Raw genomic sequence first — 55,585 nt, forward strand, 5'->3', positions numbered from 1 at the left:
GCGTCGCGCGATGTACATGGCCTGTTGGGTGGTGATCCGGCGACAGCCTGAGTTCAAGGCTCGGTATCAAGCATTACGCCAGAAAGGTAAATGCGCCAAAGTAGCGCTGATCGCCTGCATGCGAGTGTTGTTGATACGGCTGAATGCCATGATTCGAGAGAAAACTGAGTGGCGAGAACAGGCAGCCTAAACAGGCTGCGTGTTTTGTAAGGAATTTGCATGGCCTGGAGCCGTGGGAGTTCAGCTGTCTTCCGATAAGCCTTAAAAATAAAGTCATCAAGACAGTTGCTCCCACATTCGTTTTGTGGTGTGTTCGAAATTTAGCGGCGGTCGGCGACTACGCCAATCAGCACCAGCACCACCAACAACACCGGCGCCAGGCTGTAGTTGTTGAACTGGCTCAGGCCGCGAACGACCCACGGCGTGGCGTAGATCAGCGCCGCGCCGCTGCCGACCATGCACAACAGGGCCATCAGCGGAACGCGCAGGGCGCCGGCAATGCTGCCCAGACGTTGCTCGACCCAGGTCTTGAAATCCGAACCGAACAGCACCAGCAGACAGCCCACCAAGGCCAGGGCGATTTCCGACAGGTTACTGCGGCTCCATCGGGACACGGTGGCGAGCAGGTCGAGTATCAAATCCATTCGTTTTCCCTTAAGGCTGAAATCAGCTCAGAAATGTCTGCAGCAAGTCATTGAGAAACAGCTGTCCGCGCTCGGTGGCCGCCAGACGTGACGGTTCGACCTGCAACAAGCCACTTTGTTCGGCTTCACGGCGGTGTTCGGCGAGGCTTTCCAGGGTCATCCCGGTGCGCTCCGGGTACAGCCGCGATTCGACGCCCTCGGTCAGGCGCAGCGCGTTCATCAGGAACTCGAACGGCATCTCATCGTTGGTCAGCGCTTTCTCTCCGGCCTTGAAGCTTTTCGCCGGGTTGAGGTAGTCCTTGGGCAAGCGGGTCTTCCAGGTGCGCACGATGCGACCGTCCGGATGGCTGAGCTTGCCGTGGGCGCCAGCGCCGATGCCGATGAAGTCGCCGAAGCTCCAGTAATTGAGGTTATGCCGCGCCGGGCGACCCGGTTGCGCGTAAGCCGAGACTTCGTATTGCGCGTAACCGTGTTCGGCGAGCAGCGCCTGACCCGCTTCCTGAATGTCCCACAACGTGTCGTCTTCCGGCAGCGTCGGCGGCTGGTTCCAGAACACCGTGTTCGGCTCCAGCGTCAGCTGATACCAGGACAGGTGCGTCGGTTTCAGGGCGATGGCTGTACGCAGGTCGTTCAGGGCATCTTCCAGCGATTGATCGGGCAAGCCGTGCATCAAGTCCAGGTTGAAGTTATCGAACCCGGCCTGACGCGCCATGCCGGCGGCACGCACCGCTTCGTCACCGTTGTGAATCCGTCCCAGCGCCTTGAGTTTCTCTTCCTGAAAACTCTGGATGCCAATCGACAGGCGATTGATGCCCAGTTTCCGGTACGCCACGAACTTGTCTTGCTCGAACGTCCCCGGGTTGGCTTCCAGGGTGATTTCGATGTCGCTGGCAAACGGAATCCGTTGTTCGACGCCTTTGAGCAAACGGCCCAAGGCCTCGGCGCTGAACAGGCTAGGCGTGCCGCCGCCAAAGAAGATCGAGCTCAGCTCACGGCCGTACACCGCGTGCAGGTCCTGATCGAGGTCGGCCAGTAAGGCGTCGACATACTCTTCTTCCGGCAGCACCGGGCTGGCGGTGTGGGAGTTGAAGTCGCAATAAGGGCATTTGCGCACACACCACGGAATGTGGACGTACAGCGCCAAGGGCGGCAGCACTGGCAGTGCCGCCCGTGGCGATTGGGCGTCGCCGCCGTAGATCAGCGGTGACGCGGATGAGTCGTGGGTCATTTCAGTCCCAGACGCTGGCGCAGCAGATCCATTGCACGGGCGCGGTGGCTGATCTGGTTCTTGTCGCTCGGGCTCAGCTCGGCGCTGGAGCATTCGCGCTCCGGGACCCAGAACAGCGGGTCATAACCGAAACCATGCTCGCCACTGGCGGCCGGCAGGATACGCCCGTGCCACAGGCCTTCGCAGAGGATCGGCAACGGATCATCGGCGTGGCGAACCAGCGCGAGGACACACACGAACTGCGCGCCGCGCTCGGCTTGCGGCACGTCTTTCAAGACGTCGAGCAATTTGGCGTTGTTCGCCGCATCGCCCTTGCCGTCCGCATAACGAGCCGAATAGATACCTGGCGCACCGCCGAGGAAATCCACCGCCAGCCCTGAATCGTCGGCCAGTGCCGGCAAACCGGAAATGCGTGCGGCGTTGCGGGCCTTGAGGATGGCGTTTTCGACGAACGACAGGCCGGTTTCTTCCGGCTCGACGCTGCTGAACTCGCCGATCGAGCGCAGTTGCACCGAGTCGCCGAGCATGGCCTGGAGTTCCTTGAGTTTGCCGGCGTTATGGCTGGCCAGTACGAGTTGCGTGAAGTTGATCATTCGCCGGGGAAAAGCTCTTGGTTGAAATTGATGGTGTTGATTTTGTCACCGTTCTGCACCTTGATTTCGAAGGTGCGGATTTCCTGCTGGTCCACCGGGTATTGGGCGATGTAGTAAATCGCGCCCTGTTCGGTGATTTGTTTGAAGTTCAACGGCACGGTCTGGCTGGTCAGGTCCTTGACCGAGCCGGACACTGAAGCCACTAACGGCTTGCCGTCCTTGATCACGGACACATTAATCACGCCCTGATTCTTGCTGCGGATCAGCTCTGCCGCTTTGGCGATGTCCGGGGTCAGGTACGTGGAGTTGAAGGTGTTGTAGTGCACCGTCGTGTCGCCAAAGGTTTCCTGGCGTTCGCCCTTGATGGCATCAGCGGCCATGGCGGTGACGCTCAGGCAGGCAGTAAGTACAAACAGCGCTAGACGACCCATGTTCGTTCTCCTTGGAATGTCGTGGCTCAGACCGCGACCTTGTGATCCTGCAGCCCGGGGCTGCTGACGCGGTAAATACCGATCTCACCTAACAGATTAGGCCATAGCTTACTGGCCCACCCGTGCCGATGCTGTTGATCCACGGCAAGCCGATCAATGACCTTGGCTTCACGTTCGCGACACAACGCCTCAAAGTCTTCGAAAGTGCAGAAGTGGATGTTCGGCGTGTTGTACCAGGTGTACGGCAGAAACTCGGAAACCGGCATCCGCCCCTTGCTCGCCAGGTACCAGCGGCAGCGCCAGTGACCGAAGTTAGGGAAAGTGATGATGCACTGGCGACCGACGCGCAGCATTTCGTCGAGGATCTTGTCCGGGTAATGCACGGCTTGCAGCGCCTGGGTCATGACCACGACGTCGAAGCTGTTACTGGCAAAATTGCCGAGGCCCTTGTCCAGGTCCTGCTCGATGACGTTGATGCCCTTGGCCACGCACTCGGCGATGTTGTCCGGGTCGTTTTCCAGGCCATAGCCGGTGACTTGCTTGTGGTCGCGCAGCCAGGTCAGCAGTTCGCCATCACCGCAGCCGAGGTCGAGCACGCGGCTGCCGGCGGGGATCCATTCCTGGATGATTTCCAGATCAGCTCTCATGGCTTTCTCACAACTTGATTCGGTTCATGTAGTTGCTGAACGCCTGCAGATAGCGCGGGATCGGAATCAGGAAGGCGTCGTGGCCTTGCGGAGCGTCGATCTCGAGGTAGCAGACGTCTTTCTTGGCCGCCATCAGCGCGTCCACCAGTTCGCGCGAGCGGGCAGGGGAGAAGCGCCAGTCTGTGGTGAAGGACATCACGCAGAACTTGGCCTGGGCATTGGCGAAGGTTTTCGCCAGGTCATCGTCGAAGTTCGCTGCCGGGTCGAAGTAATCCAGCGCCTTGGTCATCAGCAGATAGGTATTGGCGTCGAAACGTCCGGAGAACTCTTCACCCTGATAACGCAGGTAGCTTTCGACCTGGAACTCGACGCTGTGGAAGTCGTAGTTGAGCTTCTCACTCTTCAGGCCGCGGCCGAATTTCTCGCCCATGGAGTCATCGGACAGGTAGGTGATGTGCCCGACCATCCGCGCCAGCATCAAGCCGCGCTTGGGAATTACGCCCGCTTCCTGGAACGAACCGCCGTGGAACTCGGGATCGGTGAGGATGGCCTGACGTGCCACTTCGTTGAAGGCGATGTTCTGTGCCGACAGCTTGGGCGCCGAGGCGATGGCCAGGCAATGACGAATGCGCTCCGGGTAGGTGATGCTCCATTGCATCGCCTGCATGCCGCCGAGGCTGCCACCAATCACGGCCGCCCATTGGCTGACGCCGATGCGGTCGGCCAGACGCGCCTGGCTGTGCACCCAGTCTTCCACGGTCAGCACCGGGAAATCGGCGCCAAACGGCTTGCCGGTCTCCGGATTGATGCTGCTCGGGCCAGTGGAGCCGTTGCAACCGCCGAGGTTGTTCAGGCTGACGACGAAAAATTTGCGGGTGTCGATCGGTTTGCCGGGACCGATGCAGCTGTCCCACCAACCGGGTTTACGGTCGTCGGTGCTGTGAAAACCGGCAGCGTGATGATGACCGGACAACGCATGGCAAATCAGCACGGCGTTGCTCGCCGTGGCGTTCAGCGTGCCGTAGGTCTCGTAGATCAGGTCATAAGCTGGAAGCGAACGCCCGCAGGCCAGGGCCAGGGGTTCGCTGAAGTGCGCCACTTGCGGCGTCACCAGACCAACAGAATCGGCGGGAAAGGCAGTTGGCATCGACCCTGCTCTCGTTGAAATGAGGCGTAAGTCTAAAGACCGGTGGGGTTAGCGGCAAGCAAAGGGCTGAGCTGATTTTCCCTGTCAGACCGAGGCGCGGCCATCGCGGGCAAGCCACGCTCAGACAGGGGAACGCATTCCAATGTGGGAGCGGGCTTGCTCGCGAAGAACGATGACGCGGTGAGCCTGCCGATCAAATCAGGCCGAGCAGCCCCTGCGGCATGAAGGCAAAGTACGCCAGGCGCGGGATCAGCCAGCTTTGCAGCAACTGGATCACGATGAAGGCGAAGATCGGCGAAATGTCGAGACCGCCCAGATTCGGGATGATCTTACGGAACGGCGCGAGCACCGGTTCAGTAATCTGCGCGACCAGCTCGGCGCCCGGATTGTGGCTGCCCGGGGCGACCCAGGACAGGATCACGCTGATGATCATGGCGTAGAACAGGATGTTCAAAAACAGCGAGAACAGCGCAATCAGGGCCCATGGCACCAACAGCAACCAGTCGACCATGAAGCCTTTGAGCGCGAGGATGACGGCGATCAGCAGCATCTGGATGATCAGCGCCAGCACCAGCGACGACATGTCGAGCCCGAACATGCTCGGGATCACCCGGCGCAGTGGCTTGAGCAGCGGTTGTGTGGCTTTGACGATGAACTGGCAGAGCGGGTTGTAGAAGTTCGCCCGAACCAGTTGCAGGATGAAACGCATCAGTACGATCAGCAGGTACAGGCTGCCAAGGGTTTTAATGATGAAAATGGCAGCGTCATTGAGTCCGAGCATCTTTGATTCCTTTGTAAGAGCTGATTAGCGACCGAGTTGCTCAGCCATCTCGGCCGAGCGATGCGCGGCGGCGCCGAGTGCTGTTTCGACCAGGGCTTCGAAGCCACCGGCCTGGAATGACTTGATCGCAGCTTCCGTGGTGCCCGCAGGCGACGTTACACGACGACGCAGTTCGGCAGCATCGACATCGCTGGCAACCGCCATGTGTGCGGCGCCCAGTGCGGTTTGCAGGGTCAGTTGCGCGGCGATGTCTGCCGGCAGGCCGAGTTTCACGCCGGCGGCGGTCATGGCTTCGATCAGCAGGAAGAAGTACGCGGGGCCCGAGCCGGAAACGGCGGTGACCGCGTCCAGTTGCTGTTCTTCGTTCAGCCACAGGGCGATGCCCACGGCCGACAGCAGTTCTTGCGCTTGCTGGCGTTGATCGGCGTTCACTTCGGCGGTGGCATACAAGCCGCTCACGCCCTGACGCAGCAGCGCCGGGGTGTTGGGCATGCAGCGCACGATCGGCTGGGCGCCGAGCCAGTTGTTCATGCTGGCGCAGGTGATGCCAGCGGCAATCGAGACCACCAGTTGATTTTGCTTCAGGCTCGGGCGAATCGCTTCGCATACGGTTTTCATCGCCTGGGGTTTGACCGCCAATACGACAACGTCGGCATCCCGGATAGCGTCGGCGTTGTCGGCGAAGACTTCGATACCGTGTTCGGCAGCCACCTTGGCGCGGGTTTCAGCACCCGGATCGCTGGCGCGGATTTGCGAGGCGTCCAGACCTTTGGCGCGCAGGCCGCCGATCAGGCTGGCGGCCATGTTACCGGCACCGATAAAGGCAATACGGGTTTTGCTCATGTCAGGTCCTTAATAAAGAAAGTGGTCAAGGCTGGCTGTAGTCGCGGGCGCCGAACAGGGCCGTACCGATACGGACCCACGTAGCGCCTTGGGCGATGGCCGACTCGAGGTCATGGCTCATGCCCATGGAAAGCGTGTCGAGCGGCAGGTTCAGGCTGGCTTGCAGGCTTTGCACGGCAGCAAAAGCGGCATCCTGTTCAGCGCGATCATCCGTCGGCTCGGGAATCGCCATCAACCCGCGCAGATGAAGGCGCGGCAATTCGTTGATGGCCTTGGCCAGCGCTGGCAGGTCGGTCGGGGTGCAGCCGGATTTGCTGGCTTCACCGCTGACGTTGACCTGGATGCAGATGTTCAGGGGCGGCAGATCGGCAGGACGTTGTTCGGACAGGCGTTGTGCGATTTTCAAACGATCCACGGAATGCACCCAGGCGAAGTGCTCGGCGATAGCGCGAGTCTTGTTCGATTGAATGGGGCCGATGAAGTGCCAGATCAAGGGCAGGTCGGCCAGTTCGAGCTGTTTGCCCAACGCCTCCTGCAGGTAGTTCTCGCCAAAGTCGTGCAGGCCGGCGGCATACGCTTCGCGCAGGGCTTCGGCGGGTTTGGTCTTGCTCACGGCCAGCAGCTGAACGCTGTGCTCATCGCGCTGGGCGGCCAGGGCGGCAGCACGGATGCGTGAACTAACCTGAGCAATGTTGTCTGCTATCGTGGACATTCAATGTGCGCCAGCGGTCTGAAGGTTCGCGGCATTCTACTGGAATTGAGGGGCGCTATGGATATCACTGAACTGCTGGCTTTCAGCGCTAAACAGGGCGCATCCGACCTGCACTTGTCCGCCGGACTGCCGCCGATGATCCGTGTCGACGGCGATGTGCGACGCATCAACCTGCCGGCCCTCGACCATAAACAGGTGCTGGCGCTGATCTACGACATCATGAACGACACCCAGCGGGTGGACTTCGAGAAACACCTGGAAACCGATTTTTCCTTTGAAGTGCCCGGTGTGGCGCGCTTCCGGGTCAATGCCTTTAACCAGAACCGTGGTGCAGGCGCCGTGTTCCGGACCATTCCGTCGAAGGTCCTGAGCATGGACGACCTCGGCATGGGCGAGGTGTTTCGCAAAATTACCGACGCGCCGCGGGGGCTGGTGCTGGTGACGGGCCCGACCGGCTCCGGCAAGTCCACCACGTTGGCGGCGATGATCGATTACCTGAACAACCATCGCCATCACCACATCCTCACCATCGAAGACCCGATCGAGTTCGTCCACGAATCGCGCAAATGCCTGATCAACCAGCGCGAAGTGCATCGTGATACGCGTAGCTTTGCGACTGCCCTGCGCTCGGCACTGAGGGAGGACCCGGACGTGATTTTGGTGGGGGAGATGCGCGATCTGGAAACCATTCGCCTGGCGCTGACCGCCGCCGAGACCGGGCATCTGGTGTTCGGCACGCTGCACACCACGTCAGCGGCGAAAACCATCGACCGGGTGGTGGATGTGTTTCCGGGGGATGAGAAATCGATGGTGCGTTCGATGCTGTCCGAGTCGTTGCTGGCAGTGGTGTCGCAGTCGCTGGTGAAGAAAATTGGAGGCGGGCGGATTGCGGCGCACGAGATCATGCTCGGCACGTCGGCGATTCGTAACCTGATCCGCGAAGACAAGGTCGCGCAGATGTACTCGTCGATTCAGACCGGTGGAAACCTGGGGATGCAGACGCTGGATATGTGTTTGAAGGACTTGGTGACCAAGGGCTTGATCAGCCGCGAGCATGCGCGGGAGAAGGCGCGGTCGCCGGATAACTTTTGAGGATTGGAATGCAGCCTTGTGGCGAGGGGGCTTGCCCCCGTTGGAGTGCGAAGCAGCCCCAAAAAATCGGGAGCGCTGCGCACTCCAGCGGGAGCAAGCTCCCTCGCCACAGATGCCCGCTTTCAGGTGGGCAGTGTCGGATCAGCGCTGAACGACGCGCATCTGATTCGGTTCTTTCGGCAGAACCCGCTTGGCAACCACGTAGTGGCTTTCCCAGTACGGCTTCTTCAGCGTATCGATGGTCACCGACTTGCCACGACGTGGGGCGTGGATGAAGCGGTCGTTGCCCAGGTAGATGGCAACGTGATTGACCCGGCGGCTCTTGATGTTGAAGAAAATCAGGTCGCCCGGCTTCAGATCGCTGCGATTGACTTTCTCGCCATGACCGCTGGCCATGGCGTTGGAGGTGCGCGGCAGGTCAAACGTGGCGTCGTTGAACGCATATTTCACCAGGCCACTGCAGTCGAACCCTTTACTTGGGCTGCTGCCGCCCCAACGGTAAGGAGTACCGAGGACGTTTACAGCGCGGCTCAGCACGTTGCTGCTGGTCTTGCTCGACATCGGCGGAACAAGTTTGCTGTTGTCACTCAGCTGGGCCGAATGTTTTGCATTTTGTTTGTTTTTGCTCGAAGGAGCAGAAACATGGGATTTTGGGGTGTAACCATTAACGTTTGGAAGACGTTGCTCACGATTGGTGGCGTGGGCGGCCAGTGGCATCAAAAGGCAAATGGTTAGCCATGTCTTGAAAAATGGACGCATTAGGCAGGGCTCGAATAGGTGAACGCGCAACTTTATAACAGCTTTTTTTGACCTTCCGAGGCCGTTGGTCGATTCAACCTGGTGGTCAATGGAACCAAACAAGCGGCAAATGGACGCAATTGTCGGACAGAAGTCAGGTGCTATAAGGCTTTGACGGACATCAAGGTAGCATTTGCCATACGTCGGCAACCTGTAAAAAAGTCACAAAGATTTAAAGAATATTTATCTATCGTGTGAATCGAGGTGCTCCATGAACAGCTATCAACAGTCCGCCGCGCATCAAGATACGCACAGCAAAGTGATCGGATATCTGCTGTGGATTTTTGGTTTTACCGGTGCTCACCGCTTCTATTACGGCAAGCCGGTGACCGGGACGATCTGGTTTTTCACCTTTGGCTTGCTGGGAATCGGCTGGCTGATCGACGTTTTTCTGATCCCGGCAATGGACCGTGAAGCGGACCTTCGGTTCACCGCGGGGCCGATCGAATACAACGTGGCGTGGATTCTGCTGACGTTTCTAGGGGTGTTCGGTGTACATCGGATGTATCAGGGGAAGTGGATCAGCGGCTTGCTGTACTTGGTGACGGGCGGGTTGTTCTTTGTCGGGGTGCTGTATGACTTCTGGACGCTGAATGACCAGGTTTCGGTGCGTAACGCCCAGAATCGAGGCGCGTTCCAGTAAGCATTCGCGAGCAAGCCCGCTCCCACATTTGATCTGGTCGTTCACAAATCCAGTGTGGGAGCGGGCTTGCTCGCGAATGCAGGCAACCCGGTATTACGCCTGGTGGCTAATCCGGCCATCCACCAAGGTGTAGCGCACCACGCCCGGCAGGCTGTGCCCAAAGAACGGGCAGTTCTCACCCTTGGACAGCCAGGTTTCACCCGCCACTGTCGACGCCGCAGGGTCGAACAGCACGATATCCGCCGGCCCACCCACCGCCAGCTTACCGGCCGGCAAACGCAGCGCTTCGGCAGGCCCGGCACTCAAGCGCGCCAGCAGCGTCGGCAGGTCCAGCAAACCATCCTCCACCAGCGTCATCGCCAGCGGCAGCAGCAATTCAACGCTGCTGATGCCCGGCTCTGTCGCGCCGAACGGTGCCAGTTTGGCATCCCGCTCATGCGGTTGGTGATGGCTGGAAATGGCCGAGATCACGCCCGATTTCACCGCCGCACGCAGGCCGTCGCGGTCGGCGCGGGTGCGCAGCGGCGGCTGGACATGGTAGAGGCTGCTGAAGTCGATCAAGGCTTCATCCGTCAGGATCAGCTGATACAGCGCCACATCGGCGGTCACCGGCAGCCCACGGGCCTGGGCCTGAGCGATCAGGGCCACACCGCGAGCGCTGGTGAGCTGGCTGAAGTGCGCGCGCACGCCGCTTTGCTCGACCAGCAACAGGTCGCGGGCCAGGGCCACGGTTTCAGCCGTTTCCGGAATGCCCGGCAAACCGAGGAAGCTCGCGGTCGGGCCTTCATGGGCCAGGCCACCTTCGGCCAGATCGCGGTCCTGCGAATTGAAAATCACCGTCAGGTCGAACGTCGCCGCATATTCCAGCGCCCGGCACAAGGTGCGGGTGTTGCGGAAGCTCTCCAGGCCGTTGCCGAAGGCCACGCAGCCGGCATCGCGCAGGGCAACGAGCTCTGCCAGCTGCTCGCCGTCCAGGCCTTTGCTCAGGGCGCCGATCGGGAAGACCTTGGCGTTGCCGGCTTCACGGGCGCGGTCGAGAATCAGTTCGGCCACGGCCGAGGTGTCCAGCACCGGTTTGGTTTTCGGCGGGCAGCACAGGCTGGTCACGCCACCGGCGGCCGCGGCGCGGGTTTCGCTGATGATCGAACCTTTGCGGCTGTAGCCCGGCTCGCGCAGGGCGACGTTCAGGTCAACCAACCCGGGGGCGGCCACCAGGCCTTGGGCGTCAAGTGTGTCGACGGCGACAAAACCGGCGGGCGCGGCGCCCAGGGCGACGATCTTGCAGGCTTCAATGTGGATGTCAGTCACTTTATCCAGGCCAGAGGCTGGATCAATCACGCGTGCGCCGAGAATGCTGAGCTTCACTGGGCGTTCTCCTGCTCGAATTGACGTTGCGCAGTCTGCCCGCTCATGGCCATGGACAGCACAGCCATACGAATCGCAATACCGTAGGTCACCTGGTTGAGGATCACCGAGTGCGGACCGTCGGCCACCGCCGACTCAATCTCCACCCCACGGTTGATCGGCCCCGGATGCATGACGATGCAATCCGGCTTGGCCCCGGCCAGGCGCGCGGTGGTCAGGCCGAACAGGCGGTAGAACTCGCCCTCGCTCGGCAGCAGGCCACCGGCCATGCGCTCGCGTTGCAGGCGCAGCATGATCACCACGTCGACGTCTTTCAGGCCTTCGGTCATGTCGGTGTAGACCTTCACGCCGTATTGCTCGATGCCGATCGGTAGCAGGGTTTTCGGCGCGATCACGCGGATGTCCGGGCAACCCAGGGTTTTCAGCGCCAGCATGTTCGAACGTGCCACCCGCGAATGCAGGATGTCGCCAACGATGGCCACCGAGAGGTTTTCGAAGCCGCCCTTGTGTCGACGGATCGTCAGCATGTCGAGCATGCCCTGCGTCGGGTGCGCGTGCCGGCCGTCTCCGCCGTTGATGATCGCCACTTGCGGGCACACATGTTCGGCGATGAAGTGCGCCGCGCCGGAGTCACCGTGACGCACGACAAACATGTCGGCAGCCATGGCTTCCAGGTTGCGCAGGGTGTCGAGCAGGGTTTCGCCCTTGCTGGCCGACGAGGTCGACACGTTCAGGGTGATCACGTCTGCCGACAGCCGCTGGGCCGCCAGTTCGAAGGTGGTGCGGGTGCGGGTGGAGTTTTCGAAGAACACATTGCACACGGTCTTGCCGCGCAGCAACGGGACTTTCTTCACCGCCCGGGCGCCGACTTCGAGGAACGAGTCGGCGGTGTCGAGGATTTCTGTCAGCAGCTCGCGGCGCAAACCGTCGAGCGAGAGAAAGTGGCGCAGCTGGCCCTGATCATTGAGCTGCAGCGGGCGCTTGGTATCTAGAGGCGTCATCGCGAGGGGGACTCTCAATAGGGCGAATTAAAGGGCGAGGTCTTGCAGTTCAAGCTTGAGCTCGGGGCCGGACAGCTTGACCCGCTCATGGGCGGCCAGCGACAGCGTCGCGCCGACCACATTCGGGCTGATCGGCAACTCGCCGGCGTCGAGGTCCAGCAGGCAGACCAGCGTTACGCTGGCCGGGCGGCCGTAGTCGAACAGTTCGTTCATGGCGGCGCGGATGGTGCGGCCGCTCATGAGTACGTCGTCGATCAGCACCAGGTCCTGGCCTTCGATCTCGAACGGCAGCGCCGACGGGCGAACCTGCGGGTGCAGGCCGTTCTGGCTGAAATCGTCACGGTAGAAGGACACGTCCAGGGTGCCGAGCGGCGAATCGCTGCCCAGTTCTTCGAGCAACGCCTGGGCAACCCAGACGCCGCCGGTACGGATACCGATGTAACGCGGTTCGCTGATGCCACGGTGTTCCAGGTGTGCCTTGAGACGGATCGCCATCTGGCTGATCAGTTCGGCGGGATTGGGCAGGCTCATGGTTGCTCCTTCTTGGGCCCGAGCCGGATGCTGCTTGAAGGGTGGCTCGGGTTGTCGCTATAGAGAGTCGCTTGCAGCGGCTCTTGAGGATTCGTTGCTTCAGGACTCGAACAGCGCGCTGTTTTCGTCGAGCCAGCCTTGCAGCAGCAGGGCGGCGGCGATGGCATCGACCGGGTTGTCGCGGTAACTGCCTTTTTGCCCGCCGCGATCACGTCGCTCGCCTTTGGCTTCAAACGTGGTCAGGCGTTCATCGTGGGTATAGAAGGGCAAGTTGTAGCGACCGTTGAGGCGACGGGCGAACTTTTCCGCGCGCAGGCACATGTCGCTCGGAGTGCCGTCCATGTTTAAAGGCAGGCCGACCACCACCGCGTCAGGCTTCCACTCTTTAATCAGGGCTTCGACCTGATTCCAGTCGGGAACGCCGTTCTGCGCCTTCAAGGTGCACAGCTCGCGGGCCTGGCCGGTAATCACCTGGCCGACCGCGACACCGATCTGTTTGGTGCCGTAGTCAAACCCCAAAATCAGGCGCAGGGCCATCAGGCGTGCCCCGCCTGGCTGGTCAGCAGGCTGAGGTTGACGCCCAAGTGTTTGGCCGCCGCGTCCAGGCGCAATTCGCTGCTGGTGTTGAACAGGATGTCGGCGTCGTACGGGCAGGTCAGCCAGGCGTTCTGCGCCAGTTCGGCATCCAGCTGCCCGGCTTCCCAGCCGGCGTAACCGAGGGCGATCAGGCTTTTCGCCGGGCCCACGCCGTCGGCGATGGCGAACAGCACGTCCTGGGAAGTGGACAGAGCCAGTTCGTCTTCCAGATCAACGGTCGCCTGATAGCTCTGGCCCTTGGGATGCAGGACAAAACCACGATCGGTCTGTACCGGGCCACCGATGAAAATCGGCACATGCTGGCACAACGCTGGCGGCTCGATGTCCGGGCGCAGTTGCTCGAGGATGTCGGCCAGATTCAGGTCTTGCGGGCGGTTGACCACCAACCCCATGGCACCATTGGCGGTGTGCTCGACGATGTAGGTCAAGGTGTGCGCAAAGTTCGGGTCGGCCATGTGCGGCATGGCGATCAGGAAGTGATGCTTGAGGTAGCTGGGGCTGACGTTCTTCATGAGCGCTAGTGTGGCGTTGGAGGGGCAAACTGACAAGCTGGGGATGCCGCAATTTGGCAGTCGACACCGCTTAAATGTGGGAGCGGGCTTGTTGTGGCGAGGGGGCTTGCTCCCGCTCGAGTGCGCAGCGCTCGCATTTGTCGGGGGCTGCTTCGCAGCCCAGCGGGAGCAAGCTCCCTCGCCACAGGTTCTTCCTCCACCCTGGGGATTTGTGTGGGTCAGTTACTGGACAACCTGTCGCCGCGGGCAAACTTCCACGTGCGGATGATTTCCAGGCGGTCGATGTCCGAAAGGTCACCGGTAAACGGCGCAAACGGTGCCGCGAGCCTGACGATCCGCTGCGCCGCCTGATCCAGCAACGGCTGCCCCGACGATTCCAGCACCAGCACTTCATACAGCGAGCCATCGCGGTTGATCGAGACCATTAGGCGCAAATTGCCGTAAATCTGTTGGCGCCGAGCTTCGTCGGGGTAGTTGAGGTTGCCGATGCGCTCGACCTTCTTACGCCATTCGTCCTTATACCAGGCGCCTTTGTCTTTCATGGTCGAAGCAGCGCTTAGGCGGTGGATGCGCGGGCGTTTGGCGTACAGCTGTTGTTCGTTGGCCAGTTCCGCTTCGAGGCTGGCGATGTCGCTGGACAGCTGGGAGCTGTCAAACGTCGGCGCGGCCACTTCCGCTTTGGTTTGCGGTTTGACCTCTTCGTTCTTGGCCGGGGCTTTTTTCGGCTTCGGTGCGATGGTGGTCACGGCAGCCTTGGGCGGCGCTTCCTGTACTTCAGGTTTGGCGGCGGGTGGCGGTGTGACTTTTTGCACCTTGTTGTCCTGGAACGGCGCGATCTCGGTGGTCTTGGGGATCGCCTTTTTATCCAGGGTGCCGCTGCCTTGCTGATTTTCCTGGGCGAGGAAGTCGGCTTTTTCGGGCTTCTTTTCGCTTTTGAAGCTGGCGAGGGTGATTTCCAGGGTTTTGCTGATCTGTTTGGGCTCGACCATCGTAAAGCCGACGCCCAACAACAAGGCCAGGTGAATCAACGCCGCCAGAAACAGGGTAAAACCGAGGCGATCGGCCGGGCGCACGCCACGATGGGCGAGTTCAACGGGCAGATCGGACGGAAGTGTCATGACAAAAAAACCAACATCGCGTTTTTCACAGGCCGCGCATGATAACGCAATGTTGGTCGTGCCTTGGCTGTTCTATATCAACGAGCCTTGAGCTTCTGATCGATGGCATCCATCAGCAGGCCACCGATGTCGGTGCCGAACGCGTTATCAATCTCGCGAATGCACGTCGGGCTGGTGACGTTGATTTCGGTCAGGTGCTCACCGATCACGTCCAGACCTACAAACAGCAGGCCTTTCTCGCGAAGGGTCGGGCCGACTTGGGCGGCGATCCAGCGATCCTTGTCGGTCAACGGGCGAGCTTCGCCACGACCGCCGGCCGCCAGGTTGCCACGGGTTTCGCCAGCGGCAGGAATGCGCGCCAGGCAGTAATCCACCGGCTCGCCGTCGATCATCAGGATGCGCTTGTCGCCATCCTTGATTGCCGGCAGGTAGGCCTGGCCCATGATCTGCTGGGTGCCCAGCGCGGTCAGGGTTTCCAGAATCACCGACAGGTTCGGGTCGCCCGCACGGTGACGGAAAATCGACGTGCCGCCCATGCCGTCCAGCGGCTTGAGAATCACGTCGCCGTGTTTGGCGGCGAATTCACGCAGCACATCGGCGCGACGGCTGACCACGGTCGGCGGCGTGCATTGCGGGAACAGCGTAGCGAACAACTTTTCGTTGCAGTCACGCAGGCTCTGCGGCTTGTTGACCACCAACACGCCAGCACGCTCGGCCTGTTCCAGCAGGTAGGTGGAGTACACGAACTCCATGTCGAACGGCGGATCCTTGCGCATCAGGATCACGTCCAGGTCGCTCAGCAGCGCGTCGGTCTCGGCTTCCAGCTCGAACCATTTCTCCGGGTTGGCGAAGACTTTCAGCGGGCGCATCCGCGCCCGTGCTTCTCCTTCGCCCTGGTACAAATCGCGCTGTTCCATATAGAACAGTTCCCAGCCGCGCTTCTGCGCGGCCAGCAGCATGGCCAGCGAGCTATCCTTTTTATAGGAGATGCTGGCAATAGGATCCATGACAATCCCGACGCGAACGCTCATGGGTTTTTCCTCGAAAATGGATGGTCCGAACGGACATGAAAAAGTGGCGTCAGAGTGGCGCTGAGTGTGTTCCCGGTCAAGGAAAAACCACCGCAAAGCCCGGCCGATAGATTGCATTTGGAGACTGTGCTAAAAAGGCTGCCATGCCGTGCTGGCCCTTGAACATCAAGGGTTCCAGCCACCAAACGGACAATTTGTTTCGCAAAGGCGACGGTAGAGCATTTATGGATCAGCATTCCAGCGCCTTGAAGGTCATGGTGATCGACGATTCGAAGACGATTCGTCGCACCGCCGAAACGCTGTTGAAGAATGTGGGTTGTGAAGTCATTACGGCCATCGACGGTTTCGATGCGCTGGCCAAGATTGCCGATAACCATCCCGGCATCATCTTTGTCGACATCATGATGCCGCGTCTGGATGGCTATCAGACCTGCGCTTTAATCAAGAACAACAGTGCGTTCAAGTCCACGCCAGTGATTATGCTGTCGTCCAAGGACGGGCTGTTCGACAAGGCCAAGGGGCGCATCGTCGGCTCCGATCAGTTTTTGACCAAGCCTTTCAGCAAGGAAGAGCTGCTGAACGCGATCCAGGCCCATGTTCCGGGCTTCGCCGCCGTTTTGCCGCAGTAGGACACGCACAGTGACGCTCGGCCAGCGGGCCCGGCGTCGACAAGAATGGGGAAGACCATGGCACGTATTCTGATCGTCGATGATTCGCCGACCGAAATGTACAAACTGACCGGCATGCTGGAAAAGCACGGTCACGAAGTGTTGAAAGCCGAGAACGGCGCCGACGGCGTGGCCCTGGCCCGTCAGGAAAAACCTGACGCCGTGCTGATGGACATCGTCATGCCCGGCCTCAACGGTTTCCAGGCGACCCGCCAGTTGACCAAAGACCCGGACACCGGGCACATCCCGGTGATCATCATCACCACCAAGGATCAGGAAACCGACAAGGTCTGGGGCACGCGCCAGGGCGCCAAGGACTACCTGACCAAACCGGTCGACGAAGAGACCCTGATCAAAACCCTCAACAACGTACTGGCCGGTTGATCGTCCGGCCATGACCGAGTCGCTGACGGCTTTCGAACTGCTGCTGCAGATCGACCAGCGCTGTCGTTTGCTGGCGGCGGATCTGCCGTCGCAGCCGACCCGACAGGACAGCTGGAGCGGCATCGGTTTTCGCATGGGCGAGGATTGGTACGTCGCGCCGATGGGCGAAGTCAGCGAAGTCCTGCATGAACCGCGTTTCACCCAGTTGCCGGGGGTCAAATCCTGGGTCAAAGGGGTGGCCAACCTGCGTGGGCGATTACTGCCGGTCATGGATCTGTGCGGTTTTTTTGGCCACGAAGTCTCGGCGTCGCGCAAGCAGCGGCGGGTGTTGGTGGTGGAACATAACGAGGTGTTTGCCGGGTTGCTCGTCGACGAGGTTTTCGGCTTGCAGCATTTTGCTCAGGACAGCCTGGAGCCGGCAGTTCAGGCGAGCGGGCCGATGGCGGCGTTCGTCAAAGGCCGGTTCCAGCGCGAGCAGGCCTGGCAAGTATTCAGCCCGTTTGCGCTGGCGCAGTCGCAGGGCTTTATGCACGTGGCGCTCTAGTTGGCTCGCCACCTATTAAATGTGGGAGCGGGCTTGCTCGCGAAAGCGGTGGATCATTCAACATAGATGTCGATTGATAGACCGCTTTCGCGAGCAAGCCCGCTCCCACAAGGGTTACTCGGCGGGTTCTAAAGGTTGGTTAACAGGCGAGGACCGATGATAAAAACAAAAACAGGCAAGCCAGAAGGATCGCGCAGCCGCTCGCAGATCATCGCGCTGTTTATCGCGCTGATCGTGTTCATCATGCTGCTGTTCGCCAATTTCGCTTACCTCAACACCCAGGCCACGTACGACAAACAGTACATCGGCCACGCCGGTGAGCTGCGCGTGCTGTCCCAGCGCATCGCCAAAAATGCCACCGAGGCCGCTGCCGGCAAAGCGGCCGCGTTCAAGCTGCTCAGCGATGCGCGCAACGATTTCGCCCAGCGCTGGGGCTACCTGAAGAAGGGCGACCCGGCCACCGGCCTGCCGCCCGCGCCGTCCACCGTGCGCCCGGAAATGCGCGCCGTGCAGCTCGATTGGGAACGCCTGCTTAAGAACACCGACGCCATCCTTTCCAGCGAGCAGACCGTGCTGTCGCTGCATCAGGTGGCCGCGACCCTGGCCGAAACCGTGCCGCAGTTGCAGGTCGAGTACGAAAAAGTCGTCGAAATCCTCCTGCAACGGGGGGCCCCGGCGGCGCAGGTGGCGATGGCCCAGCGTCAATCGTTGCTGGCCGAGCGTATTTTGGGCGCGGTGAACACCGTGCTGTCCGGCGACGAAAACTCGCAGCAGGCCGCCGACGCCTTCGGTCGCGACGCTGCGCGTTTCGGCCAGGTGCTCAATGGCATGCTTCAGGGCAACGTGGCCCTGCACATCAGCCAGGTCGAGGACCGCGATGCTCGCGCCCGGTTGACCGAGATTTCCGAACTGTTCGAATTCGTCTCGGGCTCGGTGGATGAAATCCTCGAGACCTCGCCCGAACTGTTCAAGGTCCGTGAGTCGGCCACTAACATATTTACCCTGTCGCAAACCCTGCTCGACGAAGCCTCGCACCTGGCCACCGGTTTCGAAAACCTCGCCGGCGGGCGCAACACCGACACCATCGGCGGCTACGTGCTGGGTCTGCTGGCGCTGACGTCGATCATCCTGATCGGTCTGGTGATGGTTCGCGAAACCAACCGTCAGCTTCAGGAAACCGCCGAGAAAAACGAACGCAACCAGAACGCGATCATGCGCCTGCTGGACGAAATCGAAGACCTGGCCGACGGCGACTTGACCGTCACCGCCTCGGTGACCGAAGACTTCACCGGGACCATCGCCGACTCGATCAACTATTCCGTCGACCAATTGCGCGACCTGGTGGCGACCATCAACCTCACCGCCGGCCAGGTGGCCGCCGCCGTGCAGGAAACCCAGGCCACCGCCATGCACCTGGCGCAGGCCTCGGAGCATCAAGCGCAACAGATTTCCGAGGCCTCCACGGCCATTAACGACATGGCCCAGTCCATCGACCAGGTATCGGCCAACGCCGCCGAATCGTCGGCGGTGGCCGAGCGCTCGGTGGAAATTGCCAACAAGGGCAACGAGGTGGTGCACAACACCATCCACGGCATGGACAACATTCGCGAACAGATTCAGGACACCGCCAAGCGCATCAAGCGCCTGGGTGAGTCTTCCCAGGAAATTGGCGACATCGTCAGCCTGATCGATGACATTGCCGACCAGACCAACATCCTCGCGCTCAACGCCGCTATTCAGGCGTCGATGGCCGGTGATGCCGGTCGCGGATTTGCGGTGGTCGCCGACGAGGTGCAGCGCCTGGCCGAGCGCTCGTCCGCCGCCACCCGACAAATCGAAACCCTGGTGCGGGCGATCCAGACGGACACCAACGAAGCGGTTATTTCCATGGAACAGACCACCACCGAAGTGGTGCGTGGCGCGCGGCTGGCGCAGGATGCCGGTGTGGCCCTGGAAGAAATCGAAGGGGTATCGAAGACCCTCGCCGCGTTGATCCAGAGTATTTCCAACGCGGCGCAGCAACAAACCTCTTCGGCCGGGCAGATTTCCCTGACGATGAATGTGATTCAACAGATCACCTCGCAGACCTCGTCCGGCTCCACGGCCACCGCCGAGAGCATCGGCAACCTGGCGAAAATGGCCAGTCAGCTGCGGCGTTCGGTGTCCGGCTTCACCTTGCCGGCCGCCAAGGCGCAGGCGGCAGACAAAGCGTGAACCGTCCACAGGCATATGATTTTTGATTGGCGTAGGGACTGGAGTGGTTATGGGTGATCGGCACGACTATGTGGCCCTTGAGTGGGTCAAAGGCGAGATTGCCGAAACGCTGAAGCAGGCCCATCAAGCGATCGAAACCCTGCTTGATGACCCGCAGGCGTTGTACGCCTTGAGCGATTGCCTGGCGTACATCCATCAGGTTCACGGCAGTTTGCAGATGGTCGAATTCTACGGCGCGGCTCTGCTCGCCGAAGAGATGGAGCAGTTGACCAGCGCCTTGCAGCACGACCGCGTCAGCCATCGTGAGGAGGCGCTGCACCTGTTGCTGCAAGCCCTTGGGCAACTGCCGATTTACCTCGACCGGGTGCAAAGTGCGCGCCGCGACCTGCCCTTGGTGGTGTTGCCGCTGCTCAACGATTTGCGCAGTGCCCGGGGTGAAACCCTGCTCTCGGAAACCAGCCTGTTCAGCCCGCAACTGGCGGATCAGCCGGCGTTGGACGAAGCTTCGCTGACACGGCTGGAACCCGCGGATTTCGCCAACGTGTTGCGCAAATTACGCCAGATGCTGCAGGTGGCGCTGGTCGGGTTGCTGCGCGAACAGGATGACCAGACCCACCTCGATTACCTGGCGAGGGTTTTTTCACGCCTCGAAGGGCTGTGCGCGGGGGCGCCCATGAGCCCGCTGTGGCAAGTCGCCTCGGCGCTGGTCGAAGGCATGCGCGCCGGGGTGATCGCCAACAGTCCGGCGTTGCGCAGCCTGTTCAAGGACGCTGACCATGAGCTCAAGCGGTTGCTTGAGCAGGGCATCCATGGCATCAATCAACCGGCACCGCCGGAGCTGCTCAAGAGTTTGCTGTTCTACATTGCCAAGGCCGACCATCCCACCGGGCAGATGCTGACCATGAAAGATCGCTACTCACTGGACGATGCGTTGCCCGACAGCGCGATGGTCGATGAAGAACGGGCACGGCTCGCCGGCCCCGACCGCGATGCCATGCGCTCGGTACTGGCGGCGCTCTGTGAAGAACTGGTGCGGGTCAAGGAACGCCTCGACCTGTTCGTGCGCAGCGACCGCCAGCACACCGCGGACCTCGACAGCCTGTTGGCGCCACTGCGGCAAATCGCCGACACCCTGGCGGTGCTGGGGTTTGGTCAACCGCGCAAAGTCATCATCGATCAACTGGCGGTGGTGCTGAGCCTGGTTCAGGGCCAGCGCGAACCCAACGACGCGATCCTGATGGACGTTGCGGGCGCCTTGCTCTATGTCGAAGCCACCCTGGCTGGCATGGTCGGCACCGTGGAGCCCGAGAGCCGGGAAGAAAGCCGCCTGCCGACCACCGACCTGACGCAGATTCACCAGATCGTCATCCGCGAAGCGCGCATCTGCTTGCAAGAAGCCAAGGACATGATCGTCGACTACATCGACGCCGACTGGGATCGTCAGCATTTGCAGGCGTTGCCAGCCTTGCTCACCCAGGTGCGTGGGGCGTTGGCGATGATCCCGCTGAGCCGTGCGGCGAGCCTGATCGAAACCTGCAATCACTTCATCCGCGAGCATTTGCTGCTGGAGCCGGACCAGCCCGGTTGGCAGGAACTGGACAGCCTGGCCGACGTGATTTCCAGCATCGAGTACTACCTGGAACGCCTGAGCGACGACCCCGAAGCACCGGGCGAAAAGCTGCTCGATGTCGCCGAAAAAAGCCTGGCATCGCTCGGGTTTTTCCCCAGCGAAACGCACGTGCCGATGCTCGATGATGTGCTCAGCCCAAGTGAAGCCCAGGTTATGCAGGACCAACAGGAACTCGATGACCCCGCGACCGTGCAGTCGCTGGCCGATGTATTGGCCAGTCCCGTGTCTTCGGTCAATCCTCCGGCCCTGACCACGCCGGGCAGCCTGTTACCGCCCCCCGCCGGTGAAGAACCGGTCGACGATGAGCTGCGCGAAGTCTTTCTCGAAGAGACCGATGAAGTCCTCGATATCCTCCATGAATTCTTGCCGCGCTGGGCCGCCAACCCCGACGACAAATCCGCCCTGAGTGAGCTGCGCCGCGCCTTTCACACATTGAAAGGCAGTGGCCGGATGGTCCGGGCGCTGGTATTGGGAGAGCTGGCATGGGCGGTGGAAAACCTGCTCAACCGCGTGCTGGAAGACAGCGTCGCGCCGGGGGCCGCTGTGCAACAGCTGCTCACCGATGCACTGAATTTACTGCCGGACCTGGTAGCCGAGTTCGCCGGCAATGCCCAGCGTCAGCGCAATGATGTCGACCAATTGGCGGCGCGCGCGCATGCCCTTGCCAAGGGCGATGCACCGGCCAGCGATGAGGACACACAGGACGTCGCGGCCCTCGATCCGCTGTTGCTGGAGATCTTCCGCAAAGAAGCCGAAACCCACCTGGCCAGCCTCAACCGTTTTCTCGATCAGGCCGCCGAACATGTGCCGTTACAGGCCAGCGACGAATTGCAACGAGCCTTGCACACGCTCAAGGGCAGCGCCTCGATGGCCGGCGTGTTGCCGATCGCCGAACTGGCGACGGCACTGGATCAACTGGCTCGCGAATACAAGGCGCACTTGATCGCGCTGGACCTGGACGAAGTCGAACTGTTGCTGGAAGCCGAAGGGCTGTTTCGGCTCGGCTTGCGCCAGCTCAAGACCGATCCGCTGGCCGAGATTCGTGGTGCCCGCTCATTGATCGAGCGCACCCAGGCGTTGCTCGCCGAACGTCTGCAATCGCTGTTGAGTACGCCCAATACCGCACTGCGAACCAAGCGCGATCCGCAGTTGATCAACAACTTCCTGGCCCAGGGCATGGACATCCTGCTGGACGCCGAAAGCCTGTTGCAGCGCTGGCAGCAGCATCCCGGCGAGCGTCAGGAACTGACCGCGCTGCTCGATGAACTGACCACCCTCGGCGAAGGCGCGCACCTCGCCGACCTGCATCCGGTGGACGCCCTCTGCGAAGCCTTGCTCGACCTGTATGGCGCGGTGGAAGAGAGCAGCCTGGCGGTCAGCGAGCGGTTTTTCCATGAGGCGCAAAGTGCCCACGAAGCGCTGATCAACATGCTCGACGAACTGGCTGCTGGCCAGGAAGTCAGCCCGCAACCGGAACGCATTCGGGCCTTGCGCGGTTTGCTCGATGAAAGTCTTGATCCGTCGTCCATGGGCCTGATCCGCAGTGATGGCAGCCGCACCCTGAGCATTCGGGAGCTGGGCAGCGCCACCGCCGAACTGGAACAATCGGCAACCCAGGTCGATCTGGATGACGAAATCGTTTCGATCTTCCTCGAAGAAGCGGTGGATATCCTCGAAAGCGCCGGCCAAGCCCTGCAACGCTGGTTGAGTGACCCGGACAACGCCGCACCGCTGTCGTCCTTGCAGCGCGATTTGCATACGCTCAAAGGCGGGGCGCGGATGGCTGAAGTCGAGCCGGTCGGCGACCTCGCCCATGAATTGGAAACCCTTTACGAAGGCTTGGTGGACCGCCGTTACAACCACAGTGAAACCCTGGCGCTGTTGCTGCAAAAGAGCCATGACCGGCTCGCGGTGCTGCTGGAGCAGCTACAGAATCAACAATCGCTGGGATCGCCGAGCGAGCTGATCGAGGCGATTCGCGAGTTTCGTCAGGGCAATGTCAACGCCGCCGAAGTGACGGAGCCTGCGCCGGCCAAGGATTCGCCGGGGCATGATCCGGAGTTGTTGGAGATCTTCCTCGAGGAAGGTTTCGACATCATTGAAAACTCCGGCGCCGCGCTCGTGCGCTGGCAAGCCGAACCGTCGAACCGGCAGGAAATCGAAACCCTGCTGCGCGATCTGCACACGCTCAAGGGCGGCGCACGCATGGTCGAAATCGCCCCGATTGGCGACCTGGCCCATGAACTGGAATTTCTCTACGAAAGCCTGTCGGCGGGCACCCTGCAACCGAGTGCGGCATTGTTCACCTTGCTGCAAAGCAGCCACGACCGCCTGGCGCAGATGCTCGATGCGACCCGCGCCGAACAGCCTTTGCCGCCGGCCGACCGACTGATCGACGCCATCAGGAATTTCAGCCATCCGGCCGTGCTGCAACCGGCCGTTGTCGCCCCTGTCGCCCCTGTTGCCGCCAAGCCAGAGGTCCCCGCGCTGCAAGCCGACGCGGGCGCCGACATGGTCAAGGTCTCGGCGGAGCTGCTCGACGACCTGGTCAACCTCGCCGGTGAAACCTCGATCTTCCGGGGCCGTATCGAGCAGCAGGTCAACGATGCGCGGGTCACCCTGAGCGAGATGGAAACCACCATCGAACGGATGCGCGACCAATTGCGCAGGCTCGATACCGAAACCCAGGGCCGGATTCTCAGCCGCCAGCAAGTCGACGCCGAACGCTCGGGCTACGAAGAATTCGACCCGCTGGAAATGGACCGCCACTCGCAATTGCAGCAACTGTCGCGGGCGCTGTTCGAGTCGGCCTCTGACTTGCTGGATTTGAAGGAAACCCTCGACCGGCGCAATCAGGACGCGGAGAACCTGCTGCAACAGCAGGGCCGCATCAATACCGAGTTGCAGGAAGGCTTGATGCGCACGCGCATGGTGCCGTTCGAACGGATGTTGCCGCGTTTGAAACGCATCGTTCGCCAGGTCTCCAGCGAGCTGGGCAAGGACGTGGAATTCATTGTCGGCAACGCGGAAGGCGAGATGGACCGCAACGTCCTCGAGCGCATGGCACCACCGCTGGAGCACATGCTGCGCAACGCCGTGGACCATGGGCTGGAATCGGCCGAGGTGCGCATCGCCGCCGGCAAACCGGCCAAGGGACGGATCACCCTCGACTTGTCCCGCGAGGGCGGCGACATCATCTTCGACATCCGCGACGACGGTGCCGGCGTGCCGCTGGACGCCGTACGGCGCAAGGCGATCAAGCGCGGTTTGCTCGCTGAAGACGCCGAGATCAACGACCGCGACGTGTTGCAGTTCATCCTGCAACCGGGGTTTTCCACGGCCGAGAAGATCACCCAGATTTCCGGGCGGGGCGTCGGCATGGACGTGGTCCATGAAGAAGTACGCCAGCTCGGCGGCACCATGGTCATCGACTCGGTGCCGGGGCAGGGCGTGCATTTCCGCATTCGCCTGCCGTTCACCGTGTCGGTCAACCGCGCGCTGATGGTGCAGTGTTTTGACGATCAATATGCGATCCCGCTGAACACCATCGACGGCATCGTCCGCGTGCTGCCCAACGAACTTGAAGGGCATTACCGACTCGATCCTCCGCGGTACAAATACGCCGGGCAGGACTATGAACTGTGCTACCTCGGCGAGCTGCTGAAAACTAGCTCCCGCCCGAAGCTGCTCGGCCAGAGCCTGCCGTTGCCGGTGTTGCTGGTTCAATGCAACGAGCGGCACATTGCGGTGCAGGTCGACTCCATGGCCGGCACCCGCGAGATCGTGGTGAAAAGCCTCGGCCCGCAATTCGCCGCGGTGCAGGGTTTGTCCGGGGCGACGATTCTGGGCGATGGTCGAGTGGTGCTGATTCTCGATTTGCTGGCGCCGATCCGCGCCATGCAGGCACCTTCGCCGCAACAGGCGCTGAACCAGGACACCGAAGTCGAGCCACACAAGCCCTTGCTGGTGCTGGTGGTCGATGACTCGGTGACCGTGCGCAAGGTCACCAGTCGTTTGCTCGAACGCCACGGCATGAACGTGCTGACCGCCAAGGACGGGGTCGACGCCATGTTGCTGCTCGAAGAACACATGCCGGACGTGATGCTGCTGGACATCGAAATGCCGCGCATGGACGGCTTCGAAGTCGCGACCCAGGTGCGCGCCGACGAACGTTTGCAGCATTTGCCGATCATCATGATCACCTCACGCACCGGCCAGAAACACCGCGACCGCGCGATGGCCATTGGCGTCAACGACTACCTCGGCAAGCCGTACCAGGAATCGGTGCTGCTGGAAAGCATCGCCCTGTGGAGCAAATCCCATGCTTGAGCATCGCACCAGTAACCTCACCGGCCTGTTGCTGCCCCTGGCCGACCGCAACCTGATCGTGCCCAACGTCGCGGTGGCTGAGCTGATCGACTATCAACCGGGGGCGTTCGATCTCGATACGCCACCGTGGTATCTGGGGCTGGTGAAGTGGCGGGACCGACAGATACCGTTGCTGAGTTTTGAATCGGCGTGCGGTCAGAAAATCGTCATCGGCGAACGGGCGCGGATTGTGATTCTCAATGCGCTGGGCGGGCGGCCAGGGTTGAAATTCATTGCGTTGCTGGTGCAGGGAATTCCGCGGTCGTACAAGCTCGACAGTCAGTTGAGTTATGTCGACGTGCCGTTGTGTTCGCTGGAGCAGGCGGCGGTGCAGGTGGGGGAGCAAGTGGCCAAAGTACCGGACTTGCTGGCGCTGGAGGAGTTACTGGTGAGTGCCGGGTTGGTTTGACCCGTATCCTGTGGCGAGGGAGCTTGCTCCCGCTGGGTTGCGAAGCAGCCCCAAAATCTCTAGCGAGCCGATTATTTTGCGACTGCTGCGCAGCCGAACGGGAGCAAGCTCCCTCGCCACAGGGGTTATGCGTTAGGCCTTGGCCTGCATCTGCATCTGCAACGCCTCGTAATGATCCAACGCCCGCTCCACCAACAACTGCACCCCATCCGCCATTCGACTGATCGCCAAGGCGACCGAGCGGCGTGAGCCTTCCACATCGTCCGCCAGATCAGCCGCAATCGCGCTGATCGACAGCATGTCTTCGGAAGCGTTGGCCAGCAGGGCTTCGGCATCGATGTCGGGGCATACAGTGAAGAGCCGGGACTTGTTACGGCGTCCCGAGGGTTTGCCGCTGGCAGGGGGGAAGTAATGGGCGAAGGCGCGGTCGGCGGCTTCTTTGAGTTTTTCGGCTTCGAGGGATGCTTGGGCGTCGGTGTCAGTGTTATCGGCTGGGTTGGACGTAACCTTGGACATAATGTGTTTCCGCTTACAGGTTGGAGTTGGTCCACTCGTAATGAATGGTGCTTTTTCTCCGTCTCTTCGGGGTTCCAGGCCCGGTCGCAGAATTCGCCGCGACCCATAAACGATAACGATCCACGCAAAACCCCACCATTCAGCGGCTTCCGGCATTGCTGTAGGTATCGCCGCCAGACTGCGTAGCCTCACACCCTTCCTGCTTACAAACTTTTAAACACAAAACCACAATCGTCGCAAAAGTTGATAAGTCCCAAAAAGGGACCTATCGTTCCCTTTTTGGGACTCCTCGGTCGACTCTGTGAAAAACCTTTCCCTCAGCGAAGCCCTGTTCACGACCACTCAGCAAAAAGTGCTGGGCTTGTTGTTCGGCAAACCCGACCGCAGTTTTTACGCCAACGAGATCGCCCGCTGGGCTCAAGTGGGTAAAGGCAGCCTCATGCGCGAGCTGGATCGGTTGCAGCAGGCCGGCGTTCTGACCCTGAGCCGTCAGGGCAACCAGACCCACTATCAAGCCAATCCGCAATGCCCAATCTATGCCGAACTGTTGGGCATCGCCCGCAAGACGTTCGGTATTGCCGAGCCTTTGCGCCAAGCGCTGCAACCTTTTGCCGAACAGATCACCTGGGCATTTGTGTACGGCTCCATCGCCAAGGATTCGGCAAACGCATCCAGTGACATTGATCTCATGCTGATCGGCGAAAGCCTCCACTACAGTGACGTGATGGAGCGGCTCATGCCTCTGGAAGAGCAACTGGGCCGCGTCCTCAACCCGACGCTCTACACCCCCGACGACTGGGCCGAAAAACTGGCGGCTGACAACAGCTTTGTCGTGCGGGTGGCGCAGCAGGACAAGATCACCCTGATGGGGGGAAACCCTTTGGAGTCCAAGGATGGGCAGCAACGAGAACCTGGAGAACCTGTTACGTAGTGGTGGACTGAAAGCCGAGCCGCCGGATCGCAGGGAATGCGAAGGGCTGATGCGTTCCGCAGTGGATCGATTGAAAGATGCGCAAACGTCTTCGCTTTCCTTCGCGAGCCGTTTTGACCTGGCTTACAACGCTGCCCATGCCTTGGCTCTGACGGCTCTTCGTTTGTGTGGTTACCGTTCAGACAAGAGATATCTAGTGTTTCAGTGCCTGGTTCATACCGCTGATATTGGCAAAGTGCAGGTTCGGTTATTCGCGCTGTGCCATGAGCGACGCAACCTGGCGGAGTACGAAGGTTACATGGATGAAGATCCGGCGTTGTTGGCGCAGTTGTTGGAAAGCGCTGAGCAGTTGCTGGTTCGTGTTCAGCAGATGATGACTGGGTGAAATGTTGAAACTGCGGTGATTGTTCCGGCGCCTTCGCGAGCAAGCCCGCTCCCACATTGGAATGCGTTTCAATGTGGGAGCGGGCTTGCTCGCGAAGGTGCCAGTCCAGGCAGCAGATATCTCTAGACAACCATTACTCTGACCGTAACGATCCACCGCTCAGCTTGATTGATGCCCCCACCCAACACTCCTAAGGTGACTCCCACGACAGCGAACCCGTGGAGTGGTCATGACAACAACAATATCCCCCGACTCGCGATGGACGCGGCGGCGCAGCGAAAAGCAGCGGCGTCTGGCGTTGGTCAAGGATCTTGCCGACGGTGTGGTGCTGCCCACCGACAACATCGTCGCGGCGCTGGAAGCCTTGATCCTGCCCGGCGACCGCGTGGTGCTGGAGGGCAATAACCAGAAACAGGCGGATTTCCTCTCCCGTTCACTGGTCAAGGCCGATCCCGCCAAGCTCCACGACTTGCACATGATCATGCCCAGCGTTGGCCGTGCCGAGCATCTGGACCTGTTCGAACGCGGCATCGCCCGCAAGCTCGACTTCTCCTTCGCCGGTACGCAAAGCCTGCGCATCAGCCAGTTGCTGGAAGACGGTCTGCTGGAAATCGGCGCGATCCACACTTATATCGAGCTCTATGCGCGGCTGGTGGTCGACCTGATTCCCAACGTCGTGCTCTCCGCCGGTTTCATGGCCGACCGTGCTGGCAACATCTACACCGGGCCGAGCACTGAAGACACCCCGGCATTGATCGAACCGGCTGCGTTCAGCGACGGCATTGTCATTGTTCAGGTCAACCAGTTGGTCGACGATGTCAACGACTTGCCGCGTGTCGACATCCCCGCTTCCTGGGTCGACTTCGTGGTGGTGGCCGACAAGCCGTTCTACATCGAACCGCTGTTCACCCGCGACCCACGGCACATCAAGCCTGTGCACATCTTGATGGCGATGATGGCGATCCGTGGCATCTACGAAAAACACAACGTGCAGTCGCTCAATCACGGCATCGGTTTCAACACCGCCGCCATCGAATTGATCCTGCCGACCTACGGCGAATCCCTCGGCCTCAAGGGCAAAATCTGCCGCAACTGGACGCTCAATCCGCACCCGACCTTGATCCCGGCGATTGAAAGTGGCTGGGTCGAAAGCGTGCATTGCTTCGGCACCGAACTGGGCATGGAAAACTACATCGCCGCACGGCCGGACGTGTTTTTCACCGGGCGGGACGGCTCGCTGCGCTCCAACCGGATGTTCTGCCAACTGGCCGGGCAATACGCGGTGGACCTGTTTATCGGCGCGACCCTGCAAGTCGACGGCGACGGTCATTCCTCCACCGTGACCCGCGGGCGACTCGCCGGATTCGGCGGCGCGCCGAACATGGGCCACGACCCGCGCGGTCGCCGTCACAGTACGCCGGCCTGGCTCGACATGCGCCACGACGATGCGCCTGAAGCCTTGCTCGAACGCGGCAAAAAACTCGTGGTGCAAATGGTCGAGACGTTCCAGGAGGGCGGCAAACCGACCTTCGTCGAAACCCTCGACGCGATCGACGTGGCGAAGAAAAGCGGCATGCCGCTGGCGCCGATCATGGTCTACGGCGACGACGTCACCCATTTGCTGACCGAAGAAGGCATCGCGTATCTGTACAAGGCGCGTTCGCTGGAAGAACGCCAGGCGATGATCGCCGCCGTCGCCGGGGTCACCGCCATTGGCCTGCGTCACAACCAGAAAGACACCGCGCGCATGCGCCGCGAAGGTTTGATCGCCTTGCCCGAAGACCTCGGCATCCGCCGCACCGACGCCACCCGCGAACTGCTCGCCGCGAAAAGCGTGGCGGATCTGGTCGAGTGGTCCGGTGGTCTCTACAACCCGCCCGCCAAGTTCAGGAGCTGGTAATGCACGCACTCAACCTGCAACCGAAAACCCTGACCCTGGCGGAACGGCTAGCCGATTTGGCGGTGGACGCTTTGATCGACGAAGCAGACCTGTCGCCGAAACCGGCGCTGGTCGACCGTCGTGGCAACGGCGCGCACACCGATTTGCACCTGGGGCTGATGCACGCCTCGGCGTTGTCACTCTGGTCTGCGTTCAAGGAAATGGCCGAAGCCGCTATCGAACTCGGCGAAATCGGTTTGCCGCTGCGCGAAGCGGTGGGGCGGATTGGCCGGGAAGGGGAGCAAGCGATGCTCGCCACCACGGGCGGGGTGAATACCCATCGCGGGGCGATCTGGGCCTTGGGCCTGTTGGTCACGGCTGCCGCGCTTGAGCCTGAATCCAACGCCGCCGGTTCCATCACCTTGCGCGCCGCACGCCTGGCGTTACTCGACGACCGTTACGCACCACGACCGCTAAGCCATGGCGCCCAAGTTGCCCAGCGTTACGGCGCCCGCGGTGCCCGTGAAGAAGCGCAGCTGGGTTTTCCTTCGGTGGTGCAACGGGCATTGCCGCAACTCAAACACAGCCGCGCCGCCGGTCACGGTGAACAGAACGCCCGGCTCGATGCCTTGCTGGCGATCATGACCCGACTGGCCGACACCTGCGTGCTCTACCGCGCTGGCGAAGCAGGCCTGCACGCCATGCAACTCGGCGCACAAGCCGTGATCGATGCGGGCGGCAGCGCCAGCCTTGCCGGCCGCCGCCGTTTGCATGAGCTGGATGAACAATTAATCGCGTTGAATGCCTCGCCGGGCGGTGCTGCTGATTTGCTCGCCGCTTGCCTGTTCATCGACCGCATCGAATCCGGAGCTTTTTGATGGAAACCTTATCCTTTGAATTCCCCGCCGGGCAGCCGCCACGCGGTCGCACGCTGGTGGGCTGTGTCGGCTCGGGCGATCTGGAAGTGCTGATCGAACCGGGTCAGGCCGGCAAGCTGACCATCAACGTGCAGACCTCGGTCAATGGCGCGCAACAGCGCTGGCAGCATCTGTTCGCGCGGATGTTTGACGGTCAGACACCGCCGGCGATGGACATCGCCATCCACGATTTCGGCGCGACGCCGGGTGTGGTGCGCCTGCGTCTGGAACAAGGCTTTGAGGAGATCGGCCATGACTGATCTCCTTAACAAACACAGCTTCATCGAACTCGGTGCCCGACAACGCGCGAAAGCCTTGCTCGACCCCGGCACCTTCCGCGAACTGCTCGACCCGTTTCAACGCATCATGTCGCCGTGGCTGGAGCGCCAGGGCGTGGTGCCGCAAGCCGATGACGGTGTGGTGATCGCCAAAGGCAGCATCGGTGGTTTGCCGGTGGTGATCGCTGCCATCGAAGGTGCCTTCCAGGGCGGCAGCCTTGGTGAAGTTGGCGGGGCAAAGATGGCGGGCGCGCTGGAACTGGCCGCTGAAGACAACCGCAATGGCATTCCGACCCGCGCCGTGTTGCTGCTGGAAACCGGCGGTGTGCGCTTGCAGGAAGCCAACCTCGGGTTGGCGGCGATTGCCGATATTCATGCGGCGATTGTCGACCTGCGCCAATACCAACCGGTGATTGGTGTGGTGGCCGGCAGCGTCGGCTGCTTTGGCGGGATGTCGATTGCCGCCGGGTTGTGCAGTTATTTAGTGGTCACCCAGGAGGCGCGTCTGGGCCTGAACGGCCCGCAAGTCATCGAACAGGAAGCCGGGCTTGAGGAATATGACTCCCGCGATCGTCCTTTTATCTGGAGCCTGACCGGCGGCGAGCAGCGTTTCGCCAGTGGTCTGGTGGATCGTTATACCGCCGATGATGTGGCGCAGATTCAGCAACACGTCAGTGAATTGCTGCAACAGGGTTTGCCGGCGCAACAACGCAGTCGTCAGGCCGATCTGTACCTGCAACGGCTGGCCCGTCTGGACGCCGCGCCGCAAATCGAACCGGCGACGGTTCGCGATCTGTATCAGGGAGCGCACTCATGAACACCTATTCGCTGAGAGGTTTGAACTGGTTCAACGCCTTGAGCGCCGGGGCAAAACCGGTCGAAGATTTGCCGGCTTCATTGAAAGTGGCCGATGGCGTGCTGGGTAATCAGCCTGTTCGGTTTATCGCGGTGGTGGCGGATCCGGAGAACCGTTTTGTCCGTGCGCGTAACGGTGAAGTCGGTTTGCTGGAAGGGTGGAGTTTGGCCAAAGCTGTGGATGAAGTGATCGCCGCTGATGTGGATAAACCGCACAAGCGCGCCGTGATCGCCATCGTCGATGTGCCGAGTCAGGCGTATGGCCGACGCGAAGAAGCCCTCGGCATTCATCAGGCATTGGCCGGCGCGGCAGACAGTTATGCCCGCGCCCGTTTGGCAGGTCATGCGGTGATTGGTTTGCTGGTGGGCAAGGCAATGTCCGGCGCGTTTCTGGCCCACGGGTATCAAGCCAATCGTTTGATCGCCCTGCGCGATCCGGGGGTGATGGTGCATGCGATGGGCAAGGCGTCGGCGGCGCGGGTGACCTTGCGCAGCGTTGAAGAACTTGAAGCGCTGGCCGCCAGCGTGCCGCCGATGGCCTATGACATCGACAGTTACGCCAGTCTTGGTTTGCTGTGGGAAACCCTGTCGGTGGAACAGATAGAGCAGCCGACGACGGCCGATCTGGCGCGGGTGACGGAATGCCTGAATCAGGCGATTGGTGATGTGGCTGCGCATGGTCGCGATCTGAGCAGCCGCTTGGGTGCAAGCAACCGTGCCGCGTCAAGCAAGGTTCGCCAACTGCTGAGAGCGCAGTGGTGAACTCGCTTCTGGCCCACGATCTGCTCTGGGGCATGACCCCGGAGCAGTTGCCTGCGGATGCGCCTGTTTGGGTGATCGACTCCCTGAGCGCGGGCCAGCCCGTGGTGGTTCGGCGTGCGGTGAGTGCGCCGGGTCACATCGCGGTCGGCGTGCGTGGACGCTTGCGTGAACAACGTTTTGCGACGCTGATGCCGGTTGACGGGATTCAGCGTCGGGTCAAACCGGAAGACCTTTGTCAGGTCTCGATCAATCGGGATCTGCCGGCCGTGCGCGCCCTCAATCAACTGCGGCCGATGCTCGATGATTGTGGTTGGGTGTGGGGTGTCAGCGGCAGTGCCGGGTTTGAGTTGGCCAGCGGGTTTGCGGCGTTGCACGAGGGCAGCGATCTCGATTTGATCCTGCGCACGCCGCAAGCGTTGGGTCGTTCCGAGGCGCAGGCACTGCTGACGGTTCTGGAGGCTGCCGACTGCCAGGTGGACATACAGTTGCAGACTCCGTTCGGCGCTGTGGCCCTGCGCGAGTGGGCCGGTTCGGCGCGTCGTGTGTTGCTCAAAAATGCCAGTGAAGCCTGTCTGGTGATTGATCCGTGGCACCCGCAGGAGCAAGCCGCGTGAGCAGTTTGCTGGTGTTCCCAGGGCAAGGCGCGCAGCAGCCGGGCATGCTCCAGCGTTTGCCTCGCGAGACGCTGATCGAAGCGAGTGACGTGCTGGGCGAAGACGTTTTGCTGCTCGATTCTGCGCAGGCGTTGAAGTCTACAAGGGCGGTTCAGCTTTGCCTGTTGATCGCCGGTGTCGCGGCGTCTCGTCAATTAGCCATGGCGCCGGATTACGTGGCCGGATTGTCCATCGGCGCTTACCCGGCAGCGGTGGTGGCCGGTGCCTTGAGTTTCGGCGATGCGCTGCATCTGGTCAGCCTGCGCGGTGAATTGATGCAGCGGGCTTATCCACAGGGCTACGGCATGACAGCGATCATCGGTCTGGAATTATCCACAGTGGAACGTTTGCTGGCGCAGGTTTACAGCGCCGATACACCGGTTTACCTGGCCAACATCAATGCCGATAACCAAGTGGTGATTGCCGGCAGCGACGAGGCCATGAAAGCGCTGGCGACGTTGGCGAAAGGTCAGGGTGCAGGTCTGGCGAAACGGCTGGCGGTCAGCGTGCCTTCGCACTGCCCGCTACTGGAGGGGCCAGCAAAAATTCTGGCGGAAGCATTCGCCAACGTGCCACTGAAAACGCCGACCTTGGGTTACCTCAGTGGCAGCCGCGCTCGGCCCGTCATCAACGCCGACGCCTTGCGCGATGACCTCGCGTTCAACATGTGCCGCGTTGTTGATTGGCGCGGCACGGTGCAAAGCGCTTACGAGCGCGGCGTAAGACTTCAGATTGAACTGCCGCCCGGTGCGGTGCTCACCGGGCTGGCGCGCCGGGTGTTCGAGCAGGGCACCGTGATCGCTTTCGACGGTGCGCGGCTCGACACCCTGCAGGCGCTGTTACGTGAGGAGGGAAGCCGCCAACTTTAGACCCGGACTCAGGCCTTCGAACAACAAAAACAACATTCGACGATGCACTTTGAGGACTACAACAATGATTATTTACGGTGTGGCGCTGTTGGCGATCTGTACGCTGGCAGGGGTGATCATGGGCGATGCGCTTGGCATGTTGCTGGGCGTCAAGTCCAACGTTGGCGGGGTCGGGATCGCGATGATCCTGCTGATTTGCGCGCGGTTGTGGATGCAGAAACGCGGCGGCATGACCAAGGATTGCGAGATGGGCGTCGGCTTCTGGGGCGCCATGTACATTCCGGTGGTGGTCGCGATGGCCGCGCAACAGAACGTCGTCACCGCGCTGCACGGCGGCCCGGTCGCGGTGCTCGCGGCGATTGGTTCAGTGGTGATCTGCGGCTGCACGATTGCCCTGATCAGCCGGACCCACAAAGGCGAACCCTTGCCCGATGAACCGGTGGAAGTGACCCCGGTCGGCACTCCAGTAGGAGGTCGCTGATATGTGGGAAGTCATTGATAAAGGCTTGACCGCTAATGGCCTGGTCACCGCGTTCGCGTTCGTTGGCGTGATCATGTGGGTGTCGGTGGTGTTGTCCAAACGCCTGACCTACGGACGGATTCACGGCTCGGCGATTGCCATCGTCATCGGCCTGGTATTGGCTTGGGTCGGCGGCACACTGACTGGTGGGCAGAAAGGCCTGGCGGATCTGTCGTTGTTCTCGGGCATCGGTTTGATGGGCGGCGCGATGTTGCGCGACTTTGCCATTGTTGCCACGGCATTCGAAGTGCAAGCCACGGAAGCGAAAAAGGCCGGGCTGATTGGTGTGATCGCGTTGCTGCTGGGCACGATCCTGCCGTTCATTGTCGGCGCAAGCATGGCCTGGGCGTTTGGGTATCGCGATGCGATCAGCATGACCACTATTGGCGCGGGCGCGGTGACGTACATCGTCGGGCCGGTGACCGGGGCGGCGATTGGTGCCAGTTCCGATGTGGTGGCGCTGTCGATTGCCACCGGGCTGATCAAGGCGATTCTGGTGATGGTCGGTACGCCGATGGCGGCGCGCTGGATGGGCCTGGATAACCCGCGCTCGGCGATGGTGTTTGGCGGGTTGGCCGGGACGGTCAGCGGCGTGACGGCGGGGCTGGCGGCGACGGATCGGCGGTTGGTGCCTTACGGCGCGTTGACGGCGACGTTCCACACCGGGCTTGGGTGTTTGCTGGGGCCTTCGCTGCTGTACTTCATTGTTCGCGGGATTGTGGGCTAGGGGTTGGTTCCTCTATTGAATGATCGGCCCCCTTCGCGAGCAAGCCCGCTCCCACATTGGCTCATGGTCGTAGTCAAATATCAGGTACGACACAAATAGAATGTGGGAGCGGGCTTGCTCGCGAAGGGAGCGACGCGGTTTCAGATCTGGCGATTGGCGTACATCCGGCACTCCGCCAACAGCGCCAGCAAATTCGGATCGCGCTCCTTGGCCTTCAGGAACACCACGCCAATGTGCTGCTGCAACCGATAGCGTTCCTGCAAGGGAATCAGCTTCACCCGGTTCTCATACACCGCCGCAATCCTTCCTGGCAGCAACGCATAACCCACCCCCGAACTGACCATGCTCAACAGGGTGAAGATGTCGTTGACCTGCATCGCTACTTTCGGCTCGAACCCCGCTTGCTTGAACACCCGGTTACCGTCCTGGTGCGTGGCAAAGCCCTGGGTCAGGGTAATGAACGTCTCGTCGCGCACTTCGGCCAGGTCGACTTCGGCGCGTTGGGCAAACTTCGAATCCGCTGGGGTCGCGAGAAAAATGTCGTCGGAAAACAGCGGGATTTGCTCGCAGTCAGGGTCGTTGACGCTCTCGTCCAGCGACACCAGGATCGCATCGACTTCCATGTTCTTGAGCTTGTACAGCAGGTCGAAATTGGAGCCGAGAATCAGGTCGATGTTGAGTTCGCTGCGGCGGATCTTCAGGCCCATGATCAGCTGCGGCACGGTCTTCACCGTCAGTGAATACAGCGAGCCAAGCTTGAAGCGCTCCGCAGAAAAACCGGCGGCTTCGCGGGTCAGGCGCACGGTTTCGACCACGTCCTGAATCAGCTTCTGTGCTCGCTCTTCGAGCACGTAAGCGCTTTCCAGCGGTGTGAGGTTACGGCCCTCATGTTTGAACAACGGGCAACGCAGGGCACTTTCCAGGGAGTGGATCGCCCGGTGCACACTGACATTGCTGGTCTGCAACTCGGCAGCAGCACGGGCCAGGTTGCCGGTGCGCATGAAGGCCAGGAACACCTCGAGTTTTTTCAGGGTCAATTCTTCATCGATCAGCATGAGGCAGACTCTTTTTGGAATGACCTGATTGTGCCCAATTGGGCCGCCCTTGGCTCAAAGGATTTAGGGGCGCGACAATCAGAAACATTGCGCTTTTACCTTCAAGGCCTGAGCCTTGCGCGATGTTGCAACGAATGTTGAGGTGAGCAACGCATGTATCACGGGGAACGATTGAACGCCTGGACGCATTTGGTCGGGGCAGTGGCGGCAACGGTCGGGGTGGTGTGGATGCTGGTGATCGCCAGCATGGACGGCAGCCCCTGGAAGATCGTCAGCGTGGCGATTTACGGTTTCACCTTGCTGGGTTTGTACAGCGCCTCGACCGTTTACCACAGCGTGCGCGGACGCAAGAAAGCGATCATGCAGAAGGTGGATCATTTTTCGATCTACCTGCTGATCGCCGGCAGCTACACGCCGTTCTGCCTGGTGACCCTGCGCGGGCCGTGGGGCTGGACGTTGTTCGGGATTGTCTGGGGACTGGCGCTGATCGGCATCCTGCAAGAGATCAAGCCGCGCTCGGAAGCGCGGATTCTGTCGATCGTGATTTACGCGGTGATGGGCTGGATCGTGCTGGTGGCGGTCAAGCCCTTGCTGGCGGCGTTGGGCGCTGCGGGGTTTGCATGGCTGGCGGCGGGCGGGATTCTGTACACCGTGGGGATTATCTTTTTCGCCCTCGATCATCGGCTGCGGCATGCCCACGGGATCTGGCATTTGTTCGTGATTGCCGGGAGCTTGCTGCACTTTGTGGCGATTTTCTTTTATGTCCTCTAGACCGCGTCGCGGCCTTCGCGAGCAAGCCCGCTCCCACATTCGATCTCGGTCGTGAACAAAATCTGTGTTCGCTGAAGATCAAATGTGGGAGCGGGCTTGCTCGCGAAGAGGCCCTAGAAGTCACCCCAAAGCTGTTGGGCAACCGCCAACGCCACCACCGGCGCAGTTTCGGTGCGCAGCACGCGCGGGCCGAGGCGGGCGGCATGGAACCCGGCGGCTTTGGCCTGCTCGACTTCGGCGTCGGACAGCCCGCCTTCCGGGCCGATCAGGAATGCCAGGCTTGAAGGTTTTGCATGACTCACCAACGGCTCGGCCACCGGATGCAGTACCAGTTTCAACTCGGCTTCAGTCTGCTTCAACCAATCCGCCAGCAGCAGCGGCGGATGAATCACCGGCACTCGTGAACGCCCACATTGTTCACAGGCACTGATCGCCACTTGGCGCCAGTGCATCAGGCGTTTGTCGGCGCGCTCGTCCTTGAGGCGGACTTCGCAGCGGTCGCTGAAAATCGGGGTGATTTCGGTGACGCCCAGTTCGGTGGCTTTCTGAATCGCCCAGTCCATGCGCTCGCCCCGGGACAGGCCCTGGCCGAGATGTATCGCCAGCGGCGACTCGACTTGCCCGGCGAAGGATTCATCGATCTGCACCACGACGCGCTTCTTGCCGACCTCCACCAACGTGGCGCGAAACTCGTGGCCCGAGCCGTCGAACAGCTGCAACGCATCACCCTCGGCCATGCGCAGCACGCGGCTGATGTAATGGGCCTGGGCTTCAGGCAACTCGTGCTCGCCGGTGCTCAGGGGGGCGTCGATAAAGAAGCGGGACAGTCTCATGCGAGTTCTCTGAAAAATTGGCTTTTGTGGCGAGGGGGCTTGCCCCCGTTCGGCTGCGAAGCAGTCGTAGAAATAGCGATGCATTGGGTGTCGGTTTTAGGGCCGCTTCGCGACCCAACGGGGGCAAGCCCCCTCGCCACAGACAAGCTCCCTCGCCACAGGGGGTACTCAGTGACTGCTAGCCCGGATCGCGGAAGCCGGGGTGGAAGTCCTTCGGCACCGCCACGCTGACGCTGTTGCGCGTCGCGATATCGATCCCTTCGCTGGCCACTTCGGCCAGAAAGTCGATCTGCTCCGGCGTAATCACATACGGCGGCAGGAAATACACCACGCTGCCCAACGGACGAAGTAAAGCACCCCGTTCCAGTGCGTGCTGGAACACCTTCAAGCCGCGACGTTCCTGCCACGGATAGGCTTCTTTCGTGGCCTTGTCCTTGACCATCTCGATCGCCAGCACCATGCCGGTCTGGCGCACTTCCGAGACGTTCGGATGATCGGCCAGGTGCGCAGTAGAGGACGCCATGCGTTGAGCCAGGGCCTTGTTGTTCTCGATGACGTTGTCTTCCTCGAAGATATCCAGCGTCGCCAAGGCCGCTGCGCACGCCAACGGGTTGCCGGTGTAGCTGTGCGAATGCAGGAAGGCGCGCAGGGTCGGGTAGTCGTCGTAGAAGGCGCTGTAGACGTCTTCGGTCGTCACGCAGGCCGCCAGCGGCAGGTAGCCGCCGGTCAGGGCCTTGGACAGGCAGAGGAAGTCCGGGCGGATGCCGGCCTGTTCGCAGGCGAACATCGTGCCGGTGCGGCCGAAGCCGACGGCGATTTCGTCGTGGATCAGGTGCACGCCATAGCGGTCGCACACTTCGCGCAGCAGTTTGAGATAAACCGGGTGGTACATTCGCATGCCGCCAGCGCCCTGGATGAGCGGCTCGACGATCACTGCCGCGACGGTGTCATGGTTCTCTGCCAGGGTCTGTTCCATGGCCGCAAACATATTGCGCGAATGTTCTTCATAGCTCATGCCGTCCGGGCGCAGGTAGCAATCCGGGCTCGGCACCTTGATGGTGTCCAGCAGCAGGGCCTTGTAGGTTTCGGTGAACAGCGGCACGTCGCCCACCGACATCGCCGCCATGGTTTCGCCGTGGTAGCTGTTGGTCAGGGTGACGAAGCGATTCTTGTTCGGCTGGCCGCGGTTGAGCCAGTAGTGAAAGCTCATTTTCAGCGCGACTTCGATGCACGAAGAACCGTTATCGGCGTAGAAGCACCGGGTCAGGCCTTCCGGGGTCATCTTCACCAGGCGCTCGGACAGCTCGATCACCGGCTGGTGGCTGAAACCGGCGAGGATCACGTGCTCAAGCTGATCAACCTGATCCTTGATGCGCTGGTTGATTCGCGGGTTGGCGTGGCCGAACACGTTGACCCACCAAGAGCTGACAGCGTCGAGATAGCGCTTGCCTTCGAAGTCTTCCAGCCAAACGCCTTCACCGCGCTTGATCGGGATCAGCGGCAGTTGTTCGTGATCTTTCATCTGGGTGCAGGGATGCCACAACACCGCAAGATCGCGTTCCATCCACTGTTTATTCAGGCCCATTTTCTGTCTCCTCGAGGCTACCCGTGACGTAGGCGGGTAATCAATCGCGCAAGCCTATGCAATGCGTCGCGCCGGGACAACCCATTGTGACGATTGAGCTACTTTGTATGGGGCGATAGACGTTGCTGGCGGGCGTCTGAAGCCTGACGTATCCTTCGCGGTTCCTGGAGTCGCCTGACTCGTAAAACTGCTATTTCCTCATGTATTTCCGGAGTTCGCTGAATGTCTGTCGGTTGGCTGCGCGCCTGTGCGCTGGTGATGTTGGGGCTGTTCAGCGTGTCTGCGCTGGCCAAGGATAAAACCGCGATCGTGATCGGCGGCGGGCTGTCTGGCCTGACGGCGGCTTACGAGCTGCAGAACAAAGGCTGGCAGGTCACCCTGCTGGAAGCCAAACCGAGCTTGGGCGGTCGTTCCGGCATGGCCACCAGCGAATGGATCGGTAACGACAAGACTCAGCCGGTGCTGAACAAATACGTGTCGACCTTCAAGCTGAACACCACGCCAGCCCCTGAATTCGTGCGTACACCTGGCTATCTGATCGACGGCGAGTACTTCTCCGCGGCTGATCTGGCGACCAAGCAACCGGCCACCGCCGACGCGCTCAAGCGCTACGAAAAAACCCTGGATGATTTGGCGCGCTCGATTGACGATCCGCAGAACCCGCTCGCTACCAGCACCTTGCAAACGCTGGATCAGATCAACGTATCCAACTGGCTCGACAAACAAAACCTGCCAGCGACGGCTCGTCAGCTGATCAATCAGCAGATTCGCACCCGCTACGACGAACCTTCGCGTCTGTCGCTGCTGTATTACGCGCAGCAAAGCCGTGTTTACCGTGGCACGTCCGATCGTGACCTGCGTGCTTCGCGACTGGTGGGCGGCAGCACGGTGCTGGCCCAGGCTTTCGTTAAACAGTTGAAAACCATCAAGTCCAACTCCCCGGTCTCCTCGATTACCCAGGACAAGGACGGCGTGACCGTCAAAGTCGGCTCGGTCAGTTATCAGGCTGACTACGTGGTGTTGGCTGTACCGCTGCGCGCACTGAACAAGATCCAGATAACCCCGTCGCTGGATGCCCAGCACATGGGCGCCATCAAAGGCACCAACTACGGTTGGCGCGACCAGATCATGCTGAAGTTCAAGACGCCGGTGTGGGAATCCAAGGCGCGTATGTCCGGCGAGATTTTCAGCAACACCGGCCTCGGCATGCTGTGGATCGAGCCTGCGTTGAAGGGCGGCGCCAACGTGGTGATCAACCTGTCCGGCGATAACGCACGTGTCATGCAGGCGTTCGGCGACAAGCAAATGGTCGATCAGGTGCTGATTCGCCTGCACGCCTTTTATCCACAGGCCCGTGGTTCGTTCACCGGTTATGAAATCCGCCGCTACAGCACTGATCCTTCGATGGGCGGCGCTTACCTGGCCTTCGGCCCGGGCCAGATCAGCAAGTACTGGCGCCTGTGGGAACGTCCAATCCAGCGTGTAGCCTTTGCTGGCGAACACACCGACAACTTGTACCCAGGCACCCTGGAAGGCGCATTGCGCACCGGTCAGCGCGCGGCCAGTCAGGTAGAAGACCTGGCGGCGGGCAAGTCGTTTGAACCGGCGAAAGTGGTGCCGGCAGCGGCGGCCGGCGCAGTTGCGGCGAAGAAAGGCAACTTCTTCAGCAACCTGTTCGGTGGTTCGGATGACGACAAGAAGGCCGAACCGGTCAAGGCACCTGCGCCTTACACGCCACCGGCGCCGGATCCAGCGCCAGCTCCGGTAGCGCCACCAGTGGAAGCACCGAAACCTGCAACGCCAGTGAAAGCCGAGCCTGCCAAAAAGGCACCGGCCAAAACCCCGGCGAAAAAACCGGCAACCAAAACCGAAGCCAAAAAGGCCCCGGTGAAGAAAACCGAACCGGCAAAAAAGCCAGCCGCTAAACCGGCTGCAACCCCGGCAACGGATACCAAGGCGCAGTAAGCGCCTGGACTAAAAAACGCGGCAGAGATGCCGCGTTTTTTATGCCTGAAGAAAAGTCGGTACTAAGTATCGAATAAACCCTGGAGCGCAGGTGTTCTTTAGTTGGGCTTCAACTTTTCTCGTGCATTGGTCTTTAATCTTTCCTTAACACGCCTATTTCAAGCTCTTGATCGTATTTCTCGATATTTCAAAGCGAAATTTTCCGCTTTAATTCGATAGATAACTCGATAGTCTTGGGCCAGCACTTACAGGGACTCGGCAATGCAACTACGAAACTCTACCTCTCGCTACGGCTGGGTCAGCATCTTCATGCACTGGGGCGTAGCGCTGGCAGTGTTCGGTTTATTCGGTCTGGGTCTGTGGATGGTCGGTCTCGGCTACTACGACCCTTGGCGCAAGGCAGGACCGGATCTGCACAAGAGCATCGGTCTGATCCTGCTGGCTGTCATGGTGTTACGCGTGTTGTGGCGCTTTATCAGCCCACCGCCGCCAACGCTGACCAGCTACAGCCGCATGACGCGCCTTGGCGCCAAGTTCGGGCATGCTTTTCTGTATCTCTGTTTGTTCGCTGTGATGATTGCCGGTTACCTGATTTCCACCGCAGAGGGTGTCGGGATTCCGGTGTTTGACTGGTTTGAAGTGCCTGCACTGGTTTCCGGGCTACCGGACCAGGCAGATAACGCAGGTGCGATTCATCTCTACCTGGCGTGGGCATTGGTAATTTTTTCCGGTCTCCATGCGTTGGCAGCATTGAAGCACCACTTTATCGACCGTGATGTGACCCTGAAACGAATGCTGGGTCGCAAAGCCTGACGTTCAACTTAGCCCCTCAAGGAATACAAGACATGTTGAAAAAGACTCTCGCCGCTCTGGCAATCGGTTCCGCCCTGTTGTCCGCCAATGTAATGGCCGCTGACTACGTCGTCGACAAAACGGGCCAGCACGCCTTCGTCGACTTCAAGATCAGCCACCTGGGTTACAGCTACATCACCGGTACTTTCAAGGACATCGACGGCAAGTTCAGCTTTGATGCGGCCAAGCCAGAAGACAGCAAGATCGAGTTCAACGTGAACACGGCGAGCGTTTTCACCAACAACGCTGAGCGTGACAAGCACATCTCCAGCAAAGACTTCCTGAAAGTAGCTGATTTCCCTAAAGCCACATTCGTGTCCACCAGCGTTAAAACCACCGGTAAAAACGCTGACGGTAAAGTCACTGCCGACGTGGCTGGCGACCTGACCATTGTCGGTGTCACCAAGCCAGTCGTGGTCAAGGCCACGTTCCTGGGTGAAGGCAAGGATCCATGGGGCGGCTACCGTGCCGGCTTCGAAGGCACCACCAGCATCAAGCGTTCTGATTTCGGCAAGATGATGGACCTGGGTCCACAGTCCGACGCGGTTGATCTGTACATCACCTTTGAAGGTGTGAAAGCGAAGTAATTTTCGCCGCAGACACAAGAACGCCCCCGACCTCATGGTCGGGGGCGTTTTTTATTGCCCACCAAAAATGCACAGGCGCTACACGTCTAATGTGGGAGCGGGCTTGCTCGCGAAGGCGCCAGGTCAGTCGACATCAATGTTGAATGATCCACCGCTTTCGCGAGCAAGCCCGCTCCCACATTTGATCTTTGGTGAGATCGGTAATTGTGCGTGGTCCAGAAAAAATGCCCCGGATCGTGAGATCCGGGGCATTTTTCATGGCGGCGAAAACTTAGCGGTTGCGGGTCAGCAACGCTGGTTTTTCGCCGCGTGGACGGCCTGGCAGTTGATCAAGTTGCTCGGGAGTCGGGAACCGATCGGTTTTCGACTCTTTATGGATGATCTTTGGTGCCGGGCCACGCGGGTTCTGCACGGCCGGTTCCGAGCGCGGTTGCTCGTCACGGGCCGGACGGCGGTTGCGGGACTCTTCGCGACGGGCCTGACCGTCACGTGGCGCACCGTTGCGTGGGCCGCTGCGCTTGGCCGGTGGCGTGCCGGTGGTGGCGCCGTCGCTGCTGCGCGGACCGCTTTGGCGACCCTGAGGCTTGCCGCCGGTGCGTGGAGCACCTGCGCCAGCCGTCGTGCCTTGTGCCGGAGCACCCGGACGGCGACCACGGCCCTGAGCCGGTTTGGCTTGAGGGACGTAATCAACGCGGTTACCGAAGTTATCCACGTCGTCGTCCAGGAACTCGTCCGGCGCACGGTCAGCAGCGGCAGCGCGTGGCGCTGGACGTTGTTGTTCACGTGCCGGGGTGCCTTCGCGTGGCTTGTGTTCACGGGCCGGGCGATCGCCACGGCCAGTGGCAGCCGGTTTTTCCTTGCCGCCCTTGTCCTTGCCTTTGTCCTTGCGACCGCCGCCACCACCGGTGCCGTTCGGGCCGTCGCCGCGTGGGCCACGTGGGTTGCGCGGGTTACGCACATCCGGACGCTCGCGAACTTCAGGCTTCTCGGCTTCTACAGCGCTGGAGTCGAAGCCCATCAGGTTGCCATCGGCAATCTTCTGCTTGGTCATGCGTTCGATGCTTTTCAGCAGCTTCTCTTCGTCCGGAGCGACCAGCGAGATCGCCTCGCCCGAACGACCGGCACGGCCAGTACGGCCGATACGGTGCACGTAGTCTTCGTCGACGTTCGGCAGTTCGAAGTTGACCACGTGTGGCAACTGGTCAATGTCCAGGCCGCGAGCGGCGATGTCGGTGGCGACCAGGATGCGCACTTCACCGGCCTTGAAGTCGGCCAGGGCTTTGGTGCGAGCGTTCTGGCTCTTGTTACCGTGGATCGCGACGGCGCTGAGGCCGTGTTTGTCCAGGTACTCGGCCAGGCGGTTGGCGCCGTGCTTGGTGCGGGTGAACACCAGCACCTGTTCCCAGGCGCCTGCGGTGATCAGGTGGGCCAGCAGCGAACGCTTGTGGTTGGCTGGCAGGCGGAATACGCGCTGTTCGATACGCTCGACCGTGGTGTTGGGCGGCGTGACTTCGATGCGTTCCGGGTTGTGCAGCAGCTTGCCGGCGAGGTCGGTGATGTCCTTGGAGAACGTCGCCGAGAACAGCAGGTTCTGCCGTTTGGCCGGAAGGCGGGCCAGGACCTTCTTCACGTCATGGACAAAGCCCATGTCGAGCATGCGGTCGGCTTCGTCCAGCACGAGGATTTCCACGTGGGACAAATCGACGCTGCCTTGGCCGGCGAGGTCGAGCAGGCGGCCAGGGCAGGCCACCAGCACGTCAACACCACGGGACATGGCCTGAACCTGCGGGTTCATGCCGACGCCGCCGAAGATGCAGGCGCTGACGAACTTCAGGTCACGGGCATAGACCTTGAAGCTCTCGTGGACTTGAGCCGCGAGTTCGCGAGTAGGGGTCAGGACCAGGACGCGCGGTTGGCGCGGGCCGTGACGCTGGGATTTGTCCGGGTGACCGTTAGGGAACAACCGTTCCAGGATCGGAAGGGCGAAGCCACCGGTTTTACCAGTACCTGTCTGAGCCGCAACCATCAGGTCGCGACCTTGCAACACGGCGGGAATGGCCCGCTGTTGCACCGGAGTAGGCTCGGTATAGCCCGCTGCCTCGATGGCGCGGACTAAAGCCTCGGAGAGACCGAGGGAAGCAAAGGACATGAGTAATCCTGTTTTAGTTAGGGCTTGGCCCAATGGGAGTCTTGCCTGGCGCGAATGGCGTTTAAGAGGAACGCAATCCCGTCCGGTCCTGCTGGGCCTTGAAAGCTCGTCTGGAGCGCTCGCGCGGGCTGAAGAGCTGCGCTGTAGCGGGGTCGAGATGCCTTGAACAAGTCCGAGCGTCCGGGCGTGAGCCTGGCGGGAAGGCCGGAGTATAACAGAGCAATCACTGCGCGCCGCTTTCCTGCTGCTCAACGGTTTTTACGGTGGCGGTGGTGGCGGTGGCGGCTTTCGCATCGGCACTCACATCGGCACTTGGACCGGCACCGTAACGGGCGCTCAACTCCGCGTAGGCGGGCTCGCGCTTGAAACGCTTGAGTTCGGCACCAAAACGCTGCACCAGCAGGTCCATGCCGGCATTTTTGCGTACCGCCAGAAACTGACTCTGATGGCTGATTACGGTCGGGTTCTCAGTGATCCTGCCGCGGATGCCCAATTCATCGAGCAGGTGCTGGCCGACCCGGCGATCCGTGATCAACAGGTCGATTCGCCCGCGTAACAGTTTGCCGAAGTTGGCCTCATGGGTTGGCGCCGGTTCACGAGTGAACAGGGTTGAGTCGCTGAAATCCTTGCTATAGAGATAGCCCGGCGAGGTGCCGATGGTCAGGCCTTTCAGGTCGTCGAGGGTGCGAAACGGATGCGGTTTGTCATTGGCGTAGAACATCACGAATTCGACTTCCGAAAGCGGCTCCACGGGATAGAGCAGGGTCGCGTCACGTTCATCGCTGTGGAAAATGTCCAGCGCGCCGTCCGCCTGGCCGGTTTCGAGCATCGACAGGCAGCGTTTCCACGGCAGGAATTGCCAATCCACTTCGATCCCCAGGCGTTTGAAGACGATGGCCGTGGTTTCGTAATCCAGTCCCAGGGCTTTGCCGTCTTCCTCGTAGACGTAAGGCGCCCACGGTTCGGTGACAATGCGCAGCTTCTCGCCCCGGGCGGCGAAGCTCAGGCAAGTAAAAAGCAACACTGTCAAAAATTGCGAAATCAGGGGCATGGCTTGAGATTACGACGAGAACTCATAAAGAGCCAGAAACTGGATCCAGATGCTCTGGCACAAGGCATATTCCATAAAAAAGGCCCTGGATTTCGCCAGAGCCTTTTCGGGGTTTTGCACTGTTTCAGCGCGGCAACTTCAGGTTATTCCACACTGCCAGGCTCGCTTCAGCCTGATTCAGTGTGTAGAAGTGCAGGCCCGGTGCACCACCTTGCAGCAGGCGTTCACACATTTCGGTGATGACTTGCTCACCAAAGCTTTGAATGCTTTGGGTGTCGTCGCCGTAGGCTTCCAGCTGTTTACGGATCCAGCGCGGGATTTCCGCGCCGCAGGCGTCAGAGAAGCGCGCCAGTTTGCTGTAGTTGGTGATCGGCATGATCCCCGGCACGATCGGGATGGTCACGCCCGCCGCCCGTACACGCTCGACGAAGTAGAAGTAGCTGTCGGCGTTGAAGAAGTACTGGGTGATCGCGCTGTCGGCGCCAGCGTTGGCCTTGCGCACGAAGTTGGCGATATCGTCTTCGAAGTTGCGCGCTTGCGGGTGCATTTCCGGGTAAGCGGCGACTTCGATGTGGAAATGATTGCCGGTCTCTTCACGAATGAATTCGACCAGGTCATTGGCGTGGCGCATTTCGCCGCTGGCCATGCCCATGCCCGAAGGCAGGTCACCGCGCAAGGCAACGATACGTTTGATGCCGGCGGCCTTGTACTGGGCCAGCAGGCCGCGCAAGTCGTCCTTGCTGTCGCCTACGCAAGACAGATGCGGGGCGGCAGGGACTTTGACTTCGCTTTCGAGTTGCAACACGGTGTTGAGCGTTCGATCACGGGTCGAACCGCCAGCGCCATAGGTGCAGGAGAAGAAATCGGGGTTGTACGTGGCCAGCTGACGGGCAGTGGCGAGCAGCTTTTCATGCCCAGCGTCGGTCTTCGTAGGGAAGAACTCGAAGCTGTAGCGACGGTCTTGGGACATGGGAATACCCTTGAAAACGCGTAAGCCTTTGAGGCGTGCACATCCCATGTGGGAGCGGGCTTGCTCGCGAAAGCGGTGGGTCAGTCAGCATTAATGTCGAATGATAAACCGCCTTCGCGAGCAAGCCCGCTCCCACAGGGAGAGCAGGCAGCAGTTCCAATCAGTAGCGGTAAGCGTGCGGCTTGAACGGACCTTCGACGGTCACGCCGATGTAGTCGGCCTGGGTCTTGGTCAGTTGAGTCACAACGCCGCCGAAACCGCGGACCATTTCCAGGGCCACTTCTTCGTCGAGTTTCTTCGGCAGTACTTCAACGGTCAGGCGCTCGGCTTTCTGGGCTGGCGACAGGTCGGCGTACTTCTGGCCGAACAGGAAGATCTGTGCCAGAACCTGGTTGGCGAACGAACCGTCCATGATGCGGCTTGGGTGACCGGTAGCGTTACCCAGGTTAACCAGACGGCCTTCGGCCAGCAGAATCAGGTAGTCATCGTTCTGAGCGTCGAAAGCGCCCGGGCCGGTGCGGTGGATTTTGTGAACCTGTGGCTTCACTTCTTCCCACGCCCAGTTTTTGCGCATGAAAGCGGTGTCGATTTCGTTGTCGAAGTGACCGATGTTGCAGACAACAGCGCGCTTCTTCAGGGCTTTGAGCATGTTCGAGTCGCAAACATTGACGTTACCGGTGGTGGTCACGATCAGGTCGATCTTGCCCAGCAGCGCTTTGTCGATGCTTGCTTCGGTGCCGTCGTTGATGCCGTCGATGAACGGCGAAACCAGCTCGTAGCCGTCCATGCAGGCTTGCATGGCGCAGATCGGATCGACTTCGGAAACTTTAACGATCATGCCTTCCTGACGCAGGGACTGGGCGGAGCCCTTGCCCACGTCACCGTAACCGATGACCAGCGCTTGCTTGCCGGACAGCAGGTGGTCGGTACCGCGCTTGATCGCGTCGTTCAGGCTGTGACGGCAGCCGTACTTATTGTCGTTCTTGGACTTGGTTACCGAGTCGTTGACGTTGATGGCCGGGATTTTAAGCTCGCCCTTGGCCAGCATGTCCAGCAGACGGTGAACGCCAGTGGTGGTTTCTTCGGTCACGCCGTGGACGCGGTCCAGAACCTGTGGGTACTTGTCGTGCAGCAGCTGAGTCAGGTCGCCGCCGTCGTCGAGGATCATGTTGGCATCCCAAGGCGCGCCATCTTTCAGGATGGTTTGCTCCAGGCACCACTCGTACTCTTCTTCAGTTTCGCCTTTCCAGGCGAAAACCGGGATGCCGGCAGCAGCGATAGCGGCAGCGGCCTGGTCTTGAGTCGAGAAAATGTTGCAGGACGACCAACGTACTTCGGCACCCAGGGCAACCAGGGTTTCGATCAGCACGGCAGTCTGAATGGTCATGTGGATGCAGCCGAGGATTTTCGCGCCTTTGAGCGGCTGCTCACCGACGTATTTGCGGCGCAGACCCATCAGGGCAGGCATTTCGGATTCGGCGATGATGGTTTCGCGACGGCCCCAGGCAGCCAGGGACATGTCGGCAACTTTGTAATCGTTAAAATCTGCAGGCGTGATAACAGCGCTCATGATGAGCCTCCATTCGTAATGTATGCGAATGGGCGCCGTTGTGCGTTTAGTGTCTGACCGATAACGGTCAAGCAACGCCCCATCCGAGCCTGACAGGTCGAACCTGCTGCAGCGCCCCTCGGACAGGTGGCGGGAAAACGGTAGCAATGGAACGTTACCGTTTTGAAACGGTGGCGATTATAGCCGTGTGAGCGATACTTCCAAAGCGTTTCTATTGGTCAATGTCTGAACGGTAATCGAGACCATAGCCTATGCGTAATAGAGCTCTGGCCCGGGCTCTGCCATGATGCCCCCCATCATTTCGCAAGACGCTCAGGAGTGAATATGAATTTCCACACCCGCAAATGGGTTAAACCTGAAGACCTCAACCCCAACGGCACGCTGTTCGGCGGCAGCCTGTTGCGCTGGATCGACGAAGAAGCGGCGATCTATGCCATCGTTCAACTGGGCAACCAGCGCGTCGTCACCAAGTACATTTCCGAAATCAACTTCGTCAGCGCTTCGCGCCAGGGCGACATCATCGAGCTGGGCATCACCGCGACCGAGTTCGGTCGCACGTCGATCAGCCTGACCTGCGAAGTGCGCAACAAGATCACCCGTAAAAGCATCCTGACGGTAGAGAAGATGGTGTTCGTCAACCTCGGCGAAGACGGCTTGCCGGCACCGCACGGGCGTACCGAGATCAAGTACGTCAAAGACCAGTTTCAGGATGATGTGGCCAGCGAATGACATCGGTGGTGCGCCCTTCGCGAGCAAGCCCGCTCCCACACTTAATCTCGGTCGATCACAAAAGCTGTGCTCACTGAAGATCTCATGTGGGAGCGGGCTTGCTCGCGAAGGCGGCCTAACCGTCAATGATGATTTAGCGGACCACTGAACAGCGCCGAACCACGCGTGTCGTACCTACATGACACGCCACTGGTTCAGGAACGCTATGGACACCCCAAAAGACGGCAAGACCCCGAACCTCTCGGCTGAAGAACGGCACGAAGTCGACAAAAACCAGCCGCCCCGTGCGGCGGTACTGCACGAAATCATCCGCACCCAGGGCGACCAGGAGCTCGAGCGCAGCATCGCTGCGTTGTGGTGGTCGGCGCTGGCCGCCGGCCTGACCATGGGCCTGTCGCTGATGGCCATGGGGTTGCTCAACTCACGGCTGCCGGACGGCGAGCACTTCACGGTGATCGCCAGTTTCGGCTACTGCGCCGGTTTTCTCGCGGTGATCCTCGCCCGTCAGCAACTGTTCACCGAGAACACCCTGACCGCCGTGTTGCCGGTCATGACCAAACCCACACTGAACAACTTCGGCCGATTACTGCGGCTGTGGACGGTGGTGCTGGTGGGCAACCTGTGCGGCACATTGCTGGTGGCTTATGTGATGTTGAACCTGCCGATTTTCGACAGCAAAACCGACCTGGCCTTCCTCGAAATTGGGCGCAAAGTCATGGAAAACCACGCCAGCCAGATGTTCGCCAAGGGCATCGTTTCGGGCTGGATGATCGCCACCATGGTCTGGATGATTCCGTCCATGGAGAGCGCGAAGATGTGGATCATCATCCTCATCACCTACCTCATGGCGCTGGGTGATTTCACCCACATCGTGGTCGGTTCGGCGGAGGTGTCGTACCTGGTATTTGCTGGCGAATTGCCGTGGAAGGATTTTTGGCTGGTGTTCGCCGGGCCGACGCTGGCGGGGAATATCATCGGCGGCAGCTGCATCTTTGCGCTGATCAGCCATGCGCAGATTCGCAGCGAGAGCGGGCCACCGAAGAAGAGTGCGGATCAGGCGCCGGATTCACGCGAGCGCGGAGAAGAGTGAATCGAGTCAACTTCATCGCGAGCAGGCTCACTCCAGGGTGTGGCGCGTTCTCTGTAGGAGTGAGCCTGCTCGCGATAGCGGTGTGCGAAACGATGCAGCTAATCACCCGGACACATTCACCGCAGCCGCACTCCGACGCTGCAGGTAAATAAAGAACAACGCCGTCAGCACCGTCAAACCGCTGACCAGCGCACCGGTCCAGGGCAAGTCCGCGAGGTCGGCGCCACTGGCAACCACCAGCCCCCCGATCCACGCGCCGGCCGCGTTGCCGAGGTTGAACGCGCTCTGATTTAGCGTCGAGCCGAGGTTGGGCGCTTCGTGTGCCTGATCGATGATCAGCAATTGCAGGATCGGGCACAGGGCGAACGCAAAAATCCCCCACAACACCAGCGTGATCGCCGCCGGAATTACCGAATGGCTGGTCTGCGTGAATGCCGCCAGCACCACCAGCACGGCCAGCGCCATGCCTACCAGCGAAGGCAGTAAACGACTGTCCGCCAGTCGGCCGCCGAGCATGCTGCCTGCGGTCAGACCTACACCAAACAACAGCAGCATGATGGTCACGCCATGCGGGCTGACGCCGGTGATGTCTTGCAGGATAGGGGCGATGTAAGTGAACACGCTGAACAGACTGGTCGACGCCAGCACGCTCATGCCCAGCGCCAGCAACACATTGACCTTGCCCAGCACCTTGAGCTCGCTGGCGAGGTTGGCCTTGTCCATGGCGATGTGCTTCGGCAGCCAGAGCCATTGCGCGATGGCGGCAATCACACCAATCACCGAGACCGCCCAGAAGGTCGAGCGCCAGCCGGCGTACTGCCCGAGTGCTGTGCCCAATGGCACGCCCAGCACATTGGCCAGTGTCAGGCCGGTGAACATCATCGCAATGGCTTGCGCCCGTTTGTTCGGCGCGACCAGGCCGGCCGCGACCACCGAGCCGATGCCGAAGAACGCACCGTGGCACAACGCCGTGACCACGCGAGCCGCCATCAGGGTGGCGTAGTTCGGCGCCAGGGCACACAAGACGTTGCCGAGAATGAACATCAGCGTCATCCCCAGCAAAGTCGCCTTGCGCGGCATATTGGCGGTGCCGACCGCAAGGATCGGTGCGCCGAACACCACGCCCAGTGCGTAGCCGGTGATCAGTAGACCGGCGTGCGGGATGCTGACGGCGAGGTCGCGAGCGACGTCGGGCAGCAAGCCCATGATGACGAATTCAGTGGTGCCGATGCCGAACGCGGCAACAGCGAGGGCAAGCAAGGCGAGTGGCATGCGCAAGGTCTCTGTCGGTAGTCTTGACGCTGTGATCAGGCATACGCATGCCGACGGCCGTTCTCGGCGAGAGCGGGCATGGACATAAATTATTGGAATTAGTCTGTGCGCAACTGAGTGCGGCGTGGTCGCTTGCAGTATAAACAGCTGCTGACATATGGCGAATCAAATATCCGGACGCTTCCCGCCGGAAACAAAAACAATTAAGGAGTGGGCCGTGCTTGCAACAGCACTGGTGTTAGTAGCGGCGCTGTTGCATGCAGCGTGGAATACCCTGATCAAATTCAGTGCTGAACGCCTGTTGGTGGTGGCCTGCATGGACAGCGTGGCGATGTTGTTTGTCGCCGTGATGCTGCCGTTTGTGAATGTGCCGCCCCTCGACATCTGGCCGTGGATCCTGGCCTCGGCGGCGTTCGAATTGCTGTATCGCTACCTGCTGATTCAGGCCTATCGGGTCGGTGACCTGGGGCTGGTCTATCCGTTGATGCGCGGGCTGTCGCCGTTGGTGGTGCTCGCCCTCACACTGATCTTCGCCGGGGAAGTGCTGACGAATCAGCAGATCTTCGGCATCCTGCTGATCCCGTTCGGCATGCTGTGCCTGTTGTGGCAGGGCGGGGGCGGCGCACGTTTGCCGTGGTCGATGTTGCCGGTGGTGGTGCTGATTGGTCTGTGCATTGGCTGCTACACGTTCATCGATGGTCAGGCGCTGCGGCGCTGGTCGCACCCGCTGGATTATCTGGTGTGGGTCACGTTGCTGAGTGCCTGGCCATTTCCGCTGCTGGCGCTGGTGCGCAAGCGGCCGGCGTTCAAGCTGTTCTGGCGGGAGCAATGGCGGCTGGGGCTGGCGGTCGGGTTTTGTGTGTTGTTCAGCTACGCTTTGGTGCTGTGGGCGATGCAGCTGGGCTCGATTGCCGAAGCGGCAGCGTTGCGTGAGATCAGCGTGATCCTGGTGGTGCTGTTCGGCATGCGCTACCTGAAAGAACCTTTCGGCCGACCACGGCTCTTAGCCTGTGGGCTGGTGCTGATCGGCATCCTGGTGATGAAGTTTTAATCGATACCCGAATTTCCAAACTGAAGAAAGGACTGCTTTATGACGGTTGCGCTGTGGTGCATTTTGATCGCGATTATCCTGCCTTACGTCTGCACTGGCATCGCCAAGGCCAGTGGTCGGTATAACCTGAAAGACAACCATGATCCCCGGGACTTTCTCGAGTCACTCAATGGTTTGGGCAGGCGTGCGCACGCGGCGCAACTGAACAGTTTTGAAGTGACCCCGGCGTTCGCGGCAGCGGTGATCGTGGCGCACCTGGCCGGCAATGCCGAGTTGGTGACGATCAATGTGCTGTCGGTGTTGTTCATCACCAGCCGGTTGCTGTACATCATTTGCTACCTGGCGGACTGGGCGATTTTGCGGTCGTTGGTGTGGTTTGTGGGGATGGGGTTGATTGTGAGTTTTTTTGTGGTGTCGGTCGGATAGAGCTTCGTTGGTTTTACCGGCCCCTTCGCGAGCAAGCCCGCTCCCACACTGGATCTCGGTTGTACACAAATGCTGTGTTCACTGAGGTCAAATGTGGGAGCAGGCTTGCTCGCGAAAGCTATCTGTCAGTCGCTGCAGAGGTCAGGGAGTCGTCTTCGCCGCGTCAGCCACTTGAGGCACTTGCGGCAAGGCGGCACCTTTAGGCCACAACATCCAGATCTGTCCTTGCTGCTTCATGTCCCCGGCCAATTGCCCGGCAGCCTCGCCGGTGCCCCAGAACAGGTCCGCCCGAACTTCGCCGGCAATCGCGCCGCCGGTGTCTTGAGCCGCCACCGGGCGAACCAATGCAGTGCCGTCCGGTTTGGTGGTCGATAACCACAACAGACTGCCGAGCGGAATCACTTTGCGATCCACAGCCGCGCTATATCCAGCGGTCAACGGTACGTTCAACGAGCCACGCGGTCCTTCGTTGCTGTCCGGGTTACGGGTGAAAAATACATAGCTGGGGTTGCTGCCGAGCAGTTCGGGAATACGCGTCGGGTTGGCCTTGGCCCAGGTGCTGATCGCGCCCATGGTCACGTCTTCTTTCTTCAGCTCGCCTTGCTCCACCAGCCAGCGACCGATGGGGCGATACGGATGGCCGTTCTGGTCGGCGTAAGCGATGCGCAGCTGGCGCCCGTCATCGAGCTGAATACGCCCCGAGCCCTGGATTTGCAGGAATTGCAGGTTCATCGGATCCGTCAGCCAGGCCACCACCGGGGCCTTGACCCCTTTGGTCTCAATGGTTGCCGCATCGTCGTAAGGCTTGAGCACTCGCCCTTCCAGTCGACCGCGCAGGCGCTTGCCCTTGAGTTCCGGATAGAGGCTGTCCAGCGAGACAATGATCATGTCGTCGGGCACGCCGTACACCGGGATGTTCGCCGCTGCTGATTGCGTCAGGCTGCCGGGGTAGACCGGTTCGTAGTAGCCAGTGATCAAGCCGTTGGGATTGTCATTGGCGGCGCGCAGGCCGTAGACGTCCAGATTCTGTTTGAGGAACTCGCGAATATCGGTGGCGGTTTGCGGCACGTTGGCGGAAGCGGTGCAGGTCGAACCCCAGACCGGGTCGGCCTTGAGTCGGTTGCACGCGCTGCGCCACGAACCGAAGCCGGCGACCAGATCGCTGTCGGACACGGCCGGCAATGCTTCCCAAGTGGCACTGGAGTAGGTGGCGAGTGCGTGGGTTTTTGGTTTGTTGTTATCGCCGCCGGTGCAGCCGGCGAGGACGGCCACCATTGGAAGAGTCCACGCGAGGTGGTGACGCCATGCCTTGAAACGGCTGTTCATGGAGTAATTCCTTTGCCGGTCGCCTGAGCGCTCCATGCGCTCAAACAACCCGTATTGATAATAGGGCTATTGGTCTTTGTCGATGACGCGAGGATACTGGCCGCCGTTTCCCGTGACCTGAAGCCACCATGACTCTTAAAAGACTTTCTGTTGTATTGCTGGCCTGCCTGACGTTGTCCGCTTGCGGCGGCGTCGATCCGAATTCGCCGCTGGGTCAACGTAAGGCGATCTTCAAGCAGATGCTCAAGACCGGCGAAGACCTGGGTGGCATGCTGCGTGGCCGCATTCCGTTTGACGGTCAGAAATTCGCCGACGGCGCCGTGAAACTCGATGCGCTGTCCCATGAACCGTGGAAACATTTTCCACAGGTGCGCGAAGAAGATCACACCAGTGCCAAGGACAATGTCTGGCAACAGCAGGCACGTTTTCAGGAAATGTCCCGCAACCTTGAAGCGGCCACCGGTGAATTGGTGATCGCCAGTCAGGTTCAGCCGTACAAGGCCAGCAACCTGGGGCCGGCGGTGCAGAAAGTCGAAGATGCCTGCAGTGCGTGCCATAAACAGTTTCGGGATCATTGATTGAGTGGACCTGCTGCCCAACTGTGGCGAGGGAGCTTGCTCCCGTTGGGCTGCGAAGCAGCCCCAAATGCGGTTATTCAGGCAGACCGCATTAGCCGGGTTTACGACGGCTGCGCCGCCGAGCGGGAGCAAGCTCCCTCGCCACAGGTATACCGCTGATTCAGTGATGGCTTACTTATCCAGTTCGTCGAGCGCGTCCTGCAATTCCTTGCGGGACTCGGCGAGTTTGTCTTTGCGCTTGTTGATTTTGTCGGGATCGCCGCTCTTCATGGCTTTGTCGAGATCGGCCTGGCGCTTGCTGACGTCATGCTTGGCGTCGAGGACTTTGTTTTCCCGTTCTTTCTTCAGCGAGGCGTCGGTGCAATGCGCCGTGACTTCGCTCAAGGCGGTTTCCAGGCCTGCTTGCTGATCGGCGTTGCCGTGTGACTTGGCCAGTTCGATCTGGTTGATGATGCCCTGTTTCTTGGCGGCGCAGCCGGTCAGTTCCGGTGCTTCTTCAGCC

56 protein-coding genes, 1 pseudogene and 1 riboswitch (1 of these 58 cut by a window edge) are annotated in these 55,585 nt (G+C 60.6%); of the genes and pseudogenes, 29 read left to right on the plus strand and 28 right to left on the minus strand.

Features of this window, described 5'->3' with window-relative positions; translation table 11 throughout:
• Positions 1-190: pseudogene (locus EAH78_RS32490) on the plus strand (IS110 family transposase); the annotation flags it as partial.
• Between the two features lie 130 nt (positions 191-320).
• On the opposite strand, the gene EAH78_RS28150 reads toward EAH78_RS32490, so the two are convergent.
• The 9 genes from EAH78_RS28150 to EAH78_RS28190 all read right to left on the minus strand — a co-directional run bounded on the left by EAH78_RS28150 (position 321) and on the right by EAH78_RS28190 (position 7,026).
• The gene (locus EAH78_RS28150) at positions 321-644 is read right to left on the minus strand and encodes a DUF3392 domain-containing protein (RefSeq protein WP_140671083.1); all 324 of its coding nucleotides are present in this window, start codon (positions 642-644) and stop codon (positions 321-323) included.
• Positions 645-666: 22 nt separating this feature from the next.
• Entirely contained in the window at positions 667-1,872 is a 1,206-nt protein-coding gene (gene hemW / locus EAH78_RS28155; RefSeq protein WP_140671086.1) for a radical SAM family heme chaperone HemW, read from the minus strand.
• Positions 1,869-2,465 (minus strand): RdgB/HAM1 family non-canonical purine NTP pyrophosphatase, encoded by a 597-nt coding sequence (rdgB, locus tag EAH78_RS28160; protein WP_140671088.1) that lies wholly within the window; start codon positions 2,463-2,465, stop codon positions 1,869-1,871. The genes hemW and rdgB overlap by 4 nt, the downstream gene beginning before the upstream one ends.
• Positions 2,462-2,896 carry a DUF4426 domain-containing protein gene (locus EAH78_RS28165; RefSeq protein ID WP_140671090.1) on the minus strand — a complete coding sequence of 145 codons (435 nt, stop codon included), beginning with the start codon at positions 2,894-2,896 and terminating at the stop codon, positions 2,462-2,464. Before EAH78_RS28165 ends, rdgB begins: the two co-directional genes overlap by 4 nt.
• 26 nt (positions 2,897-2,922) lie before the next feature.
• A complete protein-coding gene (gene metW, locus EAH78_RS28170; RefSeq protein WP_140671092.1) occupies positions 2,923-3,543 on the minus strand; it encodes a methionine biosynthesis protein MetW in 621 nt (206 codons plus the stop codon).
• A 7-nt stretch (positions 3,544-3,550) separates the two neighbouring features.
• Positions 3,551-4,690: a homoserine O-succinyltransferase MetX gene (gene metX, locus EAH78_RS28175; protein ID WP_140671094.1), complete on the minus strand. Its 1,140-nt coding sequence runs from the start codon at positions 4,688-4,690 to the stop codon at positions 3,551-3,553.
• Positions 4,691-4,883: 193 nt separating this feature from the next.
• Positions 4,884-5,471 carry a YggT family protein gene (locus tag EAH78_RS28180; RefSeq protein WP_123434731.1) on the minus strand — a complete coding sequence of 196 codons (588 nt, stop codon included), beginning with the start codon at positions 5,469-5,471 and terminating at the stop codon, positions 4,884-4,886.
• Between the two features lie 24 nt (positions 5,472-5,495).
• Complete coding sequence (gene proC / locus EAH78_RS28185; protein WP_140671096.1) at positions 5,496-6,314, minus strand: pyrroline-5-carboxylate reductase; 819 nt, start codon at positions 6,312-6,314, stop codon at positions 5,496-5,498.
• Between the two features lie 25 nt (positions 6,315-6,339).
• A complete protein-coding gene (locus EAH78_RS28190) occupies positions 6,340-7,026 on the minus strand; it encodes a YggS family pyridoxal phosphate-dependent enzyme (protein WP_140671098.1) in 687 nt (228 codons plus the stop codon).
• 57 nt (positions 7,027-7,083) lie between these two features.
• Between EAH78_RS28190 and EAH78_RS28195 the strand changes: the two genes are divergently transcribed.
• Positions 7,084-8,118 (plus strand): type IV pilus twitching motility protein PilT, encoded by a 1,035-nt coding sequence (locus EAH78_RS28195; RefSeq protein ID WP_140671101.1) that lies wholly within the window; start codon positions 7,084-7,086, stop codon positions 8,116-8,118.
• A gap of 141 nt (positions 8,119-8,259) precedes the next feature.
• Here EAH78_RS28195 and EAH78_RS28205 read toward each other — a convergent pair whose 3' ends face one another.
• On the minus strand, positions 8,260-8,877 hold the full coding sequence (locus tag EAH78_RS28205) for a C40 family peptidase (RefSeq protein WP_140671307.1): 618 nt from the start codon (positions 8,875-8,877) through the stop codon (positions 8,260-8,262).
• Between the two features lie 250 nt (positions 8,878-9,127).
• Here EAH78_RS28205 and EAH78_RS28210 point away from each other — a divergent pair, with 250 nt between their 5' ends.
• Positions 9,128-9,559, plus strand: a complete 432-nt coding sequence (locus EAH78_RS28210) for an NINE protein (RefSeq protein WP_046029742.1) — start codon at positions 9,128-9,130, stop codon at positions 9,557-9,559.
• A gap of 93 nt (positions 9,560-9,652) precedes the next feature.
• On the opposite strand, the gene EAH78_RS28215 is transcribed toward EAH78_RS28210, so the two are convergent.
• The 7 genes from EAH78_RS28215 to gshB form a co-directional block, all read right to left on the minus strand.
• Positions 9,653-10,924 (minus strand): dihydroorotase, encoded by a 1,272-nt coding sequence (locus EAH78_RS28215; RefSeq protein ID WP_140671103.1) that lies wholly within the window; start codon positions 10,922-10,924, stop codon positions 9,653-9,655.
• Positions 10,921-11,925 carry an aspartate carbamoyltransferase catalytic subunit gene (locus tag EAH78_RS28220; RefSeq protein WP_046029744.1) on the minus strand — a complete coding sequence of 335 codons (1,005 nt, stop codon included), beginning with the start codon at positions 11,923-11,925 and terminating at the stop codon, positions 10,921-10,923. The genes EAH78_RS28215 and EAH78_RS28220 overlap by 4 nt, the downstream gene beginning before the upstream one ends.
• A gap of 27 nt (positions 11,926-11,952) precedes the next feature.
• Positions 11,953-12,456 carry a bifunctional pyr operon transcriptional regulator/uracil phosphoribosyltransferase PyrR gene (pyrR, locus tag EAH78_RS28225; protein WP_140671105.1) on the minus strand — a complete coding sequence of 168 codons (504 nt, stop codon included), beginning with the start codon at positions 12,454-12,456 and terminating at the stop codon, positions 11,953-11,955.
• Positions 12,457-12,555: 99 nt separating this feature from the next.
• A complete protein-coding gene (gene ruvX, locus EAH78_RS28230) occupies positions 12,556-12,993 on the minus strand; it encodes a Holliday junction resolvase RuvX (protein ID WP_007945492.1) in 438 nt (145 codons plus the stop codon).
• Positions 12,993-13,565 carry a YqgE/AlgH family protein gene (locus EAH78_RS28235; RefSeq protein WP_140671309.1) on the minus strand — a complete coding sequence of 191 codons (573 nt, stop codon included), beginning with the start codon at positions 13,563-13,565 and terminating at the stop codon, positions 12,993-12,995. The genes ruvX and EAH78_RS28235 overlap by 1 nt, the downstream gene beginning before the upstream one ends.
• 218 nt (positions 13,566-13,783) lie before the next feature.
• Complete coding sequence (locus EAH78_RS28240) at positions 13,784-14,683, minus strand: energy transducer TonB (RefSeq protein WP_140671107.1); 900 nt, start codon at positions 14,681-14,683, stop codon at positions 13,784-13,786.
• A gap of 77 nt (positions 14,684-14,760) precedes the next feature.
• Complete coding sequence (gene gshB, locus EAH78_RS28245; protein ID WP_123434720.1) at positions 14,761-15,714, minus strand: glutathione synthase; 954 nt, start codon at positions 15,712-15,714, stop codon at positions 14,761-14,763.
• Positions 15,715-15,938: 224 nt separating this feature from the next.
• Between gshB and pilG the strand changes: the two genes are divergently transcribed.
• From pilG to EAH78_RS28275, 6 genes are all read left to right on the plus strand, one after another.
• Positions 15,939-16,343, plus strand: a complete 405-nt coding sequence (gene pilG, locus EAH78_RS28250) for a twitching motility response regulator PilG (protein ID WP_027926573.1) — start codon at positions 15,939-15,941, stop codon at positions 16,341-16,343.
• Positions 16,344-16,400: 57 nt separating this feature from the next.
• Positions 16,401-16,766 (plus strand): twitching motility response regulator PilH, encoded by a 366-nt coding sequence (gene pilH / locus EAH78_RS28255; RefSeq protein ID WP_027926574.1) that lies wholly within the window; start codon positions 16,401-16,403, stop codon positions 16,764-16,766.
• 10 nt (positions 16,767-16,776) lie between these two features.
• Positions 16,777-17,310 carry a chemotaxis protein CheW gene (locus EAH78_RS28260; RefSeq protein WP_140671109.1) on the plus strand — a complete coding sequence of 178 codons (534 nt, stop codon included), beginning with the start codon at positions 16,777-16,779 and terminating at the stop codon, positions 17,308-17,310.
• 156 nt (positions 17,311-17,466) lie between these two features.
• The gene (locus EAH78_RS28265; RefSeq protein ID WP_140671111.1) at positions 17,467-19,524 is read left to right on the plus strand and encodes a methyl-accepting chemotaxis protein; all 2,058 of its coding nucleotides are present in this window, start codon (positions 17,467-17,469) and stop codon (positions 19,522-19,524) included.
• Positions 19,525-19,573: 49 nt separating this feature from the next.
• Positions 19,574-25,483 carry an Hpt domain-containing protein gene (locus tag EAH78_RS28270; protein ID WP_140671113.1) on the plus strand — a complete coding sequence of 1,970 codons (5,910 nt, stop codon included), beginning with the start codon at positions 19,574-19,576 and terminating at the stop codon, positions 25,481-25,483.
• On the plus strand, positions 25,476-25,931 hold the full coding sequence (locus EAH78_RS28275; RefSeq protein ID WP_140671115.1) for a chemotaxis protein CheW: 456 nt from the start codon (positions 25,476-25,478) through the stop codon (positions 25,929-25,931). Before EAH78_RS28270 ends, EAH78_RS28275 begins: the two co-directional genes overlap by 8 nt.
• 132 nt (positions 25,932-26,063) lie before the next feature.
• On the opposite strand, the gene EAH78_RS28285 is transcribed toward EAH78_RS28275, so the two are convergent.
• Positions 26,064-26,447, minus strand: coding sequence for a DUF6124 family protein (locus EAH78_RS28285; protein WP_140671119.1), 384 nt, complete (start codon positions 26,445-26,447; stop codon positions 26,064-26,066).
• A 301-nt stretch (positions 26,448-26,748) separates the two neighbouring features.
• On the opposite strand from EAH78_RS28285, the gene EAH78_RS28290 reads away from it, so the two are divergent.
• The 11 genes from EAH78_RS28290 (at position 26,749) to madM (ending at position 35,223) form a co-directional block, all read left to right on the plus strand.
• Positions 26,749-27,378 carry a transcriptional regulator gene (locus tag EAH78_RS28290; RefSeq protein ID WP_140671121.1) on the plus strand — a complete coding sequence of 210 codons (630 nt, stop codon included), beginning with the start codon at positions 26,749-26,751 and terminating at the stop codon, positions 27,376-27,378.
• On the plus strand, positions 27,341-27,763 hold the full coding sequence (locus EAH78_RS32205) for a hypothetical protein (protein WP_161599710.1): 423 nt from the start codon (positions 27,341-27,343) through the stop codon (positions 27,761-27,763). Before EAH78_RS28290 ends, EAH78_RS32205 begins: the two co-directional genes overlap by 38 nt.
• Before the next feature lie 229 nt (positions 27,764-27,992).
• Positions 27,993-29,663, plus strand: a complete 1,671-nt coding sequence (gene mdcA, locus EAH78_RS28300) for a malonate decarboxylase subunit alpha (protein WP_140671125.1) — start codon at positions 27,993-27,995, stop codon at positions 29,661-29,663.
• Entirely contained in the window at positions 29,663-30,520 is an 858-nt protein-coding gene (locus EAH78_RS28305; RefSeq protein ID WP_140671127.1) for a triphosphoribosyl-dephospho-CoA synthase, read from the plus strand. The genes mdcA and EAH78_RS28305 overlap by 1 nt, the downstream gene beginning before the upstream one ends.
• Positions 30,520-30,819: a malonate decarboxylase subunit delta gene (locus EAH78_RS28310; RefSeq protein ID WP_140671129.1), complete on the plus strand. Its 300-nt coding sequence runs from the start codon at positions 30,520-30,522 to the stop codon at positions 30,817-30,819. The genes EAH78_RS28305 and EAH78_RS28310 overlap by 1 nt, the downstream gene beginning before the upstream one ends.
• Positions 30,812-31,654, plus strand: a complete 843-nt coding sequence (locus tag EAH78_RS28315) for a biotin-independent malonate decarboxylase subunit beta (protein WP_140671131.1) — start codon at positions 30,812-30,814, stop codon at positions 31,652-31,654. The genes EAH78_RS28310 and EAH78_RS28315 overlap by 8 nt, the downstream gene beginning before the upstream one ends.
• Positions 31,651-32,454, plus strand: coding sequence for a biotin-independent malonate decarboxylase subunit gamma (gene mdcE / locus EAH78_RS28320; RefSeq protein ID WP_140671133.1), 804 nt, complete (start codon positions 31,651-31,653; stop codon positions 32,452-32,454). The genes EAH78_RS28315 and mdcE overlap by 4 nt, the downstream gene beginning before the upstream one ends.
• Positions 32,448-33,068, plus strand: a complete 621-nt coding sequence (locus tag EAH78_RS28325; RefSeq protein ID WP_140671135.1) for a malonate decarboxylase holo-ACP synthase — start codon at positions 32,448-32,450, stop codon at positions 33,066-33,068. The genes mdcE and EAH78_RS28325 overlap by 7 nt, the downstream gene beginning before the upstream one ends.
• A complete protein-coding gene (mdcH, locus tag EAH78_RS28330) occupies positions 33,065-33,976 on the plus strand; it encodes a malonate decarboxylase subunit epsilon (RefSeq protein WP_140671137.1) in 912 nt (303 codons plus the stop codon). Before EAH78_RS28325 ends, mdcH begins: the two co-directional genes overlap by 4 nt.
• Before the next feature lie 64 nt (positions 33,977-34,040).
• The gene (gene madL / locus EAH78_RS28335; protein ID WP_140671138.1) at positions 34,041-34,457 is read left to right on the plus strand and encodes a malonate transporter subunit MadL; all 417 of its coding nucleotides are present in this window, start codon (positions 34,041-34,043) and stop codon (positions 34,455-34,457) included.
• Between the two features lies 1 nt (position 34,458).
• Positions 34,459-35,223: a malonate transporter subunit MadM gene (gene madM, locus EAH78_RS28340; RefSeq protein WP_140671139.1), complete on the plus strand. Its 765-nt coding sequence runs from the start codon at positions 34,459-34,461 to the stop codon at positions 35,221-35,223.
• A 140-nt stretch (positions 35,224-35,363) separates the two neighbouring features.
• Here madM and EAH78_RS28345 read toward each other — a convergent pair whose 3' ends face one another.
• Positions 35,364-36,278 carry a LysR family transcriptional regulator gene (locus EAH78_RS28345; protein WP_140671141.1) on the minus strand — a complete coding sequence of 305 codons (915 nt, stop codon included), beginning with the start codon at positions 36,276-36,278 and terminating at the stop codon, positions 35,364-35,366.
• A gap of 153 nt (positions 36,279-36,431) precedes the next feature.
• Here EAH78_RS28345 and trhA point away from each other — a divergent pair, with 153 nt between their 5' ends.
• Positions 36,432-37,049, plus strand: coding sequence for a PAQR family membrane homeostasis protein TrhA (gene trhA / locus EAH78_RS28350; protein WP_140671142.1), 618 nt, complete (start codon positions 36,432-36,434; stop codon positions 37,047-37,049).
• A 113-nt stretch (positions 37,050-37,162) separates the two neighbouring features.
• Here trhA and EAH78_RS28355 read toward each other — a convergent pair whose 3' ends face one another.
• Complete coding sequence (locus tag EAH78_RS28355) at positions 37,163-37,882, minus strand: 16S rRNA (uracil(1498)-N(3))-methyltransferase (RefSeq protein ID WP_140671143.1); 720 nt, start codon at positions 37,880-37,882, stop codon at positions 37,163-37,165.
• A 178-nt stretch (positions 37,883-38,060) separates the two neighbouring features.
• Positions 38,061-39,467, minus strand: a complete 1,407-nt coding sequence (locus EAH78_RS28360) for an adenosylmethionine--8-amino-7-oxononanoate transaminase (protein ID WP_140671145.1) — start codon at positions 39,465-39,467, stop codon at positions 38,061-38,063.
• Between the two features lie 222 nt (positions 39,468-39,689).
• On the opposite strand from EAH78_RS28360, the gene EAH78_RS28365 reads away from it, so the two are divergent.
• From EAH78_RS28365 to EAH78_RS28375, 3 genes are all read left to right on the plus strand, one after another.
• Complete coding sequence (locus tag EAH78_RS28365; RefSeq protein WP_140671146.1) at positions 39,690-41,432, plus strand: FAD-dependent oxidoreductase; 1,743 nt, start codon at positions 39,690-39,692, stop codon at positions 41,430-41,432.
• 261 nt (positions 41,433-41,693) lie between these two features.
• A complete protein-coding gene (locus EAH78_RS28370) occupies positions 41,694-42,245 on the plus strand; it encodes a cytochrome b (protein ID WP_123434698.1) in 552 nt (183 codons plus the stop codon).
• A gap of 32 nt (positions 42,246-42,277) precedes the next feature.
• Entirely contained in the window at positions 42,278-42,871 is a 594-nt protein-coding gene (locus EAH78_RS28375; RefSeq protein ID WP_140671147.1) for a YceI family protein, read from the plus strand.
• Positions 42,872-43,142: 271 nt separating this feature from the next.
• Here EAH78_RS28375 and EAH78_RS28380 read toward each other — a convergent pair whose 3' ends face one another.
• From EAH78_RS28380 to ahcY, 4 genes are all read right to left on the minus strand, one after another.
• Positions 43,143-45,020: a DEAD/DEAH box helicase gene (locus EAH78_RS28380; protein ID WP_140671149.1), complete on the minus strand. Its 1,878-nt coding sequence runs from the start codon at positions 45,018-45,020 to the stop codon at positions 43,143-43,145.
• Between the two features lie 223 nt (positions 45,021-45,243).
• Entirely contained in the window at positions 45,244-46,071 is an 828-nt protein-coding gene (locus EAH78_RS28385) for a substrate-binding periplasmic protein (RefSeq protein ID WP_140671151.1), read from the minus strand.
• 124 nt (positions 46,072-46,195) lie between these two features.
• Positions 46,196-47,041: a methylenetetrahydrofolate reductase [NAD(P)H] gene (metF, locus tag EAH78_RS28390; RefSeq protein WP_140671153.1), complete on the minus strand. Its 846-nt coding sequence runs from the start codon at positions 47,039-47,041 to the stop codon at positions 46,196-46,198.
• 160 nt (positions 47,042-47,201) lie between these two features.
• The gene (gene ahcY, locus EAH78_RS28395) at positions 47,202-48,611 is read right to left on the minus strand and encodes an adenosylhomocysteinase (protein WP_027926602.1); all 1,410 of its coding nucleotides are present in this window, start codon (positions 48,609-48,611) and stop codon (positions 47,202-47,204) included.
• Between the two features lie 23 nt (positions 48,612-48,634).
• A riboswitch (S-adenosyl-L-homocysteine riboswitch) is annotated at positions 48,635-48,737 on the minus strand.
• 198 nt (positions 48,738-48,935) lie between these two features.
• On the opposite strand from ahcY, the gene EAH78_RS28400 reads away from it, so the two are divergent.
• Positions 48,936-49,340: an acyl-CoA thioesterase gene (locus tag EAH78_RS28400; RefSeq protein WP_123434694.1), complete on the plus strand. Its 405-nt coding sequence runs from the start codon at positions 48,936-48,938 to the stop codon at positions 49,338-49,340.
• Positions 49,341-49,545: 205 nt separating this feature from the next.
• A complete protein-coding gene (locus EAH78_RS28405) occupies positions 49,546-50,430 on the plus strand; it encodes a formate/nitrite transporter family protein (protein ID WP_140671155.1) in 885 nt (294 codons plus the stop codon).
• Positions 50,431-50,532: 102 nt separating this feature from the next.
• On the opposite strand, the gene EAH78_RS28410 is transcribed toward EAH78_RS28405, so the two are convergent.
• Entirely contained in the window at positions 50,533-51,702 is a 1,170-nt protein-coding gene (locus EAH78_RS28410; RefSeq protein WP_140671157.1) for an MFS transporter, read from the minus strand.
• 217 nt (positions 51,703-51,919) lie between these two features.
• Between EAH78_RS28410 and EAH78_RS28415 the strand changes: the two genes are divergently transcribed.
• Both EAH78_RS28415 and EAH78_RS28420 read left to right on the plus strand, forming a co-directional pair.
• Positions 51,920-52,753 carry an EamA family transporter gene (locus EAH78_RS28415; protein WP_140671159.1) on the plus strand — a complete coding sequence of 278 codons (834 nt, stop codon included), beginning with the start codon at positions 51,920-51,922 and terminating at the stop codon, positions 52,751-52,753.
• Between the two features lie 39 nt (positions 52,754-52,792).
• A complete protein-coding gene (locus tag EAH78_RS28420; RefSeq protein ID WP_140671161.1) occupies positions 52,793-53,179 on the plus strand; it encodes an MAPEG family protein in 387 nt (128 codons plus the stop codon).
• A gap of 141 nt (positions 53,180-53,320) precedes the next feature.
• On the opposite strand, the gene mltA is transcribed toward EAH78_RS28420, so the two are convergent.
• The gene (gene mltA, locus EAH78_RS28425) at positions 53,321-54,505 is read right to left on the minus strand and encodes a murein transglycosylase A (protein WP_140671163.1); all 1,185 of its coding nucleotides are present in this window, start codon (positions 54,503-54,505) and stop codon (positions 53,321-53,323) included.
• Between the two features lie 128 nt (positions 54,506-54,633).
• On the opposite strand from mltA, the gene EAH78_RS28430 reads away from it, so the two are divergent.
• Positions 54,634-55,083, plus strand: a complete 450-nt coding sequence (locus EAH78_RS28430) for a c-type cytochrome (RefSeq protein ID WP_027926609.1) — start codon at positions 54,634-54,636, stop codon at positions 55,081-55,083.
• 171 nt (positions 55,084-55,254) lie between these two features.
• Here EAH78_RS28430 and EAH78_RS28435 read toward each other — a convergent pair whose 3' ends face one another.
• On the minus strand, positions 55,255-55,585 hold the 3' portion of the coding sequence (locus tag EAH78_RS28435; protein ID WP_140671164.1) for a DUF1090 domain-containing protein. It continues 65 nt past the right edge of the window; only the last 331 of its 396 coding nucleotides appear in the window; its start codon lies beyond the right edge, outside the window — the gene reads right to left on this strand; the stop codon is at positions 55,255-55,257.

Source organism: Pseudomonas arsenicoxydans, assembly GCF_006438915.1.
Classification (GTDB): domain Bacteria; phylum Pseudomonadota; class Gammaproteobacteria; order Pseudomonadales; family Pseudomonadaceae; genus Aquipseudomonas; species Aquipseudomonas arsenicoxydans_A.

Excerpts from the sequence above, each read along its gene's own strand:
- EAH78_RS28270 (WP_140671113.1), top strand. The coding sequence starts at position 19,574 with ATGGGTGATCGGCACGACTATGTGGCCCTTGAGTGGGTCAAAGGCGAG.
- madM (WP_140671139.1), top strand. The coding sequence starts at position 34,459 with ATGTGGGAAGTCATTGATAAAGGCTTGACCGCTAATGGCCTGGTCACC.
- EAH78_RS28260 (WP_140671109.1), top strand. The coding sequence starts at position 16,777 with ATGACCGAGTCGCTGACGGCTTTCGAACTGCTGCTGCAGATCGACCAG.
- EAH78_RS28420 (WP_140671161.1), top strand. The coding sequence starts at position 52,793 with ATGACGGTTGCGCTGTGGTGCATTTTGATCGCGATTATCCTGCCTTAC.
- gshB (WP_123434720.1), bottom strand. The coding sequence starts at position 15,714 with ATGAGCGTTCGCGTCGGGATTGTCATGGATCCTATTGCCAGCATCTCC.
- EAH78_RS28365 (WP_140671146.1), top strand. The coding sequence starts at position 39,690 with ATGTCTGTCGGTTGGCTGCGCGCCTGTGCGCTGGTGATGTTGGGGCTG.
- EAH78_RS28375 (WP_140671147.1), top strand. The coding sequence starts at position 42,278 with ATGTTGAAAAAGACTCTCGCCGCTCTGGCAATCGGTTCCGCCCTGTTG.
- EAH78_RS28405 (WP_140671155.1), top strand. The coding sequence starts at position 49,546 with ATGGACACCCCAAAAGACGGCAAGACCCCGAACCTCTCGGCTGAAGAA.
- EAH78_RS28385 (WP_140671151.1), bottom strand. The coding sequence starts at position 46,071 with ATGCCCCTGATTTCGCAATTTTTGACAGTGTTGCTTTTTACTTGCCTG.
- pilH (WP_027926574.1), top strand. The coding sequence starts at position 16,401 with ATGGCACGTATTCTGATCGTCGATGATTCGCCGACCGAAATGTACAAA.
- EAH78_RS28165 (WP_140671090.1), bottom strand. The coding sequence starts at position 2,896 with ATGGGTCGTCTAGCGCTGTTTGTACTTACTGCCTGCCTGAGCGTCACC.
- EAH78_RS28180 (WP_123434731.1), bottom strand. The coding sequence starts at position 5,471 with ATGCTCGGACTCAATGACGCTGCCATTTTCATCATTAAAACCCTTGGC.
- EAH78_RS28240 (WP_140671107.1), bottom strand. The coding sequence starts at position 14,683 with ATGACACTTCCGTCCGATCTGCCCGTTGAACTCGCCCATCGTGGCGTG.
- metF (WP_140671153.1), bottom strand. The coding sequence starts at position 47,041 with ATGTCCCAAGACCGTCGCTACAGCTTCGAGTTCTTCCCTACGAAGACC.
- mdcE (WP_140671133.1), top strand. The coding sequence starts at position 31,651 with ATGAACACCTATTCGCTGAGAGGTTTGAACTGGTTCAACGCCTTGAGC.
- pyrR (WP_140671105.1), bottom strand. The coding sequence starts at position 12,456 with ATGAGCCTGCCCAATCCCGCCGAACTGATCAGCCAGATGGCGATCCGT.
- EAH78_RS28275 (WP_140671115.1), top strand. The coding sequence starts at position 25,476 with ATGCTTGAGCATCGCACCAGTAACCTCACCGGCCTGTTGCTGCCCCTG.
- mltA (WP_140671163.1), bottom strand. The coding sequence starts at position 54,505 with ATGAACAGCCGTTTCAAGGCATGGCGTCACCACCTCGCGTGGACTCTT.
- EAH78_RS28370 (WP_123434698.1), top strand. The coding sequence starts at position 41,694 with ATGCAACTACGAAACTCTACCTCTCGCTACGGCTGGGTCAGCATCTTC.
- EAH78_RS28190 (WP_140671098.1), bottom strand. The coding sequence starts at position 7,026 with ATGTCCACGATAGCAGACAACATTGCTCAGGTTAGTTCACGCATCCGT.
- EAH78_RS28345 (WP_140671141.1), bottom strand. The coding sequence starts at position 36,278 with ATGCTGATCGATGAAGAATTGACCCTGAAAAAACTCGAGGTGTTCCTG.
- EAH78_RS28400 (WP_123434694.1), top strand. The coding sequence starts at position 48,936 with ATGAATTTCCACACCCGCAAATGGGTTAAACCTGAAGACCTCAACCCC.
- EAH78_RS28195 (WP_140671101.1), top strand. The coding sequence starts at position 7,084 with ATGGATATCACTGAACTGCTGGCTTTCAGCGCTAAACAGGGCGCATCC.
- mdcA (WP_140671125.1), top strand. The coding sequence starts at position 27,993 with ATGACAACAACAATATCCCCCGACTCGCGATGGACGCGGCGGCGCAGC.
- hemW (WP_140671086.1), bottom strand. The coding sequence starts at position 1,872 with ATGACCCACGACTCATCCGCGTCACCGCTGATCTACGGCGGCGACGCC.
- EAH78_RS28220 (WP_046029744.1), bottom strand. The coding sequence starts at position 11,925 with ATGACGCCTCTAGATACCAAGCGCCCGCTGCAGCTCAATGATCAGGGC.
- EAH78_RS28265 (WP_140671111.1), top strand. The coding sequence starts at position 17,467 with ATGATAAAAACAAAAACAGGCAAGCCAGAAGGATCGCGCAGCCGCTCG.
- EAH78_RS28310 (WP_140671129.1), top strand. The coding sequence starts at position 30,520 with ATGGAAACCTTATCCTTTGAATTCCCCGCCGGGCAGCCGCCACGCGGT.
- EAH78_RS28205 (WP_140671307.1), bottom strand. The coding sequence starts at position 8,877 with ATGCGTCCATTTTTCAAGACATGGCTAACCATTTGCCTTTTGATGCCA.
- EAH78_RS28305 (WP_140671127.1), top strand. The coding sequence starts at position 29,663 with ATGCACGCACTCAACCTGCAACCGAAAACCCTGACCCTGGCGGAACGG.
- EAH78_RS28360 (WP_140671145.1), bottom strand. The coding sequence starts at position 39,467 with ATGGGCCTGAATAAACAGTGGATGGAACGCGATCTTGCGGTGTTGTGG.
- pilG (WP_027926573.1), top strand. The coding sequence starts at position 15,939 with ATGGATCAGCATTCCAGCGCCTTGAAGGTCATGGTGATCGACGATTCG.
- EAH78_RS28235 (WP_140671309.1), bottom strand. The coding sequence starts at position 13,565 with ATGAAGAACGTCAGCCCCAGCTACCTCAAGCATCACTTCCTGATCGCC.
- metW (WP_140671092.1), bottom strand. The coding sequence starts at position 3,543 with ATGAGAGCTGATCTGGAAATCATCCAGGAATGGATCCCCGCCGGCAGC.
- ahcY (WP_027926602.1), bottom strand. The coding sequence starts at position 48,611 with ATGAGCGCTGTTATCACGCCTGCAGATTTTAACGATTACAAAGTTGCC.
- EAH78_RS28210 (WP_046029742.1), top strand. The coding sequence starts at position 9,128 with ATGAACAGCTATCAACAGTCCGCCGCGCATCAAGATACGCACAGCAAA.
- rdgB (WP_140671088.1), bottom strand. The coding sequence starts at position 2,465 with ATGATCAACTTCACGCAACTCGTACTGGCCAGCCATAACGCCGGCAAA.
- EAH78_RS28315 (WP_140671131.1), top strand. The coding sequence starts at position 30,812 with ATGACTGATCTCCTTAACAAACACAGCTTCATCGAACTCGGTGCCCGA.
- EAH78_RS28285 (WP_140671119.1), bottom strand. The coding sequence starts at position 26,447 with ATGTCCAAGGTTACGTCCAACCCAGCCGATAACACTGACACCGACGCC.
- EAH78_RS28430 (WP_027926609.1), top strand. The coding sequence starts at position 54,634 with ATGACTCTTAAAAGACTTTCTGTTGTATTGCTGGCCTGCCTGACGTTG.
- EAH78_RS28380 (WP_140671149.1), bottom strand. The coding sequence starts at position 45,020 with ATGTCCTTTGCTTCCCTCGGTCTCTCCGAGGCTTTAGTCCGCGCCATC.
- EAH78_RS28355 (WP_140671143.1), bottom strand. The coding sequence starts at position 37,882 with ATGAGACTGTCCCGCTTCTTTATCGACGCCCCCCTGAGCACCGGCGAG.
- proC (WP_140671096.1), bottom strand. The coding sequence starts at position 6,314 with ATGAGCAAAACCCGTATTGCCTTTATCGGTGCCGGTAACATGGCCGCC.
- ruvX (WP_007945492.1), bottom strand. The coding sequence starts at position 12,993 with ATGGCCCTGCGCCTGATTTTGGGGTTTGACTACGGCACCAAACAGATC.
- EAH78_RS32205 (WP_161599710.1), top strand. The coding sequence starts at position 27,341 with ATGGGCAGCAACGAGAACCTGGAGAACCTGTTACGTAGTGGTGGACTG.
- metX (WP_140671094.1), bottom strand. The coding sequence starts at position 4,690 with ATGCCAACTGCCTTTCCCGCCGATTCTGTTGGTCTGGTGACGCCGCAA.
- EAH78_RS28150 (WP_140671083.1), bottom strand. The coding sequence starts at position 644 with ATGGATTTGATACTCGACCTGCTCGCCACCGTGTCCCGATGGAGCCGC.
- EAH78_RS28410 (WP_140671157.1), bottom strand. The coding sequence starts at position 51,702 with ATGCCACTCGCCTTGCTTGCCCTCGCTGTTGCCGCGTTCGGCATCGGC.
- trhA (WP_140671142.1), top strand. The coding sequence starts at position 36,432 with ATGTATCACGGGGAACGATTGAACGCCTGGACGCATTTGGTCGGGGCA.
- madL (WP_140671138.1), top strand. The coding sequence starts at position 34,041 with ATGATTATTTACGGTGTGGCGCTGTTGGCGATCTGTACGCTGGCAGGG.